Here is a 56807-nt window from a genome sequence, read left to right as displayed (position 1 = left end):
CCACTCCTCGGTGGTGAAGCGCACCAGATGCTCCAGCATGGAGATGGAGGAGGAGAGGGCGGCGACCAGCAGCAGCAGGAAGAAGACCACCCCCAGCCCCTGACCGAGCGGCAGATGACTGAACACGGCCGGCATGGTCATAAAGGTGAGCCCTGGGCCGGCGGCGGGGTCGATGCCGGTGGAGGCCAGTGCCGGGAAGATCATCAGCCCAGCCAGTACCGAGATCAGGCTGGCCAGGGTAACGACCCAGACGCCGGAGCGCACCACGCCGTCGCTATTGGGCAGGTAGGCGCCATAGGTGGTGTGTACCCCGAGCCCGATGGAGAGGGAGAAGAAGGCCAGTCCCAGCGCGTCCAGCACGCTCTGGCCGGTCAGCATGGAGAAGTCCGGCAGCAGCAGTTGGCGTACACCCGCCATGGAGCCCGGCATGGAGAGACCGACCCCCACCAGCAGCAACATCATGATGAAGAGCGCGGGCATCATCCAGCGCAATGCCCGCTCAACCCCTTTCTGAATACCCCCCTGCACGAACCACCAGGTCAGGCCTGCGAAGATCAGATGGGTCAGCACCGGCCACCAGGGGTTGCTGACATAGCCGTTGAACAGGGCGGTGAGGGCGCTTCCCTCGCTCAGGTTGAGCTTGCCAGCCATCGCCAGCGCGGCGTAACCCACGGTCCAGCCACCGACCACGCTGTAGAAGCTGTAGATAAAGAAGCCGCAGGCGATCCCCATATACCCCATCCAGCGCCAGTTCGGCCCCACCAGTTTGCGAAACGCGCCGAGCACCCCGCGCTGGCTATGGCTGCCGAGCAGGGTTTCGCCGACCTGTACCGCTACCCCCAGGGTGAAGCTGAACAGCAGAAACACCAGCAGAAAGGCGCCACCGCCATTGGTGGCGGTCACATAGGGAAACTTCCAGATGGCACCAAGGCCAATCGCTGTGCCTGCTGCGGCCAGCACATGACCGAGACGGGAAGACCACTGAACCTGGCTCATACAACCTCCGGGTAACACGACATCGAAGCAATACTCCTCTGTAGCAATAAACGACAGACCATAAAAAAGGCCGCCTGAGGCGACCTTTGCAATGAACATTCAGAAAAACTGTGCGTGCAAGGTCACCTCTCTTGCGAGCTAAAAAATCGACCAAACAGCACGAGGATGGCAGACATGAGGTGACAACCTGACTAATGAATGAGGAAACAGCCTAAACCATGGAAAGAATAATTGACACATAAAATCAAAAATTTTTTATGTGTGCCGCTGTCACCACTCTGGCTATACGTACAACTCAGTGGGGGAAAACCTCGCCGGGCCGTATCTTTTCTACCTTGTGGCTATTTACTGGGCGATAATCGACGTAGCTTCTTCTGGAACTAGTGACCGCTACATGGCACTGACGGGAACAACGATGAGACAGGATATCGTATGAGATGGATGGTGCTGCCCTGGTTACTGATCAGCCTGAGTGTGTCGGCGCAGCCCGGATTAACCCTGCTGAGTCACGACTTACCCCCCTTTACCGAATACCGCGACGGCAAGCTCGACGGATTTGCCATTCGCCTGATCGATGAGGTGCAGGAGGAGCTTGGCACCCGCTATCCGGTGCGGATTTACCCGCTCAAGCGGGCGCTGGCGCTGGCACGGGTCGAGCCCGGCTATGGACTGTTCGTGGTACAGCGGCTCCCGGAGCGGGAGTCCCATTTCAAATGGGTTGGCCCGCTCTTTATCAATCGGGTCTTTATCTATCAGGCGCCCGATAGTCGCCACCCGCTGACCTCGCTGGCACAGCTGCGGGATCTGCCCAGAGTGGGGGTCGTGCTGGGCAATGCCGATGATGTGCGGCTGAGTCATGAGGGCTACACCAATCTGGTGCGCTACAAGACGGTCGGGGAGGCGATAGAGCGGCTGATGCTGGGCAAGATCGATGCCTTGCCGATGGCGGAGCTGGTGATGGAGGCCACCCTCGACAAGATGGGGTTATCCCGGCGCAGCATCGTCAGCAGTGGCGTGCTGCTCCATCAGGCCGGTCTCTATATCGTCTTCTCCAAGGGAACGGATGATGCCGAGATCACCCGCTGGCAGCATGCCCTGGATGCCGTCAGAGCCGCCCAGGGGCGGGCCGATGAGCCCACCCGCGAAGAGTAACCGTCACACCAGACCGCGAATCAAGATCCCGCCGATCAGCAAGGGGGCAATCCAGCGCCAGCAGTTCATCAGCAGGTGATGCCAGTGGCTGGCAATCCCCTGCGGCAGTGCCTTGCGCCCCAGCTTCCAGCCCAGCAGCAGCGTCAGCATCAGGCCGAACAGCGGCATCATCAGGTTGGAGGTGACAAAGTCCAGCAACTCGAAAATGGTTTTGCCAAACAGGGTGGCGTGTTGCAACGGGCCAAACGACAGGCTGACCGGAACACCGCTAACCATGACGAATCCAGTGATGGCGCTGCAGGCCGTGCGGCGTGACCAGCCCCAGGTCTCGCACAGGAAGCACTGCAAATGCTCCAGCAGGGAGATGGCCGAGGAGAGCGCCGCAAAGACCAGCAGGGCGAAGAAGATCACCTCAAGCACCTGACCGAAGGGCAGCAGCTGAAATACCGCCGGCATGGTCATAAAGGTGAGACCGGGGCCGGAGGCCGGGTCGATACCGGTCGAGGCCAGCACCGGGAAAATCATCAAACCCGCCAGTACCGCTACCATGCTGGCCAGCAGCACCACCCAGAGGCTGGAGCGACCAACCCCTTCGCTGGTCGGCAGATAGGCGCCGTAGGTGGTGTGAATGCCCAGACCGATGGAGAGGGAGAAGAAGGCCAGTCCCATGGCATCGAGCACGCCGGACATCCCCAGCTTGCTGAAGTCGGGCATCAGGAAGTGACGTACTCCCGCCATCGCATTGGGCAGAGTGAGGCCAAAGGCGACCAGCATCAGGATCATCAGGAACAGGGCCGGCATCATCCATCGCAGGGTGCGCTCCACCCCTTTCTGAATGCCGCCTTGCACCACCATCCAGGTGAGGGCGGCAAACAGCAGATGGGTGAGAATGGGCCAGACGTCGCCGCTGACATAGTCATTGAAGCGGGCGGTGAGGGCCGCCGCATCGCCATGGTTGAGCTGGCCTGAGATGGCCATGCCGGTATAACCCAGGGTCCAGCCGCCCACCACGCTGTAGAAGCAGTAGATGAGCAGGGTAGAGATCACCCCCATTACCCCAACCCAGCGCCACTGTTTGCCGAGCAGATCGGAGAAGGCACCCACTACCCCGCGGCGACTCATGCTGCCGAGCAGGGTCTCCCCCATCAGTACCGCCACCCCCAGGGTGAAGCTGAACAGCAGAAAGACCAGCAGGAAGGCGCCGCCGCCGTTGACGGCGGTGACATAGGGGAATTTCCAGATTGCGCCGATACCGACCGCGGAACCCGCTGCGGCGAGGATGTAGCCGAGTCGGGATGACCATTGGGACTGCTTCATAAGAACTCCAATCGAGCGCCCCTGGGCAGGGGCAGAATGGCGCTCATGTTACGGAGGTCACGGCGCAATCACTACGACGGTTATCAGGTGTAAATGCGGTTTATTGGCATGATTGGCTAATTTAATTCTGTTTTTTGCCCAATCCTGCCACCAAATAAAAACCGGAGCGAGATTGCTCCGGTTTGGTCTCTGACAACGGCTCGTCGGCGGACTAGATCACCCCGAGTTCCCGCAGCCGCTCCATCAGGTAGCTGTGGGCAGTATGGCGCTCGGAGAGCACCACATCCGGGCGCGGATGGAGGAACATCGGCAGGGAGATACGCGACTTGGCGGCGCTGCCACCGGTCGGGTTGATGACGCGGTGGGTGGTGGAGGGATAGTAGCCGCGAGAGGCCTCCTGCAGCATGTCGCCGATATTGATGATGAGGGTGCCAAAGTCGCACGGCACGTCCATCCACTCGCCATCGGAACCCTTCACCTGCAGCCCCGGCTCGTTGGCGGCGGGCAGAATGGTGAGCAGGTTGATATCCTCGTGGGCGGCGGCGCGGATGGCGCCCGGCTCCTCGGTGCCATCGAACGGCGGATAGTGCAGCACCCGCAGCAGGGTCTTCTGGCTCTCTTCGATCATCGAGGAGAGGGGGCTGCTGTAGTTGGCGGCGATATCGGCCGGGGTGTACTGCTCGACCCAGCCCAGCAGCTCGGCGGCCAGACCGTTGGCGAGGCGGTAGTACTCCATCGCCTGCTCCTTCAGTTCTTCCGGCATCTGGCCCCAGGGGTAGATGTGGAAGTACTCCTTGATGTCTTTCTGGCTATGGCCCTTGGCCACCTCGGAGACCGACGGCGGGAAGTAGCCATCCTGGGTTTCGCGGTTGAACAGGAAATCCTGCTTCTGCTCGCTCATGAAGAAGCGATACCAGTTGTCGTAGATGGACTGCACCAGCTCTTTCGGGATGGGGTGGTTGGTCAGCACGCCAAAGCCGGTGGTTCGCAGGGATTCGGTGAAGCGTTGGGCCGCATCGGGTGAGCGGTAATCGACGGTCAGGACTTTCATTGTTTTTGTTGCGCGCCAGTTAAAAGATGGGGCAGTTTACCTTGCGCCTGATAACAAGGAAAGCGGGTTGGCCGCCCGTCTGGCACGGCGTTTAATAGTGACAAAAACATCAAATAAACCGCGCCAGACCGCACGGGAGCGCATCCCTTGTTATGGCCTTTTATCCTCTCTAGAATGCCGGTCACTATCTTTTCCGGAGTCTGTTCATGTCCCCCAAAATCCTGTTGCTGACCCTGCCGGTATTGCTGGCGGGATGCAGTGCCCTGTCAGAAGATGAGTGCCGCACCATGAGCTGGTACAACCTGGGTTATCAGGATGGATCGGAAGGCAAAACCCGTCAGGCGACCCGCGATTACGTTTCGTCTTGCAGCGAATATGGCCTCAAAGTGGATGAAGCCGAGTGGAAACGGGGCTACGACAAGGGGCTGGAGCTCTACTGCATTCCCGAGCTGGCTTACAGCAAGGGCAAGGAGGGGCAGGCCTATCTGGGGGTATGCCCCAATGACGCCAGCTTCCTCAAGCAGTATCAGCGTGGCTACGAAGAGTACAAACTGGCTGCCCGCCTGCGGGAGATCAGCGACGAGCTGGAGCGTACCGAGCGTGATATCGATACGCTGGAGCGCAGCATCCGCAACGAAACCAACACGGAACAGCGTGACTATTACCGCGCCAAGCGCGATCGGGCCATTCGCCACTACGAATCCCTGCGCCGGGAGTACAACCGTCTGCGCTATCCGGATCGGGTGATCCAGTTCTCCTTCGGCGGTTAATCCCTCTCTTCATGGCCAGCCCGCGTGCTGGCCATGTTGCATCTTGTCAGCTCAGGGCAGTACCCAGCGCTGTAGCGCCAGTGCGATACCATCTTCGTTGTGGTCGGCCGTGACCCGATGGGCATGGCTCTGGATCTGCGGGGCCGCATTGCCCATGGCCACCGCCAGCCCCACCTGCTCGAACATGCTGATGTCGTTGTTGTTGTCACCAAACGCCACCACCTGATCCATCTCAATCCCTTCGCTGGCGGCCCACTGGGCAAGCCGGTTGCCCTTGCTGCAACCGGGCTGTACCAGCTCCACCGCATAGGGGGCCGCCCAGTCGCGGGTAAAGGGCATCTGCTCGACCACCTCGCCCATAAAGGTGTGCAAGCGCGCCGGATCCTGATTGAACAGCTCCAGTTTCCAGACCGGGTTGTCGAGCCAGCCTGCCAGCTCCTCAACCGGATGGATGGCGATCTTGAGGTGGTCCGGCTGATTGGCCGACCAGTGGCGGATGCGGGTGACATGCTCTTCACAGCCGATGTAGCCGATCCCCTCGCTCAGATGGAACAGGGCGCCCATCTGCTGTGCCTCGACCGCGGCCAGCAGCTCGGTAAGCGGGGCAGCCGCCAGCGGGTCGCCGCTGATGATCCGGTTCTGCACCGGATCATAGAGATAGGCGCCGTTGCTGCAGATGAGGGGGGTGTCGAGGGCCAGCTCGTGGTGGAAGGGACGCGCCGTCATGTAGTGGCGCCCCGTGACCAGCAGCACCTTGATGCCGTGGGCGCGGGCTTGCGCCAGGGCTGCCCGGGTGGCCGACGAGATCTTGTGATCCCGGGTCAGCAGGGTGCCATCCATATCGAGCGCGATGGCCTTGTACTCACTCATAGCTCCTCCAGCATCGAACAAATCCGCAAAGAGCCTTACCGTCCCAGACCCGGCGCCCCGATGCAAGTCTTGCCCGCAGCCGAAGCGCCGAACTGTGATCCCTTCGTGGCTCAGGTGCAGCTGGCCAGCTGTTGACGACGGTCGGCACGGCGGCGCAGCAGATAGAAACCGGCGGCACTGGCAAGGGAGCAGAGGGTGGCGAGATAGAAGGGCCACTCGGTACCGGCCAGCAGCACCAGACTGCCGAGCAGCACCGCCAGGATCTCGCTGCCTACGGCGAGGGCGCGGTAGAGCCCCATCGCCTGCCCCTGTTGCTCCGGGTGACTGCGGTTGGAGATCGCCACCGAGGTGGCCAGCTCCCCCAGACTCATGCCGATACCAGCGGGAACGAAGGTGAGTGCCAGCCCCCACCAGTGCACAGGCAGGATAAAGAGCAGCATGCCGCTCGCCATCACCAGATGGCCGACAATCCCGAGGGAGCTGCCGCGCCAGTGGCGGGCGATGCGGGAGCCGAGCCAGGAGCCCGCCATCATGGGCAGGCTCACCAGCACCGCCGCCTGCGCCAGCTGGGCCGGATCCCAGGCCAGCCGCTCTACCAGCCAGATGTTGAAGTAGGTGAAATAGAGCTGCACGGCGCCATAGCTGATCAGGGTGAGTGCGAAGTAGGGGAGCAGGGCCGGTTGCAGCAACAGCTGGCGGCTGGAGAGAGTCGCGGCCTGAAGGGTGGCCGCCACCGGCGGACGATAGGGGATCAGCCAGTAGACCAGTAGCAGGTTGAGCAGGGTCATTCCTACCGCCAGCCAGGCGGCCAGACTGTAATCCCCCGAGATCACCGCGGCGTAGCCCCCGATCATCGGCCCCACGACCCAGCCCAGATTCATGCCGATGTTGATCCAGGCGAAGCTGCGCGCCTTGTGCTCCTTGCCGGCGAGATCCGCCGCCATCGCCTGCACGATGGCGATGTTGCCGTTGCACAGCCCCTCCACAATCCGGCTGAGCAGCAGCAGGGGGAGGGAGCGCCAGGCGATACCGAGTGCCATCAGGGCATAGCCTGCCAGAACCCCCGCCAGCGAGAGCAACAGCAGTGGCTTGCGGCCATAGCGGTCGGAGAGGCGACCGAGCCAGGGACTGCCCACCAGCTGGAACAGGGGATAGAGCCCCATGATGACCCCCAGCCACACCTTGCGGCTCCAGTCGGAGGCTTCCGGCGTCAGCATCCCCTGCGCCGGATCCAGCAGCAAAGGTGCCAACACCGGGGAGGGGAGACTGAAGCCTGCAACTGCCAGCGTGACCGTCATGACCAGCACCCAGAGGGGATTTTTGTGCCCGTGTTTCTCCATGTTGCACCCATTAAGTAAAGTTATTTGTTTATTTATGCTGATTCATAGATGGGATTAAGTAAAGTGAATTGTTGATTTAATAAAGGGCGCTCCCCATAATGAGATCATGAACGCAAGCACCGACAAGATCCTATTTCTGCTCAAGAGCCATGGCCCGCAGAGCGCCGCCGCGCTGGGGGAGCAGTTGCAGATGACCTCCATGGGCGCCCGTCAGCACCTGCTCACGCTGGAGCAGGAGGGGTGGGTTACATTCAGCGACGAGGCGCGCGGGCGCGGTCGTCCCGTGCGGCTGTGGCAGCTCACCGAGCAGGCCTGGCAGCGCTTCCCCGATAGCCATAGCGACCTGACCGTGCAACTGATCGACAACGTGCGCGAGCTGTTTGGCGAGGAGGGGATGGAGCGGCTGATCCAGCAGCGGGAGCTGCAGATGCTTGCTCGCTATCAGGAGGCGCTGGGGTCCCATGGTCTCTCTGGCCGGCTGGCGGCGCTCAAGGAGCTGCGTACTCGCGAGGGCTACATGGCGGAGATCCGCCGCGAAGAGGATGGCAGCTGGCTGCTGTGGGAGAGCCACTGTCCCATCTGTGCGGCGGCGCGCACCTGCCGCGGTTTCTGTCGCAGCGAACTGGCGCTGTTTCGCCAGCTGCTGGCGCCGGCGAGGGTGGAGCGGGAGCAATATCTGCTGGAGGGGGCGCATCGCTGCCTCTATCGCATCACGCCGCCCGCGCTCTGATTTCGTCAAACGCCCAAAAACAACAAAGCAGGCGCCGGGATGCCTGCTTTGTTGCCTTCGGGGAGGGGGTTCTCTCGTTCCAGCCCGTCGTTTCCCGATAAGGTAAGACGGCTGATGGGGCTCTTGACCCGGTAAGGTCCTTCACCGCAGAGACCCGGTCAGGTATCTGCTTTGCCACCGGAAGATGTAACCATAGTATCCCTCCCGTGCCGGTGAGTGGTTGCAAAGTAACCACTTTTTTCGGTTGTTTTTGCAATAGTTCACCCTTAATCTAGGAAAAGTGGATTAGTCATTGCAACGAGGAAGGGTAGATGCTGAAACTTGATCGCATAGACAGACATATTCTCGAGCTGATGCAGGAGAATGGCCGCATCAGCAATCTGGAACTGGCCGAGCTGGTCGGGCTCTCGCCGTCCCCCTGCTCCCGCCGGGTCAAGGCGCTGGAGGATGCCGGTCTCATCGACACCCACGTTACTCTGCTCAACGCCCGCCAGCTTGGCCTCACCCTCACCGCCTACATTCACATTTCCATGGACAGACACACGCCCGAGCGGTTCGAAAACTTCGATCGCGCCATCAGCGAACTGCCCGAAGTGCTGGAGTGTGATCTCATCACCGGTAATGATGCCGACTACCAGCTCAAGGTGGTGGTGCGCGACATGGAGCACTATCAGCACTTCCTGCTGGACAAGCTGACCCATATTCCGGGGGTGACCGGAGTGCGCTCCAGCTTCGTGCTGCGTCGCATCAAGCACAAGACGGCACTACCGCTCAACCATCTGGGGTGAGCCCGCGCAAGCCGCTTATATAAACAGAAAGAGGAGGCCACTGGCCTCCTCTTTTGCTATTCGCTCTTGGTTATTCGGTAGTGGTTATCGGGTCTGGATTAGCTGTCGCGGTGACGGGGCGACTGCCGCTGTCAGACGCTGACCTGGCTGATGTCTGCCACCTGCAGCAGCCAGCCGCTCTGCTCCTGCAGCGGTTCGCCGCTGACCCGCAGCCGCTCGCCGGTCGGCACCCATTGCCCCTCGGGCAGTGAGACCAGCAGGCTCTCGCTGCCGTTGTCGAACAGCCAGCGATCTTCGCCAAGCGATTCAATCAGATAACCTTCCATCTCCACTCTGGACTCGGCTTGCCAGGATGGCGCAACGGAATCACGGCTCTCGATGAAATCCCCCTGAACACCAAAACTGGCTAGCCCCCACAGAATGGAGAGCCCGACGATGGATGTTTGCATCTTGTCTCTCCTCTTTTGGAACTGTAGGGCCAGTATGGGAACAGAAAACTGAGCGCACCATGAACAAGGTGGCAAAGTGCTGGCGAGATCGCGAAAAAATCCGGCCAATTGGCCGGCAGTGTCATTTTATGGTGTCTAGATCACACTATTTGGCGGCTTCTTCTGCCATCCGTTCCTCTCTTGGCTTATTCGTCCACATGGCTACCCCACGATGATCCCCACAGATCCCCTCTGCCACCACGGCGCGAACCCGGGTGCCATCTTTGCAAATGGCCTGCCAGGCGTCGGCATCATCGATGGCGAGCGAGTTGGGGGGCGGCGTGGTTTGGCAAGCCGTGAGCAGCAGGGCGCACAGGGGGAGCAATTTTTTCATGGCGGACTCCTCGGGGTAATGGGGGACTGAGAGGATGGGGATGACCTCTCCATCCGGGCTTCACTCCCCAGCATCAGTGATAACCGGTTAAGGGGCAAGGGGGGGGACCACTGACGGCCGCAGGTGCCGTGCAGCCGGGGCTTGCCCTGTGCCCTCCTTGGGCCTAAGGTGAGGCCGTTTTATTGCCTGATTGAAGGAGCGTTTTCATGTCCACTCTCTATCCCCGCGTCGGGGTCGGCGTCATCCTGACCAACGCCCAAGGCCAGGTGCTGCTTGGCAAACGCAAAGGGAGCCATGCCCCCTACTGGTCGATCCCGGGTGGTCATCTGGAGTTGGGGGAGAGCTTCGAGTCGGCGGCGATCCGCGAGGTGGCCGAGGAGACGGGACTTGAGATCCACGGGCCCGAGGTGGTGGCGGTGACCAACAATCTGGAGACATGGCGCGAGAGCGGGCTGCACTATATCTCGGTGACGCTGCACGCTAAGGCCGATGGTGAGCCGCAACTGCTGGAGCCGGAGAAGTGCGAAGGCTGGGTCTGGTGCGATCCGCGCGCGTTGCCCGAGCCCCATTTCGACGCCAGCCGTCAGTCCATCGCCTGCTGGCTGGCGGGACGCTGCTATTTGCCGGGTGATATGCCCATGGTGTCGGCCTAATCAGTCTGATTGTCATAAAACGATCATCGCGCTGTCATAATATCCCCTCTCCATCGGGAGAAGAGGGATGAGGGAGAAGAGCGTGGGACAGGTATTTATTCAGTTTTTATGGCTGGGCTGCATCAGCTTTGGTGGTCCGGCCGCTCATATCGGCTATTTCCAGCGCACCTTCGTCCAGCGGCTTGGCTGGCTGACACAGGCCGAATTTGCCCGCTTGCTGGCGCTGTGCCAACTGCTGCCGGGGCCCGCCTCCAGCCAGCTTGGTTTCGCCATCGGTCGTCATCGCGCCGGTCTGGGCGGGGCGCTCTCAGCTTTTCTTGGCTTCACGCTGCCCTCATTTCTGCTGCTACTGGCGGCCGCGATCGGCATCGGCCAGCTGGGCAGCAATCTGTGGCTCGATGCGGCTTTGCACGGCCTCAAGCTGCTGGCGCTTATCGTGGTGGCCGATGCGGTGTTCACCATGAGTCGTCAGTTCTGTGCCACTGGAATGACCCAAGGGATTATGGTGGTGACCGCTGCCGCACTCTGGTGGCAGCCCGGTCTGCTGACTCAACTGTTGATGCTGGCGGGAGCGGCGTTGATCTGCGCCCGCAGCCAGAGCGGGGCGGGTAGTGTGCCAGCCTCCGCCGAGCTACCTTCTGCCGCCAGCAGTCAGCCTCATTGGCCTACCCTGCTGATGTTTGGCATCCTTTTTATCGGTCTGCCGCTGCTCGGTAGCCCGCTTGGCCAGCTGGTTGCCGACTTCTATCGCGCCGGTAGTCTGGTGTTTGGCGGTGGCCATGTGGTGTTGCCGCTACTGCAAGAGAGCGTGGGACACACTCTCAACGAGCAGCAGTTTCTGACCGGTTACAGCCTGGCCCAGTTGGTGCCGGGCCCCATGTTTACCCTTGCCACCTATCTTGGCGCCCAGCTGCAACCCGAAATGCCGCTGATCGGGGCCCTGTTGGCGACCATGGCGCTGTTTGTGCCCGGTTTTCTGCTGCTCTGGGCGGTGGGCCCCTGCTGGCAACAGTGGCTGGCCCGGCCCCGTCTGGCGGGGGCCGTCACCGGAATCAACGCCGCCGTGGTGGGCTTGTTGTTGGCGGCCCTCTATCAGCCGGTGTGGCAGAGTGCGGTGCTGGCGCCGACCGATCTTGCGCTGGCGGCCATCGGCTTTTATCTGCTGCGGGTGTTGAAGTTGCCGGTGCCGGCCATCGCGGCCCTGTTGGTGATGGCTGCTATCCTGCTGGCGTGAAGCCGGTGAAATCCCGATAAAAAAACGGCGCCTCCATAACGGAGGCGCCGTTTTTATTGCAATGGGTAAACCGTTCAGACCTCGGGTTCGAAATCCAGACTCAGGCTGTTGACGCAGTAGCGCTGGCCGGTCTCGGTCGGTCCATCGGGGAAGACGTGACCGAGGTGAGAGCCGCACTGGCGGCAGGTGATCTCCACCCGCTTCATGCCGTGGCTGTTGTCCTCGGTGTACTCCACCGTCCCCTCGATGGCCTTGTCGAACGAGGGCCAGCCGCAGCCGGAGTCAAACTTCGCTCCTGAGTGAAACAGCACGCTCTTGCAGCAGACACAGAGGTAGTCGCCGCTCTTGCGATTGTGGAGCAGGGCGCCGCTGTAGGGGCGCTCGGTGCCCTTCTCCCAGCAGACGTGAAACTGCTCGGCGGTCAGTTTGCTGCGCCACTGTTCCGGATTGTTACTGCTCATACCGACTCCTTGCCATCCATACCGGAGCCCAGCATAGCGGCTCCGTAAAGCTGACTCCAGCATGCCTCTTATGCTTTGCCTGTATCTGTGATCGAGGTGGCAACCATCTCCTCACCGGATGCAGGGAGAATTTCCTGCTGCGGTGGCTGGGCATCCTCCGCCGTGCTGGCCAGCGCCACCCGCTCCAGCAGTTTGAGGGAGTGGGCCCGGCCGACCGCCACCTGCCGTTTGATGTCATCCGGCAGGAAGGGGAGGCCATCGTTGGTGGCGGTGTCGATAGTCTGGATCCACTCCAGCCCTTCCCCCGGCGGCGGCAGGCGGAACTGGATGTCGTAATCGCTGGCGTTGAACAGCACGTACCAGCGCTCGCCGACACAGTTGATCATGCCGATATCCATGGCGAACGCCTGCCCCATGGGGGCGTGCCAATCCTGATCGGTGAGCTGGTGGCCGTCCGGGTGATACCAGTTGACCTGATGGCAGCTGGACGGGGTGCCATTCCAGCTGTCGTCGCTCAGTTGCAGGTTGGAGAAGACGCAGGACTCCGCCCGCAGCGCCATCATCTGCTGGGTGAAGGCGAACAGCCGCTCATCCTCCGGTCGCCACTGCCAGTTGACCCAGCTGATCTGGTTGTCCTGACAGTAGGCGTTGTTGTTGCCAAGCTGGCTGCGTCCCATCTCGTCCCCGGCGAGGAAGTGGGGAGTACCTTGGGAGAGCAGCAGAGTGGCAATCAGATTGCGCTTCTGCTGCTGGCGCAGGCTGTTGACCCGCGGATCCAGGGTCGGCCCCTCTACCCCATGGTTATAGGAGAGGTTGTTGCCGTGGCCGTCCCGATTGTCTTCACCGTTGGCCTGATTGTGGCGCTGGTTGTAGGAGACCAGATCCTCCAGGGTGAAACCGTCGTGATAGCAGAGGTAGTTGACGCTGGTGTGGGGGGAGCGCCAGTTTTTCGGGAAGATATCCCGCGAACCCACCAGCCGGGTGGCGAAGTCCCCCATCTTGCCCGCATCACCGCGCCAGAAGGCGCGCACCGTGTCGCGGTAGCGGTCGTTGATCTCCTGCCACTGGCTCGGGAATTGACCCAGCCGGTAGCCGAAGGGGCCGATATCCCAGGGTTCGGCGATGAGCTTGACCTGTGACAGCACAGGGTCGGCCATCACGGCTTTGAAGAAGGCGCCCATGGGCTCGAACTCTCCCGCTTCCCGCGCCAGCGTCACCGCCAGATCGAAACGGAAGCCATCCACCTGCATCTCGGTGACCCAGTAGCGCAAAGCATCGAGCACCAGTCGCAGGGTGTTGGGGTGATCCAGATTGACGCTGTTGCCACAACCGGTCACGTTGGCGTGACGGGTGTAGTCCGGGCCGTGGGGGCCCGCTTCGAAGGCGTAGTAACCGGCGTTGTCAAAGCCCTTGAACGAGAGGGTAGGGCCATCGAAGCCAGAGGCGGCAGTGTGGTTGTAGACCACATCCAGGATCACCTCGAGCCCGGCCCGGTGCAGCTCGCGCACCATGGTCTTGAACTCGGTCACCGCCTCGTCGGCCCTGGTGCTGTAGCGTGGCTCCGGGGCGAAGAAGGCAATGGGGTTGTAGCCCCAGTAGTTGGTCAGTCCCAACTGCTCCAGTCGCGGTTCCGACATGAAGGCGGCCACCGGCATCAGTTGCACCGAGGTGATACCGAGGCTCTTCATGTGCTCGATAACCAGCGGGTGACAGATGCCAAGATAGGTGCCCTGCAGCGCTTTGGGGATCCCCGGGTGCTGCTTGGTAAAGCCCTTGACGTGGGTCTCGTAGATAATGGTGCGGGCCGGACTGATCCCGGGTTTGCCAACCCCTTGCCAGTCAAAACTGTCATCCACTACCACCGACTTGGCAATCATCCCGGCACTATCACCCTGATAGAGGGCTTCATCCCAGTAGGTGGGACGACTGAGCGCCTTGGCGTAGGGGTCAATCAGCAGTTTTTGCGGATCGAACAGCATCCCCTCCTGCGGGGTGCCATAGACCCGATAGCCGTAGCGCTGACCGGCCTTTACGCCGCGCACGTAGCCAAAGCGATACTGGCCACGGCGGCCGGGCAACTCCAGCCGCATCAGCTCATGCTCCTGCTCGTCGTACAGGCAGATCTCCACCTTGTCCGACTGGGGGGCCCAGACGCAGAAGTGGCAACCGTTCTCGTCAAGGCGGGCCCCCAGCGGGTGGCCCACCCCTTTTTCCATTACAAGCATCAAGACTCCTGTTTGATAAACAAGGTCGCCAGCGGCGGCAGATCCAGCACTATGCTGTGTGCCATCCCCTGCCAGGGGGTCGGCTCGGCAGCGAACACCAGACCTACATCATAGTTACTGCCCCAGTAATACTCGCTGTCGGTGTTGAGCACCACCCGATAGCGGCCCGCCGCAGGGACGCCGATCCGATATTCGATACGGGGCACCGGGGTGAAGTTGCAAGCCACCACAATAGCCTGCTTGCCCTCTTTGTCCGCCCGCAGCCAGGCAAAGATGCTGTTGTCGGCATCGTTATGATCCAGCCAGCGGAAGCCGGTCTGCTCATAATCGGCCTGATACAAGGCAGGCTCATGACGGTAGAGGTGGTTGAGATCGTGGATCAGTCGCTGTTGACCGGCATGCTTGGGATATTGCAGCAGATGCCACGGCAGTTGGGCGTCGTGGTTCCACTCGTTGCTCTGAGCGATTTCGGTGCCCATGAAGTTGAGCTTCTTGCCCGGGTGGGCGTACATGAAACCCATGTAGGCCCGCAGGTTGGCTGCTTGCTGCCACTCGTCGCCCGGCATCTTGTAGAGCATGGAGTGCTTGCCGTGCACCACCTCGTCGTGGGAGAGCGACAGGATGAAGTTCTCGTCATAGTGGTAAACCATGGAGAAGGTCATGTCGTTGTGGTGGTAGCGGCGGTGGATCGGCTCTTTCTGCATGTAGGTGAGGGTGTCGTGCATCCAGCCCATATTCCACTTGAAGCCAAAGCCGAGGCCGCCGAGGAAGGTGGGGCGGGAGACACCGGCAAAGGCGGTGGACTCTTCGGCGATGGTCATGGCGTGGGGATACTTGCCATAGACCTCCTCGTTGGTCCACTTGAGCAGGCTGATCGCCTCGTAGTTGTGGTTGCCGCCATCGACGTTCGGTACCCACTCACCGGCGTTGCGGGAGTAATCCAGATAGAGCATGGAGGCGACCGCATCCACCCGCAGTCCGTCGATGTGGAACTTGTCGAGCCAGAACAGGGCGCTCGCCACCAGGAACTGGCGCACTGTGTCGCGGCCAAAGTCGTAGATGTAGGAGTTCCAGTCCGGGTGCCAGCCACGGCGCGGATCTTCATATTCGTAGAGCGGGGTGCCATCGAAGCGGGCCAGGCCGTGGGCATCGGACGGGAAGTGGGCGGGCACCCAGTCCAGAATGATGCCGATGCCGGCCTGGTGGCACTGGTCGACGAAGTATTTGAAATCATCAGCGGTGCCGTAGCGGCTGGTAGGGGAGAACATGCCCACCGGCTGGTAGCCCCAGGAGCCGCTGAAGGGGTGCTCGGAGACCGGCAGCAGCTCGATGTGGGTGTACTCCATCTCCTTGACGTAGGCGACCAGCTCCACTGCCAGCTCGCGCCAGCTCAGGCTGTCGCCGTTGGGGTGGCGCTTCCAGGAGCCGACGTGCAGCTCATAGATGGAGAGCGGCTGCTCGCGTTTGTCGTTGTGCTGGCTGGCAATCCACTCGGCATCCTGCCACTGGTACTGGGCGTGGTCATAGACCACGGAGGCGAACGACGGATACTGCTCGCAGTAGAAACCGACAGGGTCGCTCTTGTGGGGCAGCCGGTTGCCCATGGGATCCTTGAGCTCGAACTTGTAGCGATCCCCGGCCTTGAGGCCCGGCACAAACAACACCCAGTGACCGCAGAGGCTGCGCTGCATCGGGTGGCGGCGGCCATCCCAGAAGTTGAAATCGCCGATCAGGCTCACGGCGGTGGCGCTCGGCGCATAGACCGCAAAACGCACCCCCTCCACCTGCTGGCCAAGATGCTCCACGGTGCGCAGCTGGGCGCCAAGGGTGTGATAGAGGTTTTCCGGCTGGGCGGTCAGTTCGGCCAGGCCTGCCCAGGCGGCATCCTGAAACTGATAGGGGTCGATGACCTCGGTGGTGGCATCTTGGTAGCTGGCGATCAGCTGATAGGGGAAGGAGTTTTTGCGGCGGGTGAAAACAGTTTCAAAAAGACCCGATTCATCGGTGGGCGCCAGGGTGGCAACGACTTTGCCCGACTTGAGATCCTTGACGCGGACTTCGAGGGCATCAGGCAACCAGGCGGTCAGTTTGAGGCCGGGCCCATCCGGATTGGCCTGCAGGCCTAAGTGAGAGAAGGGATCGGAACAGCGGGCAGCAACCAAACGTTCAACGAGCATCGAGATTTCCTTTCATGACAGAGCATCCACTCCGGCCGAAGCCGGAGTGGATTTAGGTGAGAACGCTGTGGGAGACAGCGTCTCAACGACTGGCCTCATCACGGGCTTGGCTCATCTTGCCAGCCAGTGCCTTGAGTGCCTCATTGGCAAAAATATCTTCCAGATCAGCGGAAAGCTTGCGGCGCCAGTTGGGGTATTCGTAACTGGTGCCCGGTACGTTGACCGGCTTGTCCATCTCCAGCCAGTCTTCCAGCTGGGTACTAAACAGGGCGCAGCTGCCGCGGGACATATGGATCTGCAGACCGTGGTTGAGTTCGGTGTTCATGCCTACCCAGTTCACGTCATGACTGATGTTGTCAGAGATGACCTTGTGGGCATGCAAGCTGTCGAGGATCCGCTGTTTGGCCTGGTGACGATCAGCATACAGAGTCTTCAATACATCTTCATCCGGATACAGACCCAGTTGACGGCCGAGCGCCAGATCGTCGCAATGCCAGAAGCCCTTGAGGGTCGGCATGTCGTGGGTGGTCAGGGCCGACATCGCCTGCTCGGTATAGTGCGCCGGGGAGATAAAGCCACCATCTTCCTTGGAGCGTTCGAAGAAGAACACCTTGTAGGAGTGAACGCCGTTCTCTTTCAGGGTCACGTCGATCCCCTCCGGCACGGTACCCAGATCCTCGCCGATCAGCAGGCACTGATTGCGGTGGGATTCGAGGGCCAGAATGCCCAGCAGATCGTTGACCGGATAGTAGATGTAGGCGCCCTTGGCGGCGGACGCTCCGGGCGGTACCCACCACAGGCGCAGCAAGGCCATCACGTGGTCGATGCGCAGTGCGCCACAGGAGCGCATGTTGGCACGGAACAAGTCCACCATCGGCTGATAGGCCGCTTCAAACAGCTTGTTCGGGTTCATCGGGGGCAGGCCCCAGTTCTGACCGAGCGGGCCGAGGATATCGGGTGGCGCACCGACCGAAGCTTTCGGGCAGTAGAGATCCTGGTTGGCCCAGATCTCGGTGGAGCCTTCGGAGACGCCCACCGCCAGATCCCGGTAGATACCCATCACCATGCCGGCAGCCTTGGCACGGGCATCGGCTTGCGCCAGCTGTTCATCAGCTAGGAACTGCAGGTAGAGGTAGAAGTTGACATCTTGCGGGTGTTCGGCCATCCAGGCGGCAACGGCAGGATTGTGGTAATCGCGCAGCTCCTGCGGCCATACCGGCCAGCCCCAGGCATTTTCGCCTTTGGCATAGAAGTGGGCCTGCAGGGCATCAAATGCTGCCTGCTGTTGCAGGCTGTCGCCACCGGCGGCGACGAAGGCATCAAAGGCGGCCTGACGCTCGGCGCTCAGGGTGGCTTCGTCGAACACCTGACGCAGCATGCCGAGTTTGGTCTGGATCACGCCGGTGTAATCGACATTCTCTTTGGCGCGCAGATCGGCCAGATGTTGCTGGAAGGCAGGACTTGCCACTTCCGCCTTCAGGCGATCGCTCTGCTGGAATTCGGGCACCGCTTCCACATTGATATAGGCCACGTTGAGCCAGCGACGGGAAGAGGGGCTATAGGGACTGGCGCTCTCCGGATTGGCCGGATAGAGGGCGTGGATGGGGTTGAGGCCGACGAAGTGAGCACCCCAGGCGGCGGCTTTCTCAACCAGCTGGCCCAGATCGCTGAAATCACCGATACCCCAGTTGTGGCGGCTGCGCAGGCAGTAGAGCTGCACGCTCGGACCCCATACCTTGCGGCCATCGGCAATTGGCGCCTGCTTGTAGCAGGCCTTGGGGGCGACAATGAGGCGCATGGTGGCCAGCGGCTCGTCATTGCCCTCTTCCAGCAGCACCAGCTGGTGATAGCCCAGCTCCGGGGCCATATCCAGAGTGACGCGATAGGCCTGGCACTCCATCTCTTCAAATTCGGCCACGCCGACCAGCTCACCCTCGATGGGGGTGAATTGACCAGACAGCACTGCACCCTGCTCCTGCTGGAGCTGCCAGGTGAGGGCGTCGTTGACGAATTCGATGGGGAGGCGAACCTCAAGGGTAACGGCGTCGCCGGTGCGAACCACCATCACAGGATCCAGCGCCCGCAGCCAGTGCTGGCGATGCTCCTCTTCCAGCTGCTGCACCAGTGCGGCCTCGTCATCGACGCGGTAGCCCATGGCGCCCAGCATGGCGGCCTTACTCTCTTCTGATACCTGGGCCGGGTGGCCCCAGGCATCGACATACTCGCTGGCGATACCTTTTGCGGCAGCCAGCTGTTCAATCAGGGTGGTCATAGTTTGAGAATTCCCGCTGTGGATTCTATCTATACTATTTTGTTTGATTTTTATGGGGTGGTACTTGAACAGTGGCTCTATGGGCCATGCTAAACCGCGCACATTTTTACATATCTCTGTGAATGGTTGTGTGACCGAGTAGGCACTATTGTTGATATCTGCGCGATGCCACGATCTGGCACTTTTTTCGTCAAAACGTGGTAATCAGTTACATAAACAGAAAATTAATTTCACAGTTTTTCATGATATAGCGCAATTTCAGACAGAATGTTGGTTGACTCACCGGAGAGTTCTAGTAAATTTACAAGCGGAATTTTCTTTGACTACTGAACAGTTAGGTAACTAAATATGACTATCAAAGTAGGTATTAACGGTTTTGGCCGTATCGGTCGTTTCGTATTCCGTCTGGCTTGCGAGCGTGCAGACATCGAAGTTGTTGGTATCAACGACCTGATCGATGTTGACTACATGGCTTACATGCTGAAGTACGATTCAACTCACGGTCGTTTCAACGGTACCGTTGAAGTTAAAGACGGCAACCTGGTTGTAAACGGCAAAACCGTACGTGTTACCGCTGAGCGTGACCCGGCCAACCTGAAGTGGGGCGAAATCGGTGTTGACGTTGTTGCTGAAGCTACCGGTCTGTTCCTGACCGACGAGACTGCTCGTAAGCACATCGCTGCTGGTGCCAAGAAAGTTGTTCTGACTGGCCCGTCCAAAGACGCTACCCCGATGTTCGTAATGGGTGTTAACGACTCTACCTACGCTGGCCAGGACATCGTTTCCAACGCTTCCTGCACCACCAACTGCCTGGCACCGATCGCCAAGGTTCTGAACGATACCTTCGGTATCGAGTCTGGCCTGATGACCACCGTTCACGCTACCACTGCTACCCAGAAGACCGTTGATGGTCCGTCTGCCAAAGACTGGCGCGGTGGCCGCGGTGCGGCTCAGAACATCATCCCGTCCTCTACCGGTGCTGCCAAAGCTGTTGGCGTAGTTATCCCGGAACTGAAAGGCCTGCTGACCGGTATGGCTTTCCGTGTTCCGACTCCGGACGTGTCTGTTGTTGACCTGACCGTTAACCTGAAGAAAGCTGCCACCTACGCAGAAATCTGCGAAGCGATGAAAGCTGCTTCCGAAGGCGCTATGAAAGGCGTTCTGGGCTACACCGAAGACGAAGTTGTATCTACCGACTTCCTGGGTGAGCGTCAGACCTCCGTATTCGACGCCAAGGCTGGTATCCAGCTGAACGACAAATTCGTTAAAGTTGTATCCTGGTACGACAACGAAATGGGCTACTCCAGCAAAGTTCTGGACCTGATCGCTCACATCTCCAAGTAATTTGGGATGCGCAATCGCGTAGCTTGAAAAAGGCGGCCATTGGCCGCCTTTTTGTTTTTCGGTTTCCCCTGATGACAGGAGTCCACATGCAATCCATTCGTCCCCTGACAGCCAATTGCAAGCTTGCCAACAATGCGGCCGGTCTGCCGGTTCTCACCATCAACAACGACTATGCCAAGGCCGAGATCAGCCTGTTTGGCGCCCATGTGCTGAGCTATCAGCGTCATGGTGAGCCAGCCTCCATCTGGTTGAGCGACAAGGCGGTGCTGGATGGCAGCAAGCCTGTTCGCGGTGGTATCCCGATCTGCTGGCCCTGGTTTGGCCCGGCGCCCGCCCGCGTCGGTAGCGGCAAGCCCTCCCACGGTTTTGCCCGTACCACCCTCTGGATGCTGGACGGGGTCTCAGATCACGCTGATGGCACGCTTGTTCATCTCTCCCTGCGTGACAGCGATGCGACCCGTGCCCTGTGGGATCACGCCTTCGAGCTGGAACTGGACGTGCTGGTGGGCAAAGAGCTTTCGCTGGTGCTGACCACTCGCAACACAGGTGCTCAGCCATTGACCTATAGCGGTGCGCTGCACACCTATTTGCAGATCAGCTCACCAGAGGTGGTAAGCGTCACCGGCCTGGGCGAGCCCTATGCCGACAAGCTGACCGGACAGGATGCCAAGCAGCAGGGTGCATTGACCCTGAGCGGGCCGCTGGATCGGGTCTACTGGCAGCCAGAGGCGCTGGTGAGCGTGCAGGATGGTGAGCGCAAGACCCGGGTTGTCAGTGGCAACCACGACAGCGTGGTGGTCTGGACCCCATGGCTGGAAGGGGCCACCGCCATGGCCGACATGAGCGACGATGGCTATCGCACCATGCTCTGCGTCGAAGCTGCCATCGCTGGCGAGGCGGGGGTGACCGTTGCGCCGGATGATGAGCACAGCCTCTCCACCGTGATCATCTGATCAGGATGAGGTTCAGATAAATAAAGAGGGCTCCCGCGGGAGCCCTCTTTGCATCTCGTGACGGCGGCAATCAGGCGTTGCCCTGGGTCTTGAGCTTGAGTTCGGCGGCGAAATTGAGCATGCGGTCGAGGGGGATCAAGGCTTTGACCCGCAGATCTTCGTCGACATGGATCTCGTGGCGCTCGGCACCGTCGGTGAGGGCCTCCTTGATCGCCACCAGACCATTCATCGCCATCCAGGGGCAGTGGGCGCAACTGCGGCAGGTAGCGCCATCGCCACCGGTCGGTGCTTCCACCATCTCTTTCTCCGGACAAGCTTGCTGCATCTTGTAGAAGATGCCCCGATCGGTCGCCACGATCAGCTTCTGCTGGGGCAGCTCTTTGGCCGCCTTGATCAGCTGACTGGTGGAGCCCACCGCATCGGCCAGCTCGATCACCGAGGCGGGGGATTCCGGATGAACCAGCACGGCGGCGTCAGGATTCTGCTCTTTCAGCTCGCGTAGGGCGCGGGCCTTGAACTCATCGTGGACGATGCAGTGGCCCTGCCAGCGCAGCATCTGCGCCCCGGTCTTCTTCTCAATATAGGCACCCAGATGGCGATCCGGGCCCCAGATGATCTTGTGACCCAGACTGTCGAGGTGTTCGACGATCTCCAGCGCGATGCTGGAGGTCACCACCCAGTCAGCCCGTGCTTTGACCGCAGCCGAGGTATTGGCGTAGACCACCACGGTATGATCCGGGTTGGCATCGCAGAAGGCGGAAAACTGCTCGATGGGGCAGCCCAGATCGAGGGAGCATTCGGCCTCCAGAGTCGGCATCAGCACCCGTTTGTGGGGGCTCAGGATCTTGGAGGTCTCCCCCATGAAGCGCACCCCGGCGACGATCAGGGTCTGCGCCTCGTGATCGCGGCCAAAGCGGGCCATCTCCAGCGAGTCACCGACGAAACCGCCGGTGGCTTCGGCCAGCGCCTGGATCTCGGGATCCGTGTAGTAGTGGGCGACCAGTACCGCTTTGCGCTCCTTGAGTAGCGCCTTGATTTCTGTGGTCAAGGTCGTTCTCTGCTCGGCACTCAGGGGAAGAGGTTTGGCCGGAAAGGGGTAGTCCATCGCGACTACCGGCGGGACACTGCTCAGTGCATTGCTCATTGCGACTGTTCCATCAACGCTCGGGAAGGCCAAAATTATAACCAGAAGCCGGTGACAAACCCATCACAAATCCGGTGTGCTGCAAGTGGACGAATATACTCAACTTATTCGTTGTCATATTGCCATAAGGAGTTGTCGTATGAAGCAACGTTCCCTCAAGTTCAAGTTGTTGTCTCTGACCATGGGGCTGTTTCTGTTGACCGGGCTGGCCATGACCCTGTTGCAATCGGCTTCTTTCAGTTCCCTTCGCAATATGGTGATGACCCAGACCAGCGATGCACTGGAAGAGGAGGTCTCCCGCAGTCTGCAGTATCAGGCAGAGCGCTATGCCATCCAGATTGCTTCGCTGATGCAGAACTCCTACCAAATCCCCCTGACCGTGACCGCCCAGATTGAAGCCGGTATGGCCAAACCGGAACTGCGGTTGTCGCGACCCCAAGTGGAGTCTCTGCTCGGCAGCAGCCTGCAGCAGGCGAGCGGGATCAGCTCCATTTATGCCCAGTTTGAACCGGATGGCTATGATGGCGAGGATGGCAACTGGCTGGGCGGGGCCAGCCACTCGGTGGCAGGCAAGGGGAGTCTGGAGGTCTATTTCACCAAGGATCAGGGAGGGGCCGTCGCCCAGCAAGCGGTGGACGCCGCTGCCAGCGAGGCCAAGTTTGATACCTCCCTCAACGAGTTTGGCATTCGCAACAGCGAGTGGTATCTCTGTGGTCGCGATACCCGCCAGCCCTGCCTGATGGAGCCCTACCTCTACGAAATCAGCCCGGGCAACAAGATGCTGATGACCAGTCTGACGGTGCCCGTGCTGCGTGACGGCAAGTTTGTCGGGCTGGCCGGTGTGGATATGAACCTGCCCATTTTTCAGCAACTGGCTGAAAACCTTGGCAAGAGCCTCTATGACAACAAGGCGGATGTGACCCTGGTCAGCAAGATGGGGCTGATTGTGGGCAGCAACCGCTATGCCGACAAGCTGGGTCGTCCACTCAAGGAGGTGGGCCTGACCTTGCCTGACGGTCAGCCGGTCAGCAGCGACAGTGACTTTACTCTTCATCAGCCCATCCGGGTTGAGGCAGCCAATACCCAGTGGTGGTTGATGATCAAGGTGCCCAAGGCGCTGGCGCTGAGCAAGGCGCACGCCATCAGCAATGAACTGGGCACCCTGCTGGTGGATGCCCAGCGGCAGCAGATCATCGCGATGGGCGGGATCACTTTGCTGGTGCTGGGCTTGCTGGTCTGGTTTATCCAGACCATCACAGCGCCACTTTCTCTTATCAGCCGCCATGTGGGCCATCTCTCCAGCAACGAGGGGGACCTGACCCAGCAGATGGAGATCGACACCCATCAGGAGCTGATCGATCTGGGTTCCCAGCTCAATGCCTTCCTCGGCAAGCTGCGGGGCATGGTGCAAATGAGCAAGGGGATCGGTCAGCAGGTCTACCAGCAGGCGCGGGAGATGAAACATACCGCCGACACCATGCGCAGTAGTCTGGACGAGCAGAATCTGGAGCTGGAGAGCGTAGTGAGCGCCATGCATCAGATGAGCACCACGGCAGTCAGCGTGGCGGGTTATGCCGAGCAGGCAGCGCAGGAGTCGGAAGCGGCGACCCACCACATCAATACCGCCCAGCAGACCCTCAGCAATGCCCGCAACGAGATCCATACTCTGGTCGGCGATATGCATGAGGCGGACAAGGCGGTGGCGCTGGTGGCCCAGCGCAGCACCAATATCAGCCGGATCCTCGATGTGATCCGCGCCATTGCCGAGCAGACCAATCTGCTGGCCCTCAACGCCGCCATCGAAGCGGCACGGGCGGGTGACATGGGCCGCGGCTTTGCGGTGGTGGCGGATGAGGTACGGGCGCTGGCCAACAAGACCCGTGAATCGACCGACGAGATCGGCCAGCTGATTGGTAGCCTGCAGACCGAGGTGAGCAGCAGCCAACGTCTGATGAATACCGGCATCGAGCGCTCCACCACCACGGTGCAGGGTACCGAGCAGGCGTTCGAGGCGCTCAATCGGGTGGTGGCCCAGATCCAGCAGATCCACGACCACATCAGTCAGGTCGCCACCGCCGCCGAGCAGCAGAGCGCCGTCAGTGACGATATCAACAAGAATTTGATGCGGATTGGTGATACCGCCAACGTGATCGGGCAGGAGGCCAGCTCCAGCCATCAACTGAGCGAGGCGCTGGAGCAAGCGGCCACGGCGCTGGCCAGTCAGCTCGATCGGCTGCGTACCTGAGTGGCCGCCAGAGAGACAAAAGCCCGCGAGCGATCGCGGGCTTTTTTATGACTCGATGGCAGAGTTGCGTCAGTTGCGGAGTTCAACCAGCAGGATATGGGAGTCGGCCCCGACCACCCTGACCTTGCTGCCCGCAGGCAGCGATTCGTCACAGCGCACTGTCCAGACCGTGTCGTCCAGATGTACCCGGCTGGTGCCTTGGGCGACATCATCCAGCAGGGTCAGCTCGCGGCCCATATAGCTCTGCATCCGCTCGTTGATGGTGCTGGCGGCATCCTGACCCGAGTTGTCACGCTGGTGCTGCCAGCGCCACCAGGCCCAGGTGGTGAGCAGGGATTGCACCGCAAACAGCAGCAACTGCGCCTGCCAGCCAAAGGGCCAGATCAGCAGCAGTAGACCCACTTCCAGCGCGGCGATGCCGGTCCAGAGCAAAAAGCCCACCGAGCCGAGCACCTCGATGGCCAGCAGAATGAAGCCGAGCCCCAGCCAGTGCCAGTGGGTCAGCCCCTCTAACAGGGCTGTCATGACTTGCTGCCCTTGCCATCTTTGTTGAACAGCTCGGCCATGCCAGCCACAGAGCCAATCAGGCTGCCCGCTTCCAGCGGCATCATGATGATCTTGCTGTTGGGGCCTTCACCGATGCGGGCCAGAGCTTCGGTATATTTCTGAGCCACGAAGTAGTTGATGGCCTGCAGGTCTCCTTCCGCAATCGCCTGGGAAACCATATGGGTCGCTTTGGCTTCCGCCTCGGCTGCCCGCTCCCGCGCTTCGGCGGCGAGGAATGCGGCCTGACGCTCACCTTCGGCTTTGAGGATCTGGGACTGCTTTTCGCCTTCCGCTTTCAGGATCTTGGACTGGCGCACGCCTTCGGCTTCCAGTACCTCGGCCCGTTTCTGGCGCTCGGCCTTCATCTGGGCGTTCATCGCTTCGACCAGCGCCAGCGGCGGACGCACATCTTTAATCTCGATGCGGGTCACCTTGATGCCCCAGGGGGCGGTGGCGGCATCCATGGTGCGCAGCAGCTTCTCGTTGATGGTGTCGCGCTGGGAGAGCATCTCGTCCAACTCCATGGCACCGAGCACGGTGCGCATATTGGTCATGGTGAGATTGCGGATGGCGCTGGTGAGATCGTTGACCTCGTAACCCGCTTTGCGGGCATCCACCACCTGCACAAAGCTGATGGCGTCGATGGTGACGTTGGCGTTGTCGCGGGAGATCACCTCTTGTGCCGGGATGTCCAGCACCTGCTCCATCATGATGATCTTGTGGCCGACCCGATCCACGTAGGGGATCAACAGGTTAAGACCCGGTGTCAGGGTGCGGGTGTAGCGGCCGAAGCGCTCCACCGTCCAGTTGTAGCCCTGGGGCACTATCTTGATGCCCGCGCTCAGGGTGGCGAGCACCAGGAACACGAAAATCCCTAGCACAATCAATGATTCATTCATCATTTAGCTCCTTATGAAACACAGTCCCTAGCCTATGGTCTGGCGTCAGGTACCACAAGTGACTTTGTACGCCTTTGTCATGAATCGGCTTTGCTAATTACCAAAACGCATTAAAAAGCATTTTTTATTATTTTGAGGGATAAGCTGCCCTGCCTATAGTCGCCCCATATTAGTCGTGTTCCGAGGGATGGGCCGAAATGGATTATTTACCTATGTTTGCCAAGTTGGAAGGCCGCCCGGTACTGCTGGTAGGCGGGGGTGAGGTTGCCCTGCGCAAGGCGCGCCTGCTGCTGGCAGCCGGTGCCCGGCTGACCCTGGTCTCCCCGGAGCTTGAACCGGAATTTTCGGAATTTGCCGGTCGTTTTACCCATCTGGCGGAGCGCTTCACCCCGGCCCATCTGGCAGGCCAGATCCTGGTCGTTGCCGCTACAGACAACCTCGAAGTCAACGCCCTCGTTTATCAGAGTGCCAACCAACTGGGTCTGTTCGTCAACGTGGTGGATGACCCCAAGCGCTCCAGCTTTATCTTTCCCTCGATCATCGATCGTTCGCCGCTGATGGTGGCGGTCTCCAGCGGTGGCAAGGCGCCGGTGCTGGTGCGCCTGCTGCGCGAGCGGCTGGAGAGCCTGCTGCCGCGCCATCTTGGCGGGCTGACCGAGCTCTCAGGGCGGGTCCGTGACAAGGCCAAGCGGGTGCTCTCCTCGATTTCCGATCGCCGCCGCTTCTGGGAGCGAGCCTTTGCCTCCAACACCCTCGCCAGCCTGATTGAGAAAGAGGATTGGCAAGGTGCCGAGCAGTGGCTGAGCGATGGCCTCGATCAGGCGAAAAGCGAAGTGGGCGAGGTGGTCTTGGTCGGCGCGGGCCCCGGCGATCCGGGCCTCTTGACCCTCAAGGCGCTGCAACAGATTCAACAGGCTGAAGTGGTGCTCTACGACCAGCTGGTCTCGCCTGAGATCCTCGATCTGGTGCGCCGTGATGCCACTTTGGTGTCGGTCGGCAAGAAGGCGGGCGCCCACAGCGTGCCGCAGGAGGAGACCAATCGCCTGCTGGTTGAGTACTCCAAGGCGGGCAACCGGGTAGTGCGGCTGAAAGGGGGCGATCCCTTTATGTTTGGCCGTGGCGGCGAGGAGCTGGAAGTGCTGGCCGACGAAGGTATCCCCTTCTCTGTGGTGCCCGGCATCACGGCCGCCGCCGGCGCCACCGCCTATGCAGGTATTCCGCTGACTCACCGTGATTATGCCCAGAGCGCCGTCTTTATTACCGGCCACTGCCAGATCGATGGCAAGGAGCCCGACTGGCAGCAGCTCGCCGCCACCAGTCAGACCCTGGTCATCTACATGGGGCTGATGCGCTCCGAGCATATCCAGCAGCAGTTGGTGGATCACGGCCGAAGCCAAGCCACCCCCATCGCCATCATCGAGCGTGGCACCACATCCCGCCAGCGGGTGCTGACCGGCACGCTGGCCGACTTGGCTGAGCTTGCCAAACAGGCGGTGAGCCCGTCGCTTATCGTCATCGGCGAAGTAGTGGCACTGCGCGAGCGGCTCGCCTGGTTTGGAGAAAAAAGCGGCGAGCAGCTGCGCGCTAACCCGGATCTCGATGGCTGCGACCTCAAGCTGGTGCAGCTGGCCTGACCGAGAAAGAGATATTTGATGCGGCTGCCGGTGCGGCCGCGCACTGAACCACCCAGCGCCCCGAGCAGGCGCATAAGCAATGACCCGAGGACCAACATGGACCGTGAAAGATTGACCCACTTGCAGCAGCTGGAAGCCGAGAGCATCCATATCATCCGCGAGGTGGCTGCCGAATTTGAAAACCCGGTGATGATGTACTCCATCGGCAAGGACTCCTCCGTCATGCTGCACCTGGCCCGCAAGGCCTTCTATCCGGGCAAGATCCCGTTCCCCTTGCTCCACGTCGACACCGACTGGAAGTTCAAGGAGATGATCAAGTTTCGCGACGAGACCGCCAAAAAGTACGGGCTGGATCTGATCGTCCACAAGAACCCGGAAGGGCTCGCCATGGGCATCAACCCCTTCGTGCACGGCAGTGGCAAGCACACCGACATCATGAAGACCGAGGGGCTCAAGCAGGCGCTCAACAAATATGGCTTCGACGCCGCCTTCGGTGGCGCGCGCCGCGATGAAGAGAAGTCCCGCGCCAAGGAGCGGGTCTACTCCTTCCGTGACAAGTCTCACCGCTGGGATCCGAAGAACCAGCGTCCGGAGCTGTGGCGCGTCTACAACAGCCAGGTCAACAAGGGGGAGAGCATCCGGGTGTTCCCGCTCTCCAACTGGACCGAGCTGGATATCTGGCAATACATCTATCTGGAAAACATCGACATAGTGCCGCTCTACTTCGCGGCCATGCGTCCGGTGGTGGAGCGCAACGGCATCAAGATCATGGTGGATGACGATCGTATGCCCATTGGCCCGGAAGACGAAGTGAAGCAGGAACTGGTGCGCTTCCGCACCCTCGGTTGCTACCCGCTGACCGGGGCCATCGAATCCGATGCCACCACCTTGCCGGAAATTATTGAAGAGATGCTGCTCACCACCTCGAGCGAGCGGCAAGGGCGGCTGATTGACCACGATCAGGCCGGCTCCATGGAGCAGAAGAAGCGTCAGGGATATTTCTAAGGAGTCGTCAGCATGAACAGCCATATTCAGACCGCCATCACCGAACAGGGCATCGAAGCCTATCTGCACGCCCAGCAGCACAAGAGCCTGCTGCGTTTTCTCACCTGCGGCAGCGTGGATGACGGCAAGAGCACCCTTATCGGTCGCCTGCTGCACGACTCCCAGCAGATCTATGAAGATCAGCTCAAAGCGCTGGAGTCCGACAGCCAGAAGCTTGGCACCACCGGCGAGAAGCTGGACCTGGCGCTGCTGGTAGACGGCCTGCAGGCCGAGCGCGAGCAGGGCATCACCATCGACGTGGCCTACCGCTACTTCTCCACCGCCAAGCGCAAATTTATCATCTCGGATACCCCGGGCCACGAGCAGTACACCCGCAACATGGCCACCGGCGCCTCTACCTGCGATCTGGCCATCATTCTGATCGATGCCCGCAAGGGTGTGCTGGATCAGACCCGCCGCCACAGCTTTATCGCGAGCCTCTTGGGCATCAAGCAGTTCGTGGTGGCGGTCAACAAGATGGATCTGGTGGAGTTCAGTCAGGAGGTGTTTGAGCGCATCAGTGCCGACTACCGAGAGTTCGCCAAGAAGCTCAGCGTCGACACCATCCATATCGTGCCGGTCTCGGCACTGGACGGTGATAACGTGGTCAACCAGAGCGACAAGCTGGCCTGGTATCAGGGCGAAACCCTGCTTGCTCTGCTGGAGTCTGCCGAGGTTGAGCGCGAGCTGGAGCGCCATCCGGTGCGCCTGCCGGTGCAGTATGTGAACCGCCCCAACCTCGATTTTCGCGGCTTTGCGGGCACGCTCGCCTCCGGCATCCTGCGGGTGGGCGACAAGCTGGCGGTGCTGCCGTCGGGCAAGGAGAGTACGGTGACCCGCATCGTCACCTTCGACGGGGATCTGGAGTACGCCCTGCCGGGTCAGGCCATCACAGTCACCTTCGCCGACGAGATCGACATCAGCCGCGGCGACCTGCTGGTGGATGCCGCCAAGCAGCCGCAAGTGACCCAGAATGTGCTGGCCCATATCGTCTGGATGGGGGAGGAGTCCCTGCAACCGGGTCGGGTCTACGACGTCAAACTGGCCACCAAGAAGAGTCGCGGTCAGGTGGAGGCTATCCGCCACCGCGTCGAGATCAACAAGCTGGACGAGCTGCCCGCCAGCGAACTCAAGCTCAACGAGATCGGCCTGTGCGAGCTGAACCTCACCGACCCGGTGGCGTTCGACCCGTATCAGGAGATCCGCGATACCGGCAGCTTTATCCTGATCGACCGGCTGACCAACGTCACCGTCGGCGCCGGCATGATAGTGGAAGGCTTGGCCGCCAAAGCGGTAAAAGGGCACTACAGCGAGTTCGAAATCGAGCTCAATGCGCTGGTGCGCAAGCACTTCCCGCACTGGCAAGCCCTTGCCATCGGTAACGACACAAGCAAGGAGTAAGCCCATGACCTGGCAACAATTCCTGGTGCTGGGTCTGCTGGCTGCTCTCGTGGCCCTGCTGATCCAGGGCAAACTCCGCCCGGCGCTGCTCTTCTCGGGCGCCGTGCTCATCACCTACCTGAGCGGGCTGGCGGATATCAATGCCGTGGTGGCGGGTTACACCAACAGTGCCCTGCTGACGCTGGTGCTGTTGCTGCTGGTGTCGCTGGCGGTGGAGAAGACCCGCATCATGAGCTGGTTCGCCAATCTGGTGGGCACAGGTTCATTCAACAAGGTGCTGGTGAAGGTGTGGTTCTCCACCGCTTTCCTGTCGGCTTTCGTCAATAACACTGCCGTGGTGGCCTCCATGCTGGGAGCGGTCAAACGCAACCCCAACCATGCGCCGTCGCGGCTGCTGCTGCCCATGTGTTTCGCGGCCACCTTTGGCGGGGTGCTGACCCTGATCGGCACCTCCACCAACCTGATCGTCAACAGCTTCCTCATCAAGATGGGGGCACCGCCGCTCGGCATGTTTGACTTCTTTATGGTGGGGGCTGGTACTCTGCTGACCGGTCTGGTGGCCGTGCTGCTGTTTGCCCGTCACCTGCCGGTTCAGGATACCGAGATGAGCCGCGAATCCGGCTACTTTCTCGAAGCCAAGGTGGGCGCCGGTTCACCGCTGGCGGGGCGCAGCGTCAAGGAGAACGGCCTGCGCAGCCTGAAAAGCCTCTATCTGGCGGAAATCATTCGCGGCGAGCAGGTGATCTGCCCGGTGCAGCCGGAACACGAGCTGCACGAAGGGGACGTACTGCTGTTTTGTGGCGATGTGGAGAGCGTCGGCGTATTGCAGGAGATGAAGGGGCTGGATCTCTACGGCCAGCACCGCCTCAACGGCCAGCATCTGGTGGAGGTGATCGTCAGCCACAGCTCGCGGCTGGTGGATCAGACCATCAAGGATGCCGAATTTCGCACCCACTTCGATGCGGTGGTGCTGGCGGTGCGCCGCGGCGAAACCCAGCTCACCGGTGGCCTCGGCCAGATTGAACTGCACGCCGGTGATACCCTGCTGCTGGCCCCCGGCCCCCAGTTTGCCCGCAACAAGTCGCTGGGACGTGAGTTTGTGGTGGTGAGCGGGCTGGAAGCCTCCACCCGTCTCGATGGCAAACGCAGCGCCGCCGTGGTGCTGGGGTTTCTCGGGGTGCTGGCGCTCTCTGTGTTCGATCTGGTGCCGCTGTTCAAGGGCTTGCTGTTGATGCTGGTGGCGCTGCTGCTCACCCGCATTCTGACCCTGGACGAGATCCGCCGCCGCTTTCCACTGGATATCTGGCTGGTGGTGGGCGGGGCGCTCGCCATCGCCGATCAGCTGGAAAAGAGCGGACTGGCCAAGCTTATCGCCGACTGGCTGATGGGGGAGTTCAACGGTGCCAGCCCCATCATCGCCTTTATCGGTATCTATTTGTTTACGCTGGTGCTAACCGAGCTGATGAGCAACAACGCCGCCGCCGCGCTGGCCTTCCCCATGGGTTACCAGCTGGCGCTCAGCATGGATGTCTCGACCATGCCGTTTATTCTGGCGGTGCTGTTCGGGGCCAGCTCCAGCTTTATCCTGCCCTACGGCTACCAGACCAACCTGATGGTCTATGCCGCGGGCAACTACAAGATGCCGGACTACCTCAAGCTGGCCCTGCCGGTCTCGCTGGCCTATAGCCTCGGGGTGATTGTGATGGTGCCCCTGCTGTTTCCGTTTTAAGGCGTGAGCGCCAATCAAGGTGTGTTGGGTGAGCAATACCATGGCACCAGCACGTTGTCGGCTGATAGTCCGAGGCGGCTCCCTGTGGTGCCGGACCGTTTAAGTTTTGAGGCGTGAGCGCCAATCAAGGAGTGTGGGATGGGCAATAGCAATGCCATGGCACCAGCACGTTGTCGGCTGATAGTCTGAGGCGGCTCCCAGTGGTGCCGGGCAGTTTAAGTTTTGAGGCGTGAGCGCCAATCAAGGAGTATTGGATGAGCAATATCGTGTGGCACAAGCATGCCGTGGACAAACAGAGCCGGGCCGAATTGAAAGGGCAAAAGCCGCTGGTGATCTGGTTTACCGGGCTCTCCGGGGCGGGCAAATCGACCCTGGCGGGGGCGCTGGAGCAGGCGCTGGCGGCACAAGGCAAGCACACCTATCTGCTGGATGGGGACAATGTGCGCCACGGCCTCTGTGGCGATCTCGGTTTCGATGATGCCGCGCGGCAGGAGAATATCCGCCGAGTCGGCGAGGTGGCAAAGCTGATGGTGGATGCGGGCCTGATCGTGCTCACCGCCTTTATCTCGCCGTTTCGTGCCGAGCGGGCGCTGGTGCGCAGCCTCTTGGGTGAAGGGGAGTTTGTCGAAGTCTTTGTCGATGCGCCGCTCGCCGTCTGTGAAGAGCGCGATCCCAAGGGGCTCTACAAGAAGGCTAGGGCAGGGGAAATTCGCAACTTTACCGGTATCGACTCCGCCTACGAGGCACCGGAGCAGCCGGAAATTCATCTGCTGAATGCCGGTAAACCGGTAGAGGTACTGGTGGATGAACTGCTGACCGCTCTGCGGAGGAGGTGCTCAATTGATCAAGGTTGATTACTCAGACCTATGTTTGATAAACAAGGGGGCGCTTGCCCCCTTGTTTATTTATTTCTATTTATTCCTCTTGTTGTCACTCTGAAATTCTTTGCTAGAGCTGTAGTACGTTTTAACTAAAAAAATAGTTACCACCTTCGATTTTAGTATTTACCATAAAGTCTGTATCACCTAACGCCTTTCGAATTAAACTTTTCTTGTTTGGCACATGCAACATCGGTACATTACCCATAGCATCTCTTAACTTTGGAAGTTTATCCCACAAGTCAGTAACCTGTTTTTTAAATTTTTTATTCTCCGTGATTATATCACTAGTTTCGGTGAAGTCGGGATAAACAACTATTACAGGTAGCTCTTTGTTATTTACCCCGTAATCAATTTCCTCACGAAGAGCCGTTGAGTTTTTGGTGTTAGAGCTTAAGAATAATATAATGTTCTTTGACTTGGCCAACCGGTCATGTAAACGGGGTTTTAGTGTATTTTCCCAATCACTACCATCTCTCACATTATAGTTTTTATCGTGTGAATCATTGAACGGAAATGTATTGTCTTCAGCCTTCCAAGCTTTTAATAAGTTATAATAAACAAAATCTTTGGTAGCGCTAGCCCCTAGATTACTTTGATTAAATGGTTCGCTTACATAAAATGCTGCGTAATTGCCAGTTCTAGCCATATTAATTAACCCTCTATGCTGTTGAACAAAACTTCTGTAACTGAAAGGTTTATTTCATTTTCAATTGATGAGTGTAGAACAATATCAACACCATTAATTAAAGTTAGATTGTCATTCATAGATATTGCGAATAGCAAAAATTCAAGTAGCTTTTGTTTCGATAAATTAACGCCTGAATGCCCTGCGCCAATGAGTGGTAAGTGTATTTTCCTTCCTTGTGAGAATTGGTTTACATATGTAAATAAATCACATATAACACGCTGATACTCGGAATTATTTACTTCAGCCCTGTGGTTTCCATTGAATCTAGTCAACGCAACTAAGAAAAATATCTTACTATCTTTTACCACTTCTGCAACGGTACCAAGCTCATAACGTTTCTTATTTCCTAGGTTTCTATTTTGATTTATTTCAATAAACGGTTTGTTACTCAAAGAATGAATGATCTGAGCCCGTAAGGCTTTTTCATTACCTCCGAAAAACTGCTTTATAAACATTCCATGAAGTGTATTTCCTGCAATAACTCTATCATCAACCAATGTGTCAAAATACTCATTCACCGGGATGATAATAATTCCGTTTTTATTAAATATGTCACCATAATAAACACTTGCTTTTACTCTTTCGGATAGAGACAACTTAATGCTCTTTTTCTTTCTAATACTAAACCATCCAAATGAAGAAGATATCAGTCCAAAAATTGCCAGATATAACCAAGGGCATTTACCAACATATCCATTCAGATGTGTTGGAAATATTGCCCAGAGAACAGTGACGAAACTTGAAACAACACCAAATGCCATAAGTGTATTTTTTATAAAAAGCTTGGCTTTCCTCATGTTAGTTCCTAACAAAAATTTGATGTAGTATGTCCAGTGTATTTACTTTTTAGAGCTTAAAGTGTTTTTTGAGAGCTGGCAGTAACTCACTTGAAACCAATTTAGGGTTTTGCTCACCACTTAGCCTTAGATACTTTATATTCTGTAAAAAGAAAGGTAACTCTTCATGGCTCACGTCATTAGAAACAACAGATAAAAGCAACACCCCTTGTCCGCCTGCATATCTTGACATAAATCCTTCCATCTCAAGCTTGCACCAAGATGAGTTAATAAACGATTTAGTTATAAAAAAAATAACTGCACCAGAATCTTTAACACCACTCTGCACCGCAGATAATATGCTTTCCCCATAGTCAATTGATACTTTGTCATACCACACAGGCAAGCCTTGACTGCTCAGGTAAGGTATTACATCTTCAACAAATGGTTTGTCTGAAGACGAATGACTAAGAAAAACAGGAAGCCTTTTCCCAAGTGGTTTAATTGAAATAATTTGAGCAATATCTTTTCGCTCTTTAAAATCAAAAAGATCATGTTTTACTTGTTCGATGCTAGATACATTTGAGACAGTCATAGAGTTAAATCTTTTTCCTCCCATCTCCATCATTAGTTCATTAATTGGGATGTCTGGCCTTTGGCGAGCACCAACGTCAGTCATTAGCTTGAGCATTTTCTCAACTTGACCATCTCTCGGGTTTTCATAGCTTAGCACTATGAAAAACTCCAAGTTGTATGGATTATTGTTAACGAAAAGTGCACACATACATAATTCATAGGCATTTTGTTCAGACACTAATATTTTGAGCACATTGGTAAATCGGGTATGTTCGCCATAATCACATTCCCAGATAAAATCTCTATATTTCAATTTTTTCTCCTGATATTAAAATTTTTGTGGAAAAACTTGGGACACTAACCAATTTTATATTGTACTGGCCATGACCCATAGCAGACTCCATCTCATATATTGGGCTAATACGCGCTGCGCCAACCTGCAAAACCACGCTACCGCCCCTGAATTCCAGCCTCCAGCTTGCTGCTTTTTACCGGCGTTTTGGCACTGGTTTGGTTCATGGCTGACTCCTGCGAGAGGTTGCCAAGCGGATATGTTACCGAACGGGGCTGGGGTGAAAAGTGCAAGCGGGCGGTTTTCTGAGCAAGATCAATAAATTAATAAATAACGGACGGCGATATAACCGCTCAACAGTGGCTGCCATCAGCACAGAGGGAGAACTGACGGGGAAACGGCTGTGCCGTCCTCTTGTTGGCGGGCATTAAAAAAACCTATGGGCCCAAAGGTCCATAGGGTTTTTCTGCGGTGATTGTTTGGGTAGTGGCTATCTGGCTTGGCGAACCGGCACGGCGCGGGTGGTGGCCACTTCGTAGCGGCTTTGGGTTGCCGGAGCCCCCTTCTGGAACTGGCGTACCAGCCGGTCAAGATCGCTCAACTGGTTGACCAGCTGGGTGATGCCGTGCACGGCGTGCTGGCTGCCGACGCTGGAGTCATCGGCCAGGGTCTTGATGCTGAGCACGTTGCGGTTGATCTCGGCGGTGACGTGGAACTGCTCCTGTACCGCCTGGGCAATCTGGCCGCTGCCGGAGGCGACCTGCTGCAGCATATCGTTGATCTGCTGCAGGATGGTGCCGGTCGCCGAGGCTTTTTGCTGGCAGCTTTCGGAGAGTTGGCAGCCCTTCTCCATCGCCTGTTCTGCATCCCCGGCGCTGGTTTGCAGCTCGGTGATCATCTTCTGGATCTCGCTGGTCGAGGATTGGGTCTTGATGGCGAGGGTGCGGATCTCGTCGGCCACTACCGAGAAGCCGCGACCCGCTTCGCCAGCCCGTGCCGCTTCGATGGCGGCATTGAGGGCCAGCAGGTTGGTCTGGTTGGCGATGTTGTTGATCACATCAAGGATGCCATCGATATCGCGGCAGTGGCCGACCAGCGCACTGATCACGCTCTTGGAGGTGGTAAGTTCACTGTTCATACCCGCCACGGCAGCCACGGTTTCGGCCACGCTGTGGTTGCCGCTCTTGAACAGGTCGGCGGTCTCGTCCAGCAGGCTGGAGGAGTCAGTCGAGCTTTGTGACACCTCGCGAATGGATTCCGACATCTCGGTCACGGCGGTCGCTACCTGATTGGTTTCGGCCTGCTGCTGTTGCAGGTTGTCGGTGATGGATTCGGCGTTGCGCAGATCCCCTTCGGCGGCCTGCAGGATCTTGCTGCAAGTCTGCTGGGTGCGGGCCAGCACGGCGTTGAACTCGGCCTGATTCATCACCATCGAGAGTTCGATGGCGGCGATGTTGTCCACCTTGTTGGTGTAGAGCAGTTGCATCAGCGGGTTGTCAAAGCGGCTGCGGGCCATCTTGTTGAGCTTGCCGAGGCGGCGGGAGAGGGCATTCAGGGTGATGGCCGCTATCGCCAGCGGCAGGGCGGCCAGCGCCAGTTGCCAGTTCATGTCGTGGCTGTAGCCCAGCGCAAACATGGCGAGCAGGCTCAGCAGCAGACAGAGGTTGATGGCCAGGGTATGGGAGAAGGTGGGCAACTTGAGCGCCAGCGGCAGCTTGTTGTTGCGAAGGTCGGCATAGACCTTCTCGGCCCGCTGTTTGATCTCCTCGCTCGGGGCGGTGCGTACCGACTGATACTCCACCACCCGGCCGCTGGCATCCTTGATGGGGGTGACAAAGGCGCTGACCCAGTAGTGATCGCCACTCTTGCAGCGATTTTTCACCGGCCCCATCCAGCTCTTGCCTTCGCGGATATGGTTCCACAGATCGGCAAAGGCCTGTTTCGGCATGTCAGGATGACGCACCAGATTGTGGTGTTCCCCCACCAGCTCGTCGAGCGAGAAGCCTGCTATCTCGCAGAACTCCTCGTTGGCGTAGGTGATGCGGCTCTCCAGATCCGTGGTGGAGATCAGGCTCTGGTGGTCTGGATAGAGACGTTCTCTTTGGGTAACCGGTTGATTGATTCTCATGGCCTTACTCCCGAGCTGTGATGGTTAGATTTTGATCTACATCAAGACATCTGCAAGGGGTGGGCCAGCTGGCAAAAGCTAATGATTGATATGTTATTAGTGCCGTTTTGGCAGGAAAAGAACGTTGCTGTTTGCAATATGCAACGGAGCTGACGAGGTATGCCTCTGCGGCATCTGCAATTTGCAACCTATTCTGGACAAGCCCATAAGCTTGGAGCCAGCAGCTGGATGCGAAGGAGCCATGAACCGACGGGGCATCAGCTGCCCCGCCAGAGATCAGGGGAGAGGGTCGGGAGCGGGTGAGGAGGGGGCGCTGACGAGCTGCATCACTTCAATCTGGATCCCCTGCACCAGCACGGTTTTCAGATCCTGCAGGTACTCCTCCAGCGGCGACTCTTGCAGCAGCTGGGCGAGCTCGTTGCCCACCGGGGTGAGCCGGTAGTAGAGCAGGGTGATGTTGTTCTGCTTGCACTGCAGCCGCCAGCGCTGGTTGCCGAACTCCAGCTCGACCCCATCGGCGGGCAGCGGGCCGGATTCCAGCTCGGCGCGATGCAGCAGCCCGAGCTCAAACAGTTGCAGCAGGGCGTTGTAGGGCAGTCGGTATTTGCCAAGGCCAAGGCGGGTTGCTTTGGCGCGGCTCAGCAGGGTGGCCCCCTTGTGCAGCCCCAGCAGCAGTCGCTGCTCGTCGCTGCCTGTGTAGTGGCAAGTCAGTGAACAGATGCGCTGAAACAGCTGGGCCTCGCGCTGGGTCATCTCTTTGAGGGTGGCGAGCGCTCGAATGGAGAAGCGGCCCGGCGTGGCGACTTCCAGCGCGAAGATCCGCCCCCACAGCTGCTGCATCGGCACCATGCTGATATCTTCCGCCAGTTGCAGAAAGCGGGTCAGCCAGTCGCTGTCCATCTCGCCGCCAGCCGCGGTCTCTTCGCAGTGGCGGGAGGCCATCACCATGATGGCTTCCAGATTGCGCTGGCGGGCGGCCTGATCCGCCAGATGGCGAAAGGTGGCGCGCTGTTCGAAGGTGCTGTCGGTATTGCGGGTGAGCATGCCGTCGATACCGCGACTGCGGGCCAGACGCAGGGTCTGCTCCTGGCTGCTCAGGATCGAACTCTCTTTTTTCGGGGGGGGGAGGTCTGCCATGCTGACTCCATTCGCACAGGTTCTGGAGCTGAATGTTACTCCAACCGGGATGCCAAGATAACAAAGCGGCCTCCGTGGAGGCCGCTTTTTTTACAATGGGAGAATTACTCCTCGTAGACACTCACCTCGACCGCTTCCATCGAATAGGAGGCGGTGGCCATCTCGTGACTGGAGCTGACCGTGCGCATCTTGCCCTTCACCCAGATGGCATCCCACAGATCATCCACCGGCGCCCCCTTGGGGTAGCTCACATAGATCACCTGATTGGTGGGGGGCGGCGGCACATGGATGCAGGCGCCGAAGTAGGGCACCAGCAGGAAGGCGGTGATCTTCTTGGCATCCCCTTCCAGCGGCACCACAAAGCCCGGAATGCGCACATCCTGGTTGTCCAGCTTCTTGTTTACCCCACCCACCGGTTGCGGCACCGACATGGGATCTTCGTGATTGACCTGGGGCGGTGGCAGCAGTTTCTCCCCTTCCGGGATGAGAACATCCCAGTCGATGGTTTTGTAATCGGCGGCCAGGGCGGGCAGCACCAGCAGGCTGGCGAGCAGCGCCACAATTTTCCACTTCATCATCTGTCCTTCTGTTTCAATTTTGGGCGTCTCGCTAGACGCGAATGCTCATGCCATCGCTCAGGCTGTAGCGGTAAGCGCGTGCAGCAGGGAGCAGGCCGATCACCATGCCTGCCAGCCAGACTACCCCCAGCAATTGCCACTCGTAGGTGCTCGGCAGCCCCAGACTCAGTTGCAGGCCATAGTGGCTGAGCAGCCAGGGCGAGGCAAGCCCCTGCCCCAGATAGAGCACTGCGACCCCGAGAGCGATGCCAACCGTGGTCAGCGCCATCGCTTCCAGCGCCAGCAGCAGGAACAGGTGGGCAGGGCCCGCACCGAGGGAGCGCAAGATGGCGAGCTCCCGGCGCCGCTCGTTAAGCCCCGCCAGCAAGGTAGTCAGCATGCCGATCAGACCCGCGACTACCACGAAACCGGCGATCACCGACAGCGCGGTTTCCGCCACGCTCATCAGGCTCCACAGTTCCTGCAGGGCGGCCCCCGGCAGGATCGCCATCAGCGGCTCCTTGGGATAGGTGTTGACGCTGCGCTGCAGCTGGAACGCCAGGATCCGGTTGCTCAAGCCCACCATAAAGGCGGTGATGGTTTTCGGGGTGAGATCCTGCGCCAGCGCCTGCTCCGGCGTCACGTTCTTGCTGTGGCGGCCGGTATCCCAGCCCAGATGGATCGCCTCAATCCCCGCCAGCGGCACATGGATGGTGCGATCGATGGGCGTGCCGGTCGGCGCCAGTATACCCACCACCTTGAATGGCAGGTTGTCGTGCTGGCTGAACGAGGTGTTGCCAGCGCCGTGGGCGATGACGATGGATTGATCAAGGTGATAGCCGAGCTTCTCGGCCACCTGAGAGCCGAGCACAGCTTCAAACGGCGTGTCGAATGGCCGCCCTTCCCGCAATTGCAGCGACTGTTGCTGACCGTATTTCAGGTGAGTGAAGTAGTCGCCATTGGTGCCGAGCACCCGAAATCCCTTGTGGGAGTCACCAAGCGAAAGCGGGATGGTCCAGGCGACGCCGGGTTTCTGCTTGATGGCCTGATAGGAGTCCCACCCCACGTTGTTGGTGGGGTTGCCGATGCGAAACACCGAGTAGAGCAGCAGGTTCACCTGACCAGAGCGGGCACCGACGATGAGATCGGTTCCCGAGACGGTATTGGAGAAGCTTTCGCGGGCCTGGGTGCGCACCCGCTCCACCCCGAGTAGAAGGGTGACGCTGATGGCTACGGCCAGCAGGGTGAGCCCGGCGGTGAGTCGGCGGGCCCAGAGACTTTGTAGGGCTAGCTTTAGCATGATGCCTTCCGGTTGAGCTGTTGCAGGTTTTCGACCCGCGGGAACAGGGGTTCGAGATAAGGGTCGTGACTGACGAAGATCAGGGTCGAGCCCTGCTTGTCGCACTCCTCGAACAACAGCTTGATAAAGGCCGCCCGGTTGTCGGTGTCGAGGGCCGAGGTGGGCTCGTCGGCGATCACCAGTGGCGGCGAGCCGATCAGCGCCCGCGCGGCGGCAACCCGCTGCTGCTGGCCGATGCTGAGGGCATGGACGGGGCGATGCAGCGCGTCGTCCGGCAGTTGCAGCTCCGCCAGCAGACGGCGCGCCTCCTGCTCCGGACTCCCTTGCAGGCGGGCCCGTTTGGCGGGCGAGAAGGTGAGGGCAGCAGTCACGTTGTCCTGCACCGAGAGAAAAGGCAGCAGATTGAACTGCTGGAAGATATAACCCAGATTGGCCGCCCTGAAGTGGTCACGGGCACGGCCAGAGAGCCGGGCCAATGGTTGGCCCAGCACCTCCAGGGTGCCGTGGTTGGCGGTCTGGATCCCGGCCAGCAACCCGAGCAGGGTCGACTTGCCGGAGCCTGACGGGCCCTTGATAAAGACCCGCTCACCCTCGCGGATAGTGAGGGCGGGCAGATCGAGTACAGCGTCGCCACCTGGCCAGGCAAAGGCCAGATCGCGGATCTCAACCACGGCTTTTTTCATGGCGTTACCAGCTCAGCTTGTTGGCGGACGGGGTCAGCTCGCCAGCGGTCTGGCCGGTAGGCAGAATGCCCTGCACGCTCAGCTTCTCAAGGCTCGGATAGACGCTGAACAGGGTCGCCTCAAGGCCGGTCAGTTTGGCCGGCGTAGCGCAGGTGTAGGTGTACATGGCGCCCATATCGGCGTGACCCGCTTCGTCATGATCATGGTGGTCTTCATGTTTGTCGCTGGCAGCCTTGTCATGGTCATGGTCATGGTCATGGTCATGGTCATGGTCATGGTCATGGTCATGGTCGTGATCATGCTCTTCTTTGGCGGCCTGCAGCTCCTGCTGGGTCAGTTTGCAGCCCGCCGCCGGGTCGAAGCGGAACAGGGCGTCAGGCTGCTGGAGGCGGGCGACCGCCTTGGCATACTGAGCCTTCTCTTCATCGCTCTTGGCGGCGTGCTCGAAGCCCACCAGATCGGCTGCGGGTGCCTGCAGTTCGATCATCAGCTGATCGCCATCGACCACCAGATTGAGGTGGCCGTGGCCATGCTCGTGGGCGCCATGGCTGTGGCTCTCGTGTTCGTCGTGATTGGCGTGCGCGGCAAAGGTGGCTACCGCCAGCAACAGAGTAACTGCTTTCATCTTTAATCCTTTTTCAAAACAAATAGCGAAATTAAACAAAGGGATAGATAAAAGCGGAGAGTGGTGGCGCACGGATGGCATAGCTGTGAAGCGTGGCGGTATCTGCCGAGCGTTGCATGATTGAAACTGCGGGCAGAACAGAGGTCGAACCGGGGAAACAATAGGGGGTAGCGGTGATGACCTGCTTGCCATCCAGATGGAGGGCGCAAACCAGGCAGTGATGGTCGTCGTGGCCGGGCAGGGCGGATTCAAACTGGTGCCGGGCAAGGGCTGGCTGCAGCCATAACCAGCCCAGCAGCAAGATCCAGATTTTCAGTTTGATACGACCCATAGACCCTTATGGAAAGGGCGCCATCAGCGCCCTTTCTCTCTGACTTAGAGATGGGACTTGATGAGCCCCATCACGGTAGCAATGTTGTTGGCATCGAGCTGGCCATCTTTGGCAAACAGCACCTTGCCCTCTTTATCCAGCAGGATGATCGCCGAGCTTTCCGGCGTCAGAGCCCAGGCGTTACGCGCCATGCCCTTGGCATCCAGCACCATGGCGGACCAGGGGAACTCTTTCTTGCTGTCCTCGGCACTGCTCTTCACGAAGCCGGAGGTACCCCAGATGGCGTCATTGCTGTTGATGACGGTAACGGTCTGGTACTTGTCTTGCGGCAGCTTTGCGGCCTTGATCGCCTCGATCATCGGGGCGTTCAGCTCCTTGGCACTGGAGCGACCGGCAATATGCTGGATCAGGAACACCTTGCCGGTGAGCGAGGTGCTCTGCCACGGCTGGTAGCCGATATCCTTGCCGTTCAGTACCAGCTCACCCTTGTCGCTGACATTGACCAGCGGCACCGGGTTGCCATCCTTGAAGTTGTGAGCAAAGACCAGAGATGGCAGCAGCGCCAAAGTAAGTACGAGATGTTTCATCCTGATGACACTCCATTTGTTATGTTATAACGAGTTTCGGATTGAGGGAATGGGCGAGCTTCATCCTAAACTGATCGGATCTGTTTAAAAAGTGTTAAATAAGATCGCAATTCAGAAGCGTCGGCGCCCCGCCAGTCAGGTGGTTGGCTGGCAAGGGCGGCTAGGATGGCATGACATCAATAAAAATCAATGAATTGGCTGCTGGTCTGAGCTGTCTGCGTCAGTAGAGCGATTCGCTGATGAGGGGGATCTTGGCCATGGTCATCTGCTGGGCCAACAGGGACGAGCCGGTCAGCAGCACATGGCGCTGATTGTTGATCACCACCACATCACCGGGTATGCCACTGTCTGCCGTAATGGCCAACCAGGCAGGGGAGACGCTGCCGATGCTGATATCCGGATAGATGATGCTGAGCACATATTGCGGGGCCAGCTCCGCCAGCAGACTGGCCATCAGCAGCGCCTTCTCGTCGCTGTCGGCCTTGTTATCTTGCAGTGCCTGTAGCGGCGGCGCGAAGTGATCCAGCTGCTCCGGCTGGGTGGGGATGGCGTTCAGCCACTCCTGCAGCAGGCTGACGCTGGTGGCGAGATCCTTGGCCGCAAACTGCTGCGCCAGCGGCTTGAGGTGCCCTTTGAAGTGGTAGAAGAGCTGGGAGTAATCGGGTCGCACGCAAGGCAGTTTGCGATTGGCCGGATGGACGCAGGGGATCACCCTCATCTGGTAGAAGGCATCCTCCTGATACTGTTGGTAGGCTTGCCAGAATAGCAGCGACTCCATGCTGTCGTCCCGCAGGGTGAAGGCCTGCTCCAGATTGCGAAACTTGGTAGCTGTCTCGGGGCTGCTCTGATTGATCAGGTTGATGCTGTTGTAGAGCCGTGGGCTGATATAGGCGTAAAGGGTCTCCAGCGGATTGGTGAGAGAGGCCTTCAGCAGGCTCATCTCGTGGCGACTGGCGGCCATCACCTGATCGTCGGTGGTCAGCTGGAAGTGCTTGCGCTGGCCATCGGTGGATTGCCACTGCCAGCTCATGTTGATCTCGCTGGCGTTGCTTGTGGCGCCAAGGGTGGTGTAGAGAGTGAGGCTGAGCAACAGCGCGGGGGTCAGCTTCATGGTGGTGCTTCCTGCCGTGGACGATAATTAACAACTAGGTGAGCCGGCACCACTTTGGTGATGTTTCGTTTTGTGATCTGGATAACAGATTGATGTGACTTTTAATTTAATTGTGAAATTAAGTCACTCTGGAGGGGTTATGAAGCCTTGGATCATAGTGCTGTTTGGGCTGCTCAGCCTGCCAGCCATGGCGGGTCAGGTGATCGTCAACAAGGGGATGTCCGTTGCGGATACCTTTGCCCTGCGTGACCAGCTGGCGCGCGAACACGAATGGCAGGAGTGGCTGCGCTACCAGCAGGCCATCAAGTGGCTGGAGGTGTTGCCGGTCAACTGCGAGCTGATGAGCCAGCCGGGCGGCGGCTATCGCTGTGGCGGTGATTACTATCGTCCCTACCAGAAAGATGGCCGTGAAATATACATTCAGGGCAATCCTGCCGAAGAGGCGGCCGGTCTGCTGCCGCAAACACCGACAAAAAAGGCGCCATAAGGCGCCTTTTTTACAAACCGAGTGATGCTTACTTGGCAGCGTAACGCTCGGCAGAGGTTTTGATCTCGGCTTCGGCAGCGGCCTTGTCGCCCCAACCTTCCACCTTGACCCATTTGCCCGCTTCCAGCTCTTTGTATCGCTCGAAGAAGTGCTGGATCTGGGCTTTCAGCAGTTCCGGCAGATCGTTCACATCCTGGATGTGGTCGTACTGCTTGGTCAGCTTGGAGTGCGGCACGGCAACGATCTTGGCATCTTCGCCAGATTCGTCGGTCATCTTCAGCACGCCAACCGGGCGGCAGCGAATGACGGAGCCGGCCAGCAGCGGGTAGGGGGTCGGAACCAGTACGTCGACGGGGTCACCATCCAGAGAGAGGGTCGCGTTCACGTAGCCGTAGTTGCACGGATAGAACATCGGGGTAGACATGAAGCGATCAACGAAAATAGCACCGCTGTCCTTGTCGACTTCGTATTTGATCGGGTCGGCATTCTGCGGGATTTCGATGATGACATAGATATCGTCGGGCAGGCTCTTGCCAGCCGGTACCAGGTTCAGGCTCATGATAATTCCTTCGTTGTTAGTATCAGGTTTGCAGGCCGATATTATAGCGATGTGATGTTAAATGACCATATTTCAGCGGTTATCGTTAACAAAGAAGGGGGATGTTTCCGCTTTGCGGCACTTTGATGTGTGCGGGATGCAACAAAACGGCTGTTTTGATGCTCTGCCGGTGAGCAAGGTCACCGGCAGAGCATGTGGAGTTGCGAGTAAAGAGGGTCAGAGCGAGTAGGGGAGTCTCGACTCGTTGACCAGTCGCGACAGGGCTGTCACTACATGAGGGTCAAACTGGGTACCGGAGCGGGACTGGATATACTCCATGGTCTGCGTCAGCGTCCAGGGCTCCTTGTAGGGGCGCTTGCTGAGCAGGGCATCGAACACATCGACTACCGCCACAATCCGCGCCGACAGCGGGATCTGCTGGCCAGCCAGCTGCTGCGGGTAGCCCTTGCCATCGAAGTGCTCATGGTGGCCCCGGGCGATCTCTGCCCCCAGCGAGAGGTAGCTGGTTCCCTCCACCATTTCGCCCGCCTTGTGCAGGATATTGGCGCCGATACCGGCGTGCTGCTCCATGATGGCCCGCTCTTCCGGGTCGAAACGGCCGGGCTTGTGCAGGATATGGTCCGGGGTGCCCACCTTGCCCACATCGTGCAGGATGGAAGCCATACCGATCATTTCGACAAACTCCGGAGTCAGTTGCTCCGGGTAGACCGCCATCTGCTTCAATTCGGCCACGATGGCATCCGAGAGCTTCTGCACCCGCAAGACATGCTCGCCGGTATCGGAATCACGAAACTCCGCCAGCGCCGCCAGCGCCACCACGGTGGCCTCCTGGGCACGAAGCAGCTGGTTGTAGAGATAGAGATTGTCGTAGGCCGCCGAGATGCGCTGGCAGAAGACATCCAGCAGGTCGCACTCGAGAGGATCCAGAGGCTGGGTCGGGGTGAAGCTCAACACGAACTCGCGGCCATTCTGGGCGGCGATATAGAGAGAGTCCTGCGGGTGTTCAAAGCGGTTGCAGCGCTCGTTTAACGCCTTCATGACCGACTCTTTCAGGGCAGAAAATTCATCAAGGCTCTTCTCCTCCAGCAGCGCCTCGTAGTCTCCGGTTGCCGCCAGGATCTCAAGCCCATGTTCGCCTGGACGGCGTTCGGCACAGATGGCCCCTTCGGTGCCCACATCGAGAATGGCGCTGATCTGTTTGAGCACGCCGGAAGCAAACTCCTTGAGTGAATGGAGATGGTAGAGATCGCCCGCGCCCTCCAGAATTTTGCCGAGTCCCTGTCGGCTCTTGTCGATGGCGCTGAGGGTTTCGTAGGAGCGAAGGGAGGCGATGACGGTGGTGAAGAGTTTTTGTACCGTCAACTCGGTCTTGGTCTTGTAGTCGTTGATGTCGTAATCGAGGATCACCCTTTGTTCCGGTGCCTGACCGGGTTGGCCGGTACGCAGCACGATCCGCACCAGCGAGTTGCGCATCTCGTTGCGGATCCGGTGCACCAGCCGCAAACCGGCATCTTCGGTCTCCATCACCACATCCAGCAGGATCAGGGCAATCCTGGGATTGGCCTCCAGCATGGTGGCGGCTTCTGCACCACTATAGGCGTTGAGCAGCTCGAGCGGGCGAGATTTGTATTGAATATTGGAGAGGGCAAGCCGGGTGGCGTGATGAATATCCGGCTCATCATCCACGATCAGCACTTGCCAGGGATTGAGTGCCTTGGGGACCACGACCTCTTCATCATCGAGTTCGATGATGTCGTCATCCAGCCAGATATCGTCCTTGTCTTGGGCACTGCTCATATCGGTTACGCCTCCGGCGCTCAATGAGTATGTGAAGAGTATGCACGATCACCTCTGTCAGGATCATCAGGATAAGCAGATATCGTGAGCTGGCACCGCCTCTTTCATCTTTACTCGAAAGGCTCAAGATAACTCTGGATCGATTTTTTCAACCAGGCCAATACTTTGCCGTGATAGGCATTTTCTGCCAGATAGACGCCATAGTCTCGCCACTGCAGGCTGAACTTGTGCTTCAGGGTCAGCAGGGTGCCTTGTCGCAGCTGGCTCTGGATAAGTGGCGAGGGGAGAACTGCCCAGCCCAGCCCATCGAGGACCGCGTTGCGCATCAACTCGAAGCTGGAGAGACCTATATGCTGGCCTCCCACAGGTAGCAGGCTTTTTACAGAAAATTCATCTACATACGAGAGAGTGACCTGGGTGTGATCGGTCAGATCCTGCTGTTTGACCCGCTTCAGTCCGGCCAGCGGATGGCTGGGGGCCACCACCATCAGGGTGCGGATCGGGTTGAGCACGTCGATATTGAGGCCGCTGCGCTCCTGATCTTCTGTGATAAGGCCAAAAGCGGCATCGACGAATCCCTCTTCCACCAGCGCCGGCAGTTCGGGCGGAGAGGCGAGCACTAGCGAGATACTGGTGCCGGGAAACTGATTGTGCAGGCTGGCCAGCATCTCGCGCCACACCGGTTCGGGAATCGCGTCATCGCGGGCGACTCGCAGCGCCACTTCGGCCCCCGAGGCGTAATGTTTGCACTTCTGCTGCAGGCTGTTGGCTGCCTGCAGCAGGCGGGTGCAATCATCTAGCACCAGCTCACCGATCTCGGTCAGGCGACTCTGATTGGCACCTCGTTCAAAAAGTTCGACGCCAAGCTCAACTTCCAGCGCCGCGATGGCGGTGCTGACGGCGCTGCGGCTTTTGCCGAGGCGACGGGCGGTGTTGGCAATAGAGCCGCTATTGGCGGACTCTACAAAGAGTTCTATTTGATATAGCTTCATGTTTTACAGGCTGTGGCGGAGTTTTTCACCATCACCTTAGCGTGCCGAACCAAGGCAAGGCAAACCTGCGGCGTCGGAATAATCGACGCTGAGCGATTGTCGCGAGTTGCTTCTCCCCGTTTACCATCTCTCCCGTCGAAGCAACAAAGGCATCTTATATGTTATTAAGTCGTATGTTTCTGGCCCGGCTGTTTTTGACCGGCGCCATCGTGACCGAGGTCGCCGGTACCTCCAGCATGGCCATGATCCCCGAGCAGGGGGCAGGCTGGATGAATTACATCCCGATGTGGCTGTTGATCGGTTTCTCGTACTGGTTGCTGGCGAAAGCCGCCAAAACAATCTCCATTGGTATTGCGTTTGCGCTCTGGGAGGGGCTCGGGATCACCCTGATCACCATAGTGTCGGTCATGTTCCTTGGTTACGATGTGACCGTTCAGGAGCTGATTGGCCTGGCTCTCGCGATAGTGGGGATTGTTATGGTGACCATGGGGGAGACCCATGATGAGCCCGCAGACAAGTCAGTAGAAGCGGAGGCCACAGCATGAGTCCGTTTGTGATTGTACTGGGTGCCGCACTGATCGATATCGGCGCCAACATGGCCATCAACCGCTCCAAGGGTTTTCGTTACAAGGGGTGGGGATTCCTGGGGATCATGCTGGTACTCGGCGCCTTTACCCTGCTCTCGGAAGCGGTAAGTGGCGGCCAGATTGACCTGGCTGTTGCCTACGCCACCTGGGGGGCTATCGGCATCGTCGGTACGGCGCTGGGCGGTTTGCTCTTCTTCGGTGAGCGGCTCAAGCCCATCGGCTGGGCTGGCATGATGGTGATGGCGCTGGCAGTCGTTATGCTGACTACCGCCTGATAATCTGAAGCAATAACAAAAGCCGCCCGGTTTCGCCGGGCGGCTTTTTGTTTGGCCGACTGTTTGACCGACTCAGGCTCAGCGCGGCGCTTCGTAGAGCTCCAGCGGCAGGCCGTCGGGGTCGGCGAAGAAGGTAAAGCGCTTGCCGGTCAGCTCGTCCACCCGTACCGGCTCTACCTCGACCCGATGGGCCAGCAGGTGGGCGATGACCCGGTCAAGATCGCTGACCCGAAAGGCGAGATGGCGCAGGCCGCACGCCTCGGGGCGGGAGGGGCGCTCGGGAGGCGAGGAGAAGCTGAACAGCTCCAGCTGGCTGCCGTCCGGCAGGGCCAGATCCAGTTTCCATGACTGGCGCGCTTCGCGCAGGGTCTCGGCGATGATGGGCAGCCCCAGCACCTCGTGGTAGAAGTGGCGCGAGCGTGGGTAATCGCTGGCGATGATGGCCACATGGTGGATGGCGTCAAACAGCGGAAAGGTCATGGTGTTTCCTTGTCAGCAGCATAGTGAACGGGCAGCCTGCGCTGCCCGTGTCGTAGATCTAGTTGAAGAAACCGCCGAACCAGTCATCCAGCGCACTGCGCGGCGTCGCGCTGCTGGCGCAGCCAGCCGGGGAGCCCATGGTGGATGCCTTGGCCGGCACCTGCAGGCTGCCCGGGCAGTCGCTGGCGACGCGGGTGCCGCTGGCGCGGGAGAAGTTGGCCCAGGTGACCCCTTCCGGCATCTTCAGTCCCAGACTGTTGACGCCGCGCTGGCTCATGTAGCCGCTAAAGAGCTGCAGAGCACCACTGGCACCGGTCAAGCCCGCCGGGGTGTTGTCGTCGCGACCGACCCAGATACTGACCAGTTCGTTGTTGTCCATCCCGGCAAACCAGGAGTCGCGTAGCTCGTTGGTAGTGCCTGTCTTGGCCGCCATGGTGGCGCCGGGGAACTTGGCACTGAGCGCGCGGGCCGTGCCCTGACTCACCGTCTTGGTCATGGCGAACAGGGTCAGCCAGCTTGCCTGCTGGTCGGTGACCCGCTTGGCGGTCTGATCATGCTGATAGAGCAGGCTGCCATCCCCGTTCACCACGGCGCGAATGGCCGACAGCGGCTGGGTTAGCCCCTGATTGGCGATGGGCAGATACATCTGGTTCACCTCCAGCGGGGAGAGGGCCACCGCCCCCAGCACCAGCGACGGATAGGGCTGGATCTCCTGCTGGACTCCCAGCTTGTGCAGGGTGTCGACCACTTTTTCCAGCCCCACCTGCAGACCCAGATTGACGGTCGGCACGTTGAGTGAGCTGGCCAGCGCATCCATCAGCGGCACGCTCTGGCGGAACTTGCGATCGTAGTTTTGCGGCGTCCAGACCTGACCATCCTGACCGCGAATGCGGATCGGCTGATCTTTGAGCGGGGTCGCCAGGGTCAGGCCGTTGGATAGACCGGTCAGGTAGACCGCCGGTTTCACCAGCGAGCCGATCTGGCGGCGGGCATCCAGCGCCCGGTTGAACCCTGCGTAGCGGGGATCGCGGCCACCCACCAGCGCCACCACTTCGCCCTTGTGCCAGTCGGAGACCACCATGGCCGCCTCCAGCTTCTTCTTGCCGCGCAGTTTCTCGATATCGGCGAGGCCCGATTCGACCGCTCGCTCGGCCGCGTGCTGGGCGATGGGATCGAGGCTGGTGAAGATCTTGAGGCCGGACTGCTTGAGCAGATCGGCGCCGAAGCGGCTCTGGATCTCCCGCTTGAGCAGTCCCATAAAGGCCGGGGTGCGGCCATAGCTCATCTGGCCACGGGCGATGATGCCGAGGGGTTGGCGGCTGGCCAGTTCATACTCGGCCTGGGTCAGGCTGCCGTGATCCATCAGCAGCTTCAGCACCAGATCACGGCGGGTCTTGGCTCGCTCCGGGAAGCGCCATGGGTCGTAATAGGAGGGGCCTTTCACCAGACCGACCAGCAGGGCGACCTGATCGATATCCAGCTCGTTGACCGGAATGCCGAAGTAGAAGTAGGAGGCGAGGCCGAAACCATAGACCCCTTGCGAGAAGTTCTGCCCCAGATAGACCTCGTTGAGGTAGGACTCGAGGATCTCGTCCTTGCTGTAGCGATAGTCGATCAGAACCGCCATATAGGCTTCCTGCAGTTTTCGCCACAGGCTGCGCTCACGGGTCAGGAAGAAGTTTTTGGCCAGCTGCTGGGTCAGGGTACTGCCCCCCTGCACGGTGCGACCCGCGACCAGGTTGGCGAACATGGCGCGCATGATGGCCACCGGCGAGACGCCGCCATGCTGGTAGAAGTCGCGATCTTCGGTGGTGAGCAGGGTCACCAGCAGGCTGTCGGGCACTTCGGCGATGCGCACCAGCAGGCGATCTTCCCGATCTTCGGTGTTGAGGCGATCGAGCAGCACCGGGTCCATCTGGGCGTAACCGAGCTGGCGCTGGTTCTCCAGCGACTGGATCCCCTCAAGGCGCGGGCCGTTGAAGGTGAGGCGCAGGCCGCGGGCTCCATCGGCGCCATCATAGAACTCGAACGGACGGCGAATCAGCTCGATGCGGTTGCCGTTGATAGTGTATTCACCCGGCGTGTGAGGTTGGCGCACCTGCTTGTAGCTCAGCATATTGAGCTCGCGCAGCATCTGGTCCCGCGACAGGCGCTGGCTGGGGTAGAGCTCCAGCGGGCGGCTGTAAACCATCACTGGCAACTGCCACTTCTCGCCATCGAAGCGCTCGCGCACCTTGGTATCGAGGTAGATGCCAAACACCACCATAAAGGCCGCCACCACCAGGGAGAGCTTGAAGCCAAGCCAGAACAGCTTGCGCCAGATGGTGCGTTTGGGCGCTGCCTTCTTGGGGGCACGCTTGCGTCGTTGGGTTGCCATAAATCCTCTTTGCTTTCCTTTCTACTTGTTATGTCGCATTCGCGAACGTTCGAGCGGGATTAACCCGCCGAACCTAGATGCCCATCTTCTTTTTGGTGACCTTGGTCGGCATCGCTTCCAGCGGATTATCCGGCCAGTAGTGGCGGGGATAGCGCCCCTTCATCTCTTTCTTCACCTGCTCGTAAGAGCCAGCCCAAAAGGCGGCCAGATCGGCGGTGATCTGTAGCGGCCGCTGGGCGGGGGAGAGCAGCTCCACCACCAGCGGCACCCTGCCATCTGCCACGCAGGGGGTCGAACCTTGACCGAACATCTCCTGAATGCGCACCGGGATTACCGGTGCCTGCCCGGGCTGATAGCGGATCCGCACCCGGCTGCCGGTGGGCGCTGCAAAGTGGCTCGGCAGCGCCTCGTCCAGCCGCTTGGGCTGCGGCCAGGGCAGGGATTGGCGCAGGATGTCGCCGAGGTTGAGCTTTTTCAACTGCTCAAGCCGGGTCATGCCGCTCACCGCTGGCAGCAACCACTGTTCCAGCGTGGCAAGCAAACTTTCCTCATCCATCGCGGGCCACCCCTCATCGGGCAGCCAGTCGCGGGCGCAGCGCAGGCGGGCCAGCAGCCCTTCGCTGCTCTCGTCCCAAGGCAGCACATGCAGCCCCTTGCGGCGAATGCCTTGCAGCAGGCAGCGCCCTTTCTGCTCGTCAGAGAGTTCGGTCAGCGGCCGCTGGCTCAACACCAGTTCGCCGATCACCTGCTGGCGTTCGGCGCGCACCCGCTCCTCGCGCTCGTCCCAGTCGAACCACTGCCGTTCGCTGACCAGTTCCGGCAGCAGGCGTACCAGCTCGTCCAGATCGACCGGTTCGGCGATAAAGATGCGGCTGCCGCGATCGTTCTGCCCCATCTCGATAGCGATAAGGGCGGCTTGTCCCTGACAGGGATGACCTTCTACCAGATCGCAGCTCACCCCACCACTGAGTTGATAGCGACTGCCGCTGCGCAGTTTGCCGATGCGATCCGGCCAGGCGAGGGCACAGAGTAGCCCCAGCCACTGACCCTGTGCATTGGCAGGGCGGGCGCCAAGCCGTTCAAACCAGCGGGCAGCGTTTTGGCGCAGGGCGTTTTGACGGCGGTGGAACAGCACCGAGAGGCGCTCCGATCCTCGCAGATCTTCTTCCTGCAACGCCACCAGATAAGCGGCATCGGCGACAATCCCTGTCAGACCCTCTGACTCCAGCTCGCGGGCGCGCAGCAGCATGCGAGCGAGGCGAGGGTGAGTACCGAAGGCGGCCATGGCGCGGCCAGCGGGAGTGAGTTGTTGCTCACCATCCGGCTTCATGGCGCCAAGGGCCACCAGCAGCCGCTGGGCGCTGGCCACCGCGGCGGCGGGAGGCATATCGAGAAGCGGCAGATCTTCCACCTTTGCCCCCCACTGGGCGGCGTCCAGCAACAGGCTGGTCAACTCCTGAGTGAGGATGTCTGGCGGGCTCTGCTCGGCGAGCCGTTCCTGCACTTCGTTGCTCCAGAGCCGGTAGCAGAAACCGGGGCCGAGACGGCCAGCGCGACCGGCCCGCTGGGTGGCGGAGGATTTGGCTATCTGGCGGGTTTCCAGCCGGGTGACACCGCTTTTCAGATCAAAGGAAGCCCGTCGCTCCAGCCCGCTGTCGATCACCACCGAAATCCCTTCGATGGTGAGGGAGGTCTCCGCCACATTGGTGGTGAGCACCAGCTTACGGCGGCCGGCAGGCGCTGGTTCGATGGCTGCCTGCTGCGCCGCCATGTCGAGGCGGCCGTAGAGGGGGGCGAGGGTCACGTCGTCCGGCAGTTTGTCTGCCAACCATTGCACCAGTCGCTCGATCTCACCCTGTCCCGGCAGAAAGACCAGCAGGCTGCCATCTTGCTCGGCCAGCGCTTCGAGCACCACGGCACCGACCTGCGGCTCCAGCCATTGCTGGCGATTGGCGGGGCGGTAGTGGTAGTCGATGGGAAAACCGCGCCCTTCCGAGCGAACCACAGGGGCATCCGGCAACAAGGTCTCGAGTGCCATGCCATCCAGGGTGGCGGACATCACCAAGAGCTTTAGGTCATCGCGCAGCCCTTGCTGGCTCTCGATGGCGAAGGCCAGCGCGGTATCGGCGTGCAGACTGCGTTCGTGGAACTCATCGAAGATGACCAGCGAGACGCCAGTCAGCTCAGGGTCTTGCTGCAACATCCGGGTCAGCACCCCTTCGGTGACGATCTCGAGCCGGGTCGCTGAGCTGGTGCGGCTCTCGCCACGCACCCTCAGGCCGATGCGCTCGCCCACCTTCTCCCCCAGCTGACGGGCCAGAAAAGTGGCGATATTGCGCGCAGCCAGGCGCCTTGGCTCCAGCATGATGATGCGGCCGGGCAGCCGGTTCTGACGCACCAGCTCCAGCGGCAGCAGGGTCGATTTGCCCGCGCCGGGCGGCGCCTGCAGGATCACGCTGGTGTGGCTGTCGAGGGCGGCAAAGAGTTCGGGCAATACCGAAACGATGGGGAGCTGGGACAAAGCGATGAGCACCTTTTGTAGCAACCGGTAAAACGGCGCCTATTCTGCCACAGCCACCCGCGCCACCGTGAGTGGATGTGCGCAGATGGCTACTCGTGCGGGAGGCTGGCGAGACATGGCCGAATGGCTGCCATAGAATGGGTCCATCCAATGAGCGTGAAAAAGGCATTATCACCACATGGCCAAACTCTTCTTTGCCCTGCCCGTCAAGGAGCTCGCCCCCGAGCTCATCGCCTGGCGCGATCAGCTGCCCTGGCCCGGTCAGCCGGTGCCGCAAGCCAACCTCCACCTGACCCTGGCATTTCTGGGTGAGGCTGACGAGTTGACCACCCGCCGCCTGATCGCCGCCGTGGAGCGTCAGCACTGTCCGCCGCTCTCCATCAGGCTGGATGAGACCGGCTGGTTCAGCCGGGCCAAGGCCGCCTGGATTGGCCCGAAGGAGTGGCCCAACGAGCTGACCGTGCTGGCGAAGGCGCTGCGCCGCCACGGTGAGAAGTTGCGTCTTGGCAATGGCGAGCAGGGTTATCGCCCCCATGTCACCCTGTCGCGCAAGGCGGTCGAGGCCCCTGCCATCCTGCCTGCCCCAAATTTTCTGCTGCAGGCCGATGAGTTCTGCCTCTATCAATCCATCTCGACTCCGGACGGGGTGCGCTACGAGCCGCTTGCCTGCTGGCCGCTGCAGGCCCGGGTAAAAGAAGACGCGCGGAGGGCTAACCCGTGATCTTTGATCCCCCCTTGCAATCGGGCCAGCTGGTGGCCCGCTACAAGCGCTTTCTGACCGATGTGCAACTCGATAACGGCGAGGTCATCACTATCCACTGCGCCAATACCGGTGCCATGACCGGTTGTGCCGATCCGGGCACCCGGGTCTGGTACTCCACCTCCGACAACCCCAAGCGCAAGCTGCTCAACAGCTGGGAGATCGCCGAGAGCACGGCGGGCCACTTTATCTGCGTCAACACGGCGCGCGCCAACCAGATTGCCCGGGAGCTGATCGAGCAGGAGGCCATCGCTCCGCTGGCGGGGTACAGCCGGTTGCGCACCGAGGTGAAGTATGGCGAAGAGAACAGTCGCATCGATCTGTTGCTGGAAGATGACGAGAAGGGCAATTGTTACATCGAGGTAAAATCGGTCACCCTGCTCGACGAGCGGGAGGAGGCTGGTATGGGCTACTTCCCCGATGCGGTCACCGCCCGTGGTGCCAAGCATTTACGCGAGTTGATGGCGATGAAAGCGGCGGGCCACAGAGCCGTGCTGCTCTTTATGGTGTTGCACTCCGGAATAAGCCGGATGCGCCCTGCAACCCATATAGATCCGCACTATAGTCTGCTAATTGAGCAGGCAATCGCGGCGGGGGTTGAAATTTTATGCTATCGGCCCCATGTTGGGGTGCAAGGCATGGTGGCTCAAGGGTTTATCCCGTTTGAATCTGGTCACCTGTTACCCGAGGGGAGTGCATAAATATTGGAGTGGGTAACATTATTGGTACGGCTCGTTTGCTTACCCGTTACCCTTCTGCTATAGATGTCGCCCTCAATTTATGGATGGCACGGGTAGCGTGCTGAATTAGGAGACAGGGCATGCCAACAGGCGAAAACAGGAAATCTCTGGGCCCCCTGGCCATTGCGGGTGTCGCGCCTTACCAGGAAAAGCCGGGTGAGGAGTACATGAATGACCAACAAAAGGCGCATTTTCGCAAGATCCTGGGTGCCTGGCGCAACCAACTGATGCAGGAAGTTGATCGTACCGTCGACCATATGAAAGACGAGGCTGCCAACTTCCCGGATCCCGTGGATCGTGCCGCGCAAGAAGAAGAGTTCGCTCTTGAACTGCGTACCCGCGACCGTGAACGCAAGCTGATCAAGAAGATCGAGAAGACCTTGCAGCTGCTTGAAGACGATGATTTCGGTTACTGCGAACACTGCGGTATCGAGATCGGTATCCGTCGTCTGGAAGCCCGTCCGACTGCCGACCTCTGTGTCGATTGCAAGACGCTGGCCGAGATCAAGGAAAAACAGATGGCCGGTTGATCCCGACCCTCTGGTATAGGAAAAAGGGAGCTCGCGGGCTCCCTTTTTTATTGAGCTTTTGGCGGTCGCGCCCCAGAATGCAGCCTCAATGAATCGCTTACCCGAACAGTCATGCCAGTGAATTCCCCATCCTCACCCCTTGTGCGCCCCTATGTCGGCCGCTTTGCCCCCTCACCCTCAGGCCCGCTTCATTTCGGTTCGCTGATCGCCGCCCTCGGCAGCTTTTTGCAGGCCAGAGCGCAGCAGGGACGCTGGCTGGTGCGCATCGAAGATATTGATCCGCCGCGGGAGATGGCAGGGGCAGCGAACCTGATCCTCAAGACTCTTGAGGCATATGGCCTCGAGTGGGATGGGGAGGTGATGTTCCAGAGCGCGCGCCACCGCCGTTATGACGAGATCATCGACCAGCTCTATCGGGCGGGGGACCTCTACTGGTGCCGCTGCACCCGGCGCGAAATCATGGCTGCGGGCGGTCTCTACAGTGGTCACTGCCGTACCCTCGGGCTTGCGGCCGAAGGTTGCGCGGCCCGGCTGCGGCAGCACCATCCGGTCTACCACTTCGACGATCGTTTGCAGGGCCATATCGCGGTCCCTGCGGCGCTTGCCGAGGAGGATTTTATTATCCGCCGTCGCGACGGGCTTTACGCCTACAACCTGGCAGTGGTGGTGGATGATATGGACAGCGGCATCACCGAGATAGTGCGCGGCGCCGATCTGCTCGAACCCACGGTGCGCCAGATTGCCCTCTACCAGACCCTGGGTGCAGCGTTGCCCGACTGGGTGCATCTACCGCTGGCGGTGCTGGCAGATGGCAACAAGCTCTCCAAGCAGAACCATGCGCCGGCCCTGGCGCTCGATGAGGTGCGACCGGCCCTGTGGCAGGCGCTGCACTTCCTCGGCCAGTGCCCGCCCCCCGAGCTGATGGCGAGCCGGATCGACGAGATCATCGAATGGGGCATCGCCAACTGGCAGCTCGAACGGGTGCCAGCCAGCGAGAAGATCCCGCTGGACATAGAGTAAAGAGAGCCGGTTTTCGTGTAATAGGACGTGAGCTGGGCGCTGATAGACCGCTATTTTCGCTGGCAGACGGTTTCATGCGGGATCAATTTTCAGCACGGTTTTTCATTTGGTCAGGTGTGAGCTATGTGCAGATTGGCCGCTATTTTCGCTGGCGGACGGTTTCATGCGGGATCAATTGTCAGCACGGTTTTTCATTTGGTTAGGCGTGAGCTA

At 59.5% G+C, this 56807-nt stretch carries 53 protein-coding genes (1 of these 53 running past the window's edge); 21 read left to right on the top strand and 32 right to left on the bottom strand.

Translation table 11 applies throughout. The features are described from left to right. On the bottom strand, positions 1-996 hold the 5' portion of the coding sequence (locus tag G5332_RS18850; protein WP_416245744.1) for a sodium-dependent transporter. 318 nt of this gene lie to the left of the window's left edge; the window shows 996 of its 1314 coding nt (coding positions 1-996); the start codon lies at positions 994-996; its stop codon lies off the left edge, out of view. A gap of 432 nt (positions 997-1428) precedes the next feature. On the opposite strand from G5332_RS18850, the gene G5332_RS18845 reads away from it, so the two are divergent. Further along, positions 1429-2148, top strand: a complete 720-nt coding sequence (locus G5332_RS18845) for a substrate-binding periplasmic protein (protein WP_421172715.1) — start codon at positions 1429-1431, stop codon at positions 2146-2148. A 3-nt stretch (positions 2149-2151) separates the two neighbouring features. Here G5332_RS18845 and G5332_RS18840 read toward each other — a convergent pair whose 3' ends face one another. Together G5332_RS18840 and G5332_RS18835 are read right to left on the bottom strand one after the other, a co-directional pair. After that, positions 2152-3465: a sodium-dependent transporter gene (locus G5332_RS18840; RefSeq protein WP_005335722.1), complete on the bottom strand. Its 1314-nt coding sequence runs from the start codon at positions 3463-3465 to the stop codon at positions 2152-2154. A 211-nt stretch (positions 3466-3676) separates the two neighbouring features. Continuing rightward, positions 3677-4516, bottom strand: a complete 840-nt coding sequence (locus G5332_RS18835) for an isopenicillin N synthase family dioxygenase (protein ID WP_421249870.1) — start codon at positions 4514-4516, stop codon at positions 3677-3679. A gap of 206 nt (positions 4517-4722) precedes the next feature. Here G5332_RS18835 and G5332_RS18830 point away from each other — a divergent pair, with 206 nt between their 5' ends. Beyond that, positions 4723-5286 carry a DUF2799 domain-containing protein gene (locus G5332_RS18830; protein ID WP_005362971.1) on the top strand — a complete coding sequence of 188 codons (564 nt, stop codon included), beginning with the start codon at positions 4723-4725 and terminating at the stop codon, positions 5284-5286. Between the two features lie 51 nt (positions 5287-5337). On the opposite strand, the gene G5332_RS18825 is transcribed toward G5332_RS18830, so the two are convergent. Both G5332_RS18825 and G5332_RS18820 read right to left on the bottom strand, forming a co-directional pair. Continuing rightward, a complete protein-coding gene (locus G5332_RS18825) occupies positions 5338-6156 on the bottom strand; it encodes a Cof-type HAD-IIB family hydrolase (RefSeq protein ID WP_216979487.1) in 819 nt (272 codons plus the stop codon). A 110-nt stretch (positions 6157-6266) separates the two neighbouring features. Next, positions 6267-7496, bottom strand: coding sequence for an MFS transporter (locus tag G5332_RS18820; protein WP_270656552.1), 1230 nt, complete (start codon positions 7494-7496; stop codon positions 6267-6269). 106 nt (positions 7497-7602) lie between these two features. On the opposite strand from G5332_RS18820, the gene G5332_RS18815 reads away from it, so the two are divergent. After that, positions 7603-8226 (top strand): helix-turn-helix transcriptional regulator, encoded by a 624-nt coding sequence (locus G5332_RS18815; protein ID WP_100645115.1) that lies wholly within the window; start codon positions 7603-7605, stop codon positions 8224-8226. Between the two features lie 311 nt (positions 8227-8537). After that, positions 8538-9014: an Lrp/AsnC family transcriptional regulator gene (locus tag G5332_RS18810; protein WP_005304871.1), complete on the top strand. Its 477-nt coding sequence runs from the start codon at positions 8538-8540 to the stop codon at positions 9012-9014. A gap of 131 nt (positions 9015-9145) precedes the next feature. Here the strand turns inward: G5332_RS18810 and G5332_RS18805 are convergent, their stop codons facing one another. After that, positions 9146-9463, bottom strand: coding sequence for a hypothetical protein (locus G5332_RS18805; protein ID WP_202005344.1), 318 nt, complete (start codon positions 9461-9463; stop codon positions 9146-9148). A gap of 145 nt (positions 9464-9608) precedes the next feature. Continuing rightward, the gene (locus G5332_RS18800) at positions 9609-9836 is read right to left on the bottom strand and encodes a hypothetical protein (protein WP_216952052.1); all 228 of its coding nucleotides are present in this window, start codon (positions 9834-9836) and stop codon (positions 9609-9611) included. Positions 9837-10042: 206 nt separating this feature from the next. On the opposite strand from G5332_RS18800, the gene G5332_RS18795 reads away from it, so the two are divergent. Both G5332_RS18795 and chrA read left to right on the top strand, forming a co-directional pair. Then, complete coding sequence (locus G5332_RS18795; protein WP_064339420.1) at positions 10043-10489, top strand: nucleotide triphosphate diphosphatase NUDT15; 447 nt, start codon at positions 10043-10045, stop codon at positions 10487-10489. Positions 10490-10571: 82 nt separating this feature from the next. Further along, positions 10572-11723: a chromate efflux transporter gene (gene chrA, locus G5332_RS18790; RefSeq protein ID WP_410489647.1), complete on the top strand. Its 1152-nt coding sequence runs from the start codon at positions 10572-10574 to the stop codon at positions 11721-11723. Positions 11724-11797: 74 nt separating this feature from the next. On the opposite strand, the gene msrB is transcribed toward chrA, so the two are convergent. The 4 genes from msrB to malQ form a co-directional block, all read right to left on the bottom strand. Next, a complete protein-coding gene (msrB, locus tag G5332_RS18785) occupies positions 11798-12184 on the bottom strand; it encodes a peptide-methionine (R)-S-oxide reductase MsrB (RefSeq protein WP_042079988.1) in 387 nt (128 codons plus the stop codon). A gap of 68 nt (positions 12185-12252) precedes the next feature. After that, positions 12253-14409: a glycogen debranching protein GlgX gene (gene glgX / locus G5332_RS18780; RefSeq protein WP_216952050.1), complete on the bottom strand. Its 2157-nt coding sequence runs from the start codon at positions 14407-14409 to the stop codon at positions 12253-12255. Beyond that, on the bottom strand, positions 14409-16586 hold the full coding sequence (gene glgB / locus G5332_RS18775; protein WP_421249869.1) for a 1,4-alpha-glucan branching protein GlgB: 2178 nt from the start codon (positions 16584-16586) through the stop codon (positions 14409-14411). Before glgB ends, glgX begins: the two co-directional genes overlap by 1 nt. An 82-nt stretch (positions 16587-16668) precedes the next feature. Then, entirely contained in the window at positions 16669-18858 is a 2190-nt protein-coding gene (gene malQ, locus G5332_RS18770; protein ID WP_128816048.1) for a 4-alpha-glucanotransferase, read from the bottom strand. 348 nt (positions 18859-19206) lie between these two features. Between malQ and gap the strand changes: the two genes are divergently transcribed. Together gap and G5332_RS18760 are read left to right on the top strand one after the other, a co-directional pair. Beyond that, positions 19207-20202 (top strand): type I glyceraldehyde-3-phosphate dehydrogenase, encoded by a 996-nt coding sequence (gene gap, locus G5332_RS18765; RefSeq protein ID WP_005335708.1) that lies wholly within the window; start codon positions 19207-19209, stop codon positions 20200-20202. 86 nt (positions 20203-20288) lie between these two features. Beyond that, positions 20289-21155 carry a D-hexose-6-phosphate mutarotase gene (locus tag G5332_RS18760; protein WP_202005331.1) on the top strand — a complete coding sequence of 289 codons (867 nt, stop codon included), beginning with the start codon at positions 20289-20291 and terminating at the stop codon, positions 21153-21155. Positions 21156-21225: 70 nt separating this feature from the next. On the opposite strand, the gene nadA is transcribed toward G5332_RS18760, so the two are convergent. Beyond that, positions 21226-22299 carry a quinolinate synthase NadA gene (gene nadA, locus G5332_RS18755; RefSeq protein WP_005335706.1) on the bottom strand — a complete coding sequence of 358 codons (1074 nt, stop codon included), beginning with the start codon at positions 22297-22299 and terminating at the stop codon, positions 21226-21228. Positions 22300-22438: 139 nt separating this feature from the next. Between nadA and G5332_RS18750 the strand changes: the two genes are divergently transcribed. Then, positions 22439-24544 (top strand): methyl-accepting chemotaxis protein, encoded by a 2106-nt coding sequence (locus tag G5332_RS18750; RefSeq protein WP_421259442.1) that lies wholly within the window; start codon positions 22439-22441, stop codon positions 24542-24544. Between the two features lie 69 nt (positions 24545-24613). Here G5332_RS18750 and G5332_RS18745 read toward each other — a convergent pair whose 3' ends face one another. After that, positions 24614-25069, bottom strand: coding sequence for an NfeD family protein (locus tag G5332_RS18745; RefSeq protein ID WP_139440724.1), 456 nt, complete (start codon positions 25067-25069; stop codon positions 24614-24616). Continuing rightward, positions 25066-25989 (bottom strand): SPFH domain-containing protein, encoded by a 924-nt coding sequence (locus tag G5332_RS18740; protein ID WP_005335703.1) that lies wholly within the window; start codon positions 25987-25989, stop codon positions 25066-25068. The genes G5332_RS18745 and G5332_RS18740 overlap by 4 nt, the downstream gene beginning before the upstream one ends. Before the next feature lie 197 nt (positions 25990-26186). Here G5332_RS18740 and cysG point away from each other — a divergent pair, with 197 nt between their 5' ends. From cysG to cysC, 5 genes are all read left to right on the top strand, one after another. After that, positions 26187-27623 carry a siroheme synthase CysG gene (cysG, locus tag G5332_RS18735; RefSeq protein ID WP_421311533.1) on the top strand — a complete coding sequence of 479 codons (1437 nt, stop codon included), beginning with the start codon at positions 26187-26189 and terminating at the stop codon, positions 27621-27623. 72 nt (positions 27624-27695) lie between these two features. Continuing rightward, on the top strand, positions 27696-28628 hold the full coding sequence (gene cysD / locus G5332_RS18730) for a sulfate adenylyltransferase subunit CysD (protein ID WP_335843379.1): 933 nt from the start codon (positions 27696-27698) through the stop codon (positions 28626-28628). Positions 28629-28640: 12 nt separating this feature from the next. Beyond that, positions 28641-30068 carry a sulfate adenylyltransferase subunit CysN gene (cysN, locus tag G5332_RS18725; protein WP_421311532.1) on the top strand — a complete coding sequence of 476 codons (1428 nt, stop codon included), beginning with the start codon at positions 28641-28643 and terminating at the stop codon, positions 30066-30068. 4 nt (positions 30069-30072) lie between these two features. After that, a complete protein-coding gene (locus tag G5332_RS18720; protein ID WP_368215165.1) occupies positions 30073-31797 on the top strand; it encodes an SLC13 family permease in 1725 nt (574 codons plus the stop codon). Between the two features lie 254 nt (positions 31798-32051). Then, on the top strand, positions 32052-32651 hold the full coding sequence (cysC, locus tag G5332_RS18715; protein WP_421311530.1) for an adenylyl-sulfate kinase: 600 nt from the start codon (positions 32052-32054) through the stop codon (positions 32649-32651). A 112-nt stretch (positions 32652-32763) separates the two neighbouring features. On the opposite strand, the gene G5332_RS18710 is transcribed toward cysC, so the two are convergent. The 12 genes from G5332_RS18710 to G5332_RS18655 form a co-directional block, all read right to left on the bottom strand. Then, positions 32764-33324 (bottom strand): TIR domain-containing protein, encoded by a 561-nt coding sequence (locus G5332_RS18710; protein WP_421311528.1) that lies wholly within the window; start codon positions 33322-33324, stop codon positions 32764-32766. A gap of 5 nt (positions 33325-33329) precedes the next feature. Beyond that, the gene (locus G5332_RS18705) at positions 33330-34163 is read right to left on the bottom strand and encodes a macro domain-containing protein (protein WP_139730225.1); all 834 of its coding nucleotides are present in this window, start codon (positions 34161-34163) and stop codon (positions 33330-33332) included. A 49-nt stretch (positions 34164-34212) separates the two neighbouring features. Continuing rightward, positions 34213-35031, bottom strand: a complete 819-nt coding sequence (locus G5332_RS18700; RefSeq protein WP_042063162.1) for a toll/interleukin-1 receptor domain-containing protein — start codon at positions 35029-35031, stop codon at positions 34213-34215. 469 nt (positions 35032-35500) lie between these two features. Then, positions 35501-37138, bottom strand: a complete 1638-nt coding sequence (locus G5332_RS18695; protein WP_421311527.1) for a PAS domain-containing methyl-accepting chemotaxis protein — start codon at positions 37136-37138, stop codon at positions 35501-35503. A gap of 276 nt (positions 37139-37414) precedes the next feature. Continuing rightward, complete coding sequence (locus G5332_RS18690) at positions 37415-38275, bottom strand: TIGR03899 family protein (RefSeq protein WP_047439578.1); 861 nt, start codon at positions 38273-38275, stop codon at positions 37415-37417. A 104-nt stretch (positions 38276-38379) separates the two neighbouring features. Beyond that, a complete protein-coding gene (locus G5332_RS18685) occupies positions 38380-38853 on the bottom strand; it encodes a DUF3299 domain-containing protein (RefSeq protein ID WP_026034852.1) in 474 nt (157 codons plus the stop codon). 31 nt (positions 38854-38884) lie between these two features. Beyond that, complete coding sequence (locus tag G5332_RS18680; RefSeq protein ID WP_421311525.1) at positions 38885-40132, bottom strand: ABC transporter permease; 1248 nt, start codon at positions 40130-40132, stop codon at positions 38885-38887. Beyond that, entirely contained in the window at positions 40126-40815 is a 690-nt protein-coding gene (locus tag G5332_RS18675) for an ABC transporter ATP-binding protein (protein ID WP_115521732.1), read from the bottom strand. The genes G5332_RS18680 and G5332_RS18675 overlap by 7 nt, the downstream gene beginning before the upstream one ends. 4 nt (positions 40816-40819) lie before the next feature. After that, on the bottom strand, positions 40820-41440 hold the full coding sequence (locus tag G5332_RS18670; protein WP_421311523.1) for a DUF2796 domain-containing protein: 621 nt from the start codon (positions 41438-41440) through the stop codon (positions 40820-40822). A 31-nt stretch (positions 41441-41471) separates the two neighbouring features. Continuing rightward, positions 41472-41771, bottom strand: a complete 300-nt coding sequence (locus G5332_RS18665; protein ID WP_103250933.1) for a DUF2607 family protein — start codon at positions 41769-41771, stop codon at positions 41472-41474. A gap of 44 nt (positions 41772-41815) precedes the next feature. Further along, positions 41816-42358 (bottom strand): YtfJ family protein, encoded by a 543-nt coding sequence (locus tag G5332_RS18660; RefSeq protein ID WP_421311521.1) that lies wholly within the window; start codon positions 42356-42358, stop codon positions 41816-41818. 220 nt (positions 42359-42578) lie between these two features. After that, entirely contained in the window at positions 42579-43469 is an 891-nt protein-coding gene (locus G5332_RS18655; protein WP_421311519.1) for a hypothetical protein, read from the bottom strand. Positions 43470-43608: 139 nt separating this feature from the next. Here G5332_RS18655 and G5332_RS18650 point away from each other — a divergent pair, with 139 nt between their 5' ends. Further along, positions 43609-43956, top strand: coding sequence for a hypothetical protein (locus G5332_RS18650; RefSeq protein WP_167557563.1), 348 nt, complete (start codon positions 43609-43611; stop codon positions 43954-43956). 28 nt (positions 43957-43984) lie between these two features. Here the strand turns inward: G5332_RS18650 and ppa are convergent, their stop codons facing one another. The 3 genes from ppa to G5332_RS18635 form a co-directional block, all read right to left on the bottom strand. Continuing rightward, the gene (ppa, locus tag G5332_RS18645; protein ID WP_005335667.1) at positions 43985-44515 is read right to left on the bottom strand and encodes an inorganic diphosphatase; all 531 of its coding nucleotides are present in this window, start codon (positions 44513-44515) and stop codon (positions 43985-43987) included. Positions 44516-44731: 216 nt separating this feature from the next. Next, a complete protein-coding gene (locus tag G5332_RS18640) occupies positions 44732-46312 on the bottom strand; it encodes a DUF3369 domain-containing protein (protein ID WP_216952039.1) in 1581 nt (526 codons plus the stop codon). Positions 46313-46422: 110 nt separating this feature from the next. Continuing rightward, entirely contained in the window at positions 46423-47304 is an 882-nt protein-coding gene (locus G5332_RS18635) for a LysR family transcriptional regulator (protein ID WP_421259435.1), read from the bottom strand. Between the two features lie 158 nt (positions 47305-47462). Here G5332_RS18635 and G5332_RS18630 point away from each other — a divergent pair, with 158 nt between their 5' ends. Next, the gene (locus G5332_RS18630) at positions 47463-47849 is read left to right on the top strand and encodes a DMT family transporter (RefSeq protein ID WP_005335660.1); all 387 of its coding nucleotides are present in this window, start codon (positions 47463-47465) and stop codon (positions 47847-47849) included. Further along, positions 47846-48166, top strand: coding sequence for an SMR family transporter (locus G5332_RS18625; protein ID WP_005335659.1), 321 nt, complete (start codon positions 47846-47848; stop codon positions 48164-48166). The genes G5332_RS18630 and G5332_RS18625 overlap by 4 nt, the downstream gene beginning before the upstream one ends. A 78-nt stretch (positions 48167-48244) precedes the next feature. Here the strand turns inward: G5332_RS18625 and G5332_RS18620 are convergent, their stop codons facing one another. The 3 genes from G5332_RS18620 to hrpB form a co-directional block, all read right to left on the bottom strand. Beyond that, positions 48245-48646, bottom strand: coding sequence for a VOC family protein (locus tag G5332_RS18620; protein WP_421259434.1), 402 nt, complete (start codon positions 48644-48646; stop codon positions 48245-48247). 58 nt (positions 48647-48704) lie between these two features. Then, complete coding sequence (gene mrcB / locus G5332_RS18615; RefSeq protein WP_421259433.1) at positions 48705-51023, bottom strand: penicillin-binding protein 1B; 2319 nt, start codon at positions 51021-51023, stop codon at positions 48705-48707. A gap of 73 nt (positions 51024-51096) precedes the next feature. Further along, a complete protein-coding gene (hrpB, locus tag G5332_RS18610; protein ID WP_421172730.1) occupies positions 51097-53544 on the bottom strand; it encodes an ATP-dependent helicase HrpB in 2448 nt (815 codons plus the stop codon). Between the two features lie 178 nt (positions 53545-53722). Between hrpB and thpR the strand changes: the two genes are divergently transcribed. The 4 genes from thpR (at position 53723) to gluQRS (ending at position 56594) form a co-directional block, all read left to right on the top strand. Continuing rightward, positions 53723-54265 (top strand): RNA 2',3'-cyclic phosphodiesterase, encoded by a 543-nt coding sequence (thpR, locus tag G5332_RS18605; protein WP_201939158.1) that lies wholly within the window; start codon positions 53723-53725, stop codon positions 54263-54265. After that, on the top strand, positions 54262-55005 hold the full coding sequence (sfsA, locus tag G5332_RS18600; protein ID WP_421311517.1) for a DNA/RNA nuclease SfsA: 744 nt from the start codon (positions 54262-54264) through the stop codon (positions 55003-55005). The genes thpR and sfsA overlap by 4 nt, the downstream gene beginning before the upstream one ends. A gap of 119 nt (positions 55006-55124) precedes the next feature. Next, positions 55125-55574 (top strand): RNA polymerase-binding protein DksA, encoded by a 450-nt coding sequence (gene dksA / locus G5332_RS18595; RefSeq protein WP_005335644.1) that lies wholly within the window; start codon positions 55125-55127, stop codon positions 55572-55574. A 111-nt stretch (positions 55575-55685) separates the two neighbouring features. Then, positions 55686-56594 carry a tRNA glutamyl-Q(34) synthetase GluQRS gene (gene gluQRS / locus G5332_RS18590; RefSeq protein ID WP_421311515.1) on the top strand — a complete coding sequence of 303 codons (909 nt, stop codon included), beginning with the start codon at positions 55686-55688 and terminating at the stop codon, positions 56592-56594. Positions 56595-56807: the final 213 nt, after the last annotated feature.

The sequence above is a fragment of the Aeromonas sp. 603757 genome (assembly GCF_049171255.1).
GTDB classification, from domain to species: Bacteria; Pseudomonadota; Gammaproteobacteria; order Enterobacterales; family Aeromonadaceae; genus Aeromonas; species Aeromonas veronii_A.
Note: the sequence above shows the minus strand (reverse complement) of the source record. Positions and strands in the feature narration are given on the sequence as shown.

Excerpts from the sequence above, each read along its gene's own strand:
- cysG (WP_421311533.1), top strand. The coding sequence starts at position 26,187 with ATGGATTATTTACCTATGTTTGCCAAGTTGGAAGGCCGCCCGGTACTG.
- nadA (WP_005335706.1), bottom strand. The coding sequence starts at position 22,299 with ATGAGCAATGCACTGAGCAGTGTCCCGCCGGTAGTCGCGATGGACTAC.
- G5332_RS18825 (WP_216979487.1), bottom strand. The coding sequence starts at position 6,156 with ATGAGTGAGTACAAGGCCATCGCGCTCGATATGGATGGCACCCTGCTG.
- G5332_RS18690 (WP_047439578.1), bottom strand. The coding sequence starts at position 38,275 with ATGGCAGACCTCCCCCCCCCGAAAAAAGAGAGTTCGATCCTGAGCAGC.
- G5332_RS18815 (WP_100645115.1), top strand. The coding sequence starts at position 7,603 with ATGAACGCAAGCACCGACAAGATCCTATTTCTGCTCAAGAGCCATGGC.
- G5332_RS18655 (WP_421311519.1), bottom strand. The coding sequence starts at position 43,469 with ATGAAGCTGACCCCCGCGCTGTTGCTCAGCCTCACTCTCTACACCACC.
- G5332_RS18650 (WP_167557563.1), top strand. The coding sequence starts at position 43,609 with ATGAAGCCTTGGATCATAGTGCTGTTTGGGCTGCTCAGCCTGCCAGCC.
- G5332_RS18660 (WP_421311521.1), bottom strand. The coding sequence starts at position 42,358 with ATGAAACATCTCGTACTTACTTTGGCGCTGCTGCCATCTCTGGTCTTT.
- G5332_RS18620 (WP_421259434.1), bottom strand. The coding sequence starts at position 48,646 with ATGACCTTTCCGCTGTTTGACGCCATCCACCATGTGGCCATCATCGCC.
- G5332_RS18665 (WP_103250933.1), bottom strand. The coding sequence starts at position 41,771 with ATGGGTCGTATCAAACTGAAAATCTGGATCTTGCTGCTGGGCTGGTTA.
- G5332_RS18630 (WP_005335660.1), top strand. The coding sequence starts at position 47,463 with ATGTTATTAAGTCGTATGTTTCTGGCCCGGCTGTTTTTGACCGGCGCC.
- G5332_RS18710 (WP_421311528.1), bottom strand. The coding sequence starts at position 33,324 with ATGGCTAGAACTGGCAATTACGCAGCATTTTATGTAAGCGAACCATTT.
- gluQRS (WP_421311515.1), top strand. The coding sequence starts at position 55,686 with ATGCCAGTGAATTCCCCATCCTCACCCCTTGTGCGCCCCTATGTCGGC.
- cysN (WP_421311532.1), top strand. The coding sequence starts at position 28,641 with ATGAACAGCCATATTCAGACCGCCATCACCGAACAGGGCATCGAAGCC.
- ppa (WP_005335667.1), bottom strand. The coding sequence starts at position 44,515 with ATGAGCCTGAACCTGGTACCGGCTGGCAAGAGCCTGCCCGACGATATC.
- G5332_RS18675 (WP_115521732.1), bottom strand. The coding sequence starts at position 40,815 with ATGAAAAAAGCCGTGGTTGAGATCCGCGATCTGGCCTTTGCCTGGCCA.
- G5332_RS18845 (WP_421172715.1), top strand. The coding sequence starts at position 1,429 with ATGAGATGGATGGTGCTGCCCTGGTTACTGATCAGCCTGAGTGTGTCG.
- G5332_RS18745 (WP_139440724.1), bottom strand. The coding sequence starts at position 25,069 with ATGACAGCCCTGTTAGAGGGGCTGACCCACTGGCACTGGCTGGGGCTC.
- G5332_RS18810 (WP_005304871.1), top strand. The coding sequence starts at position 8,538 with ATGCTGAAACTTGATCGCATAGACAGACATATTCTCGAGCTGATGCAG.
- G5332_RS18685 (WP_026034852.1), bottom strand. The coding sequence starts at position 38,853 with ATGATGAAGTGGAAAATTGTGGCGCTGCTCGCCAGCCTGCTGGTGCTG.
- glgB (WP_421249869.1), bottom strand. The coding sequence starts at position 16,586 with ATGCTCGTTGAACGTTTGGTTGCTGCCCGCTGTTCCGATCCCTTCTCT.
- G5332_RS18670 (WP_421311523.1), bottom strand. The coding sequence starts at position 41,440 with ATGAAAGCAGTTACTCTGTTGCTGGCGGTAGCCACCTTTGCCGCGCAC.
- glgX (WP_216952050.1), bottom strand. The coding sequence starts at position 14,409 with ATGCTTGTAATGGAAAAAGGGGTGGGCCACCCGCTGGGGGCCCGCCTT.
- G5332_RS18830 (WP_005362971.1), top strand. The coding sequence starts at position 4,723 with ATGTCCCCCAAAATCCTGTTGCTGACCCTGCCGGTATTGCTGGCGGGA.
- G5332_RS18820 (WP_270656552.1), bottom strand. The coding sequence starts at position 7,496 with ATGGAGAAACACGGGCACAAAAATCCCCTCTGGGTGCTGGTCATGACG.
- G5332_RS18805 (WP_202005344.1), bottom strand. The coding sequence starts at position 9,463 with ATGCAAACATCCATCGTCGGGCTCTCCATTCTGTGGGGGCTAGCCAGT.
- mrcB (WP_421259433.1), bottom strand. The coding sequence starts at position 51,023 with ATGGCAACCCAACGACGCAAGCGTGCCCCCAAGAAGGCAGCGCCCAAA.
- dksA (WP_005335644.1), top strand. The coding sequence starts at position 55,125 with ATGCCAACAGGCGAAAACAGGAAATCTCTGGGCCCCCTGGCCATTGCG.
- G5332_RS18760 (WP_202005331.1), top strand. The coding sequence starts at position 20,289 with ATGCAATCCATTCGTCCCCTGACAGCCAATTGCAAGCTTGCCAACAAT.
- thpR (WP_201939158.1), top strand. The coding sequence starts at position 53,723 with ATGGCCAAACTCTTCTTTGCCCTGCCCGTCAAGGAGCTCGCCCCCGAG.
- G5332_RS18695 (WP_421311527.1), bottom strand. The coding sequence starts at position 37,138 with ATGAGAATCAATCAACCGGTTACCCAAAGAGAACGTCTCTATCCAGAC.
- cysC (WP_421311530.1), top strand. The coding sequence starts at position 32,052 with ATGAGCAATATCGTGTGGCACAAGCATGCCGTGGACAAACAGAGCCGG.
- G5332_RS18720 (WP_368215165.1), top strand. The coding sequence starts at position 30,073 with ATGACCTGGCAACAATTCCTGGTGCTGGGTCTGCTGGCTGCTCTCGTG.
- msrB (WP_042079988.1), bottom strand. The coding sequence starts at position 12,184 with ATGAGCAGTAACAATCCGGAACAGTGGCGCAGCAAACTGACCGCCGAG.
- G5332_RS18705 (WP_139730225.1), bottom strand. The coding sequence starts at position 34,163 with ATGAGGAAAGCCAAGCTTTTTATAAAAAATACACTTATGGCATTTGGT.
- gap (WP_005335708.1), top strand. The coding sequence starts at position 19,207 with ATGACTATCAAAGTAGGTATTAACGGTTTTGGCCGTATCGGTCGTTTC.
- G5332_RS18625 (WP_005335659.1), top strand. The coding sequence starts at position 47,846 with ATGAGTCCGTTTGTGATTGTACTGGGTGCCGCACTGATCGATATCGGC.
- G5332_RS18680 (WP_421311525.1), bottom strand. The coding sequence starts at position 40,132 with ATGCTAAAGCTAGCCCTACAAAGTCTCTGGGCCCGCCGACTCACCGCC.
- G5332_RS18835 (WP_421249870.1), bottom strand. The coding sequence starts at position 4,516 with ATGAAAGTCCTGACCGTCGATTACCGCTCACCCGATGCGGCCCAACGC.
- G5332_RS18640 (WP_216952039.1), bottom strand. The coding sequence starts at position 46,312 with ATGAGCAGTGCCCAAGACAAGGACGATATCTGGCTGGATGACGACATC.
- G5332_RS18750 (WP_421259442.1), top strand. The coding sequence starts at position 22,439 with ATGAAGCAACGTTCCCTCAAGTTCAAGTTGTTGTCTCTGACCATGGGG.
- G5332_RS18740 (WP_005335703.1), bottom strand. The coding sequence starts at position 25,989 with ATGAATGAATCATTGATTGTGCTAGGGATTTTCGTGTTCCTGGTGCTC.
- G5332_RS18795 (WP_064339420.1), top strand. The coding sequence starts at position 10,043 with ATGTCCACTCTCTATCCCCGCGTCGGGGTCGGCGTCATCCTGACCAAC.
- G5332_RS18800 (WP_216952052.1), bottom strand. The coding sequence starts at position 9,836 with ATGAAAAAATTGCTCCCCCTGTGCGCCCTGCTGCTCACGGCTTGCCAA.
- G5332_RS18840 (WP_005335722.1), bottom strand. The coding sequence starts at position 3,465 with ATGAAGCAGTCCCAATGGTCATCCCGACTCGGCTACATCCTCGCCGCA.
- malQ (WP_128816048.1), bottom strand. The coding sequence starts at position 18,858 with ATGACCACCCTGATTGAACAGCTGGCTGCCGCAAAAGGTATCGCCAGC.
- G5332_RS18635 (WP_421259435.1), bottom strand. The coding sequence starts at position 47,304 with ATGAAGCTATATCAAATAGAACTCTTTGTAGAGTCCGCCAATAGCGGC.